This is a genomic window from Streptomyces sp. NPDC005483 (genome assembly GCF_040606035.1).
In the GTDB taxonomy this organism is placed as follows: domain Bacteria; phylum Actinomycetota; class Actinomycetes; order Streptomycetales; family Streptomycetaceae; genus Streptomyces.
The window spans coordinates 155,836-211,026 of record NZ_JBEXEA010000017.1 but is presented as its reverse complement, the minus strand read 5'-3'; the positions used below and the strand labels follow the sequence as shown (position 1 = coordinate 211,026).

The 55,191-nt window shown below is 70.4% G+C and carries 54 protein-coding genes and 1 pseudogene (2 of these 55 cut by a window edge); 30 read left to right on the top strand and 25 right to left on the bottom strand.

Going from position 1 to position 55,191, the window contains the following annotated elements:
• The 5 genes from ABZT06_RS30490 to ABZT06_RS30470 form a co-directional block, all read right to left on the bottom strand.
• Positions 1 to 891 carry the 5' portion of a putative T7SS-secreted protein gene (locus ABZT06_RS30490; protein WP_355747914.1) on the bottom strand. 366 nt of this gene lie to the left of the window's left edge, so the window shows 891 of its 1,257 coding nt (coding positions 1-891); it begins with the start codon at positions 889 to 891; the stop codon falls past the left edge of the window.
• Complete coding sequence (locus ABZT06_RS30485) at positions 891 to 1,217, bottom strand: hypothetical protein (RefSeq protein WP_355747911.1); 327 nt, start codon at positions 1,215 to 1,217, stop codon at positions 891 to 893. Before ABZT06_RS30485 ends, ABZT06_RS30490 begins: the two co-directional genes overlap by 1 nt.
• A gap of 126 nt (positions 1,218 to 1,343) precedes the next feature.
• On the bottom strand, positions 1,344 to 2,168 hold the full coding sequence (locus ABZT06_RS30480; RefSeq protein WP_355747908.1) for a DUF4253 domain-containing protein: 825 nt from the start codon (positions 2,166 to 2,168) through the stop codon (positions 1,344 to 1,346).
• 44 nt (positions 2,169 to 2,212) lie between these two features.
• Entirely contained in the window at positions 2,213 to 2,386 is a 174-nt protein-coding gene (locus ABZT06_RS30475) for a DUF397 domain-containing protein (protein ID WP_355747905.1), read from the bottom strand.
• Positions 2,383 to 3,210 carry a helix-turn-helix transcriptional regulator gene (locus tag ABZT06_RS30470; protein ID WP_355747903.1) on the bottom strand — a complete coding sequence of 276 codons (828 nt, stop codon included), beginning with the start codon at positions 3,208 to 3,210 and terminating at the stop codon, positions 2,383 to 2,385. The genes ABZT06_RS30475 and ABZT06_RS30470 overlap by 4 nt, the downstream gene beginning before the upstream one ends.
• 113 nt (positions 3,211 to 3,323) lie before the next feature.
• Between ABZT06_RS30470 and ABZT06_RS30465 the strand changes: the two genes are divergently transcribed.
• The 3 genes from ABZT06_RS30465 to ABZT06_RS30455 all read left to right on the top strand — a co-directional run bounded on the left by ABZT06_RS30465 (position 3,324) and on the right by ABZT06_RS30455 (position 5,163).
• Positions 3,324 to 3,725 (top strand): ATP-binding protein, encoded by a 402-nt coding sequence (locus ABZT06_RS30465; RefSeq protein WP_355747900.1) that lies wholly within the window; start codon positions 3,324 to 3,326, stop codon positions 3,723 to 3,725.
• A gap of 71 nt (positions 3,726 to 3,796) precedes the next feature.
• A complete protein-coding gene (locus ABZT06_RS30460; RefSeq protein WP_355747898.1) occupies positions 3,797 to 4,294 on the top strand; it encodes an SRPBCC family protein in 498 nt (165 codons plus the stop codon).
• A complete protein-coding gene (locus tag ABZT06_RS30455; RefSeq protein ID WP_355747895.1) occupies positions 4,291 to 5,163 on the top strand; it encodes a helix-turn-helix transcriptional regulator in 873 nt (290 codons plus the stop codon). The genes ABZT06_RS30460 and ABZT06_RS30455 overlap by 4 nt, the downstream gene beginning before the upstream one ends.
• Here ABZT06_RS30455 and argS read toward each other — a convergent pair.
• Positions 5,141 to 6,895: an arginine--tRNA ligase gene (gene argS, locus ABZT06_RS30450; protein ID WP_355747892.1), complete on the bottom strand. Its 1,755-nt coding sequence runs from the start codon at positions 6,893 to 6,895 to the stop codon at positions 5,141 to 5,143. The two genes, ABZT06_RS30455 and argS, sit on opposite strands and share 23 nt — an antisense overlap.
• A 217-nt stretch (positions 6,896 to 7,112) precedes the next feature.
• Between argS and lysS the strand changes: the two genes are divergently transcribed.
• Positions 7,113 to 8,858: a lysine--tRNA ligase gene (gene lysS / locus ABZT06_RS30445; RefSeq protein WP_355747889.1), complete on the top strand. Its 1,746-nt coding sequence runs from the start codon at positions 7,113 to 7,115 to the stop codon at positions 8,856 to 8,858.
• A gap of 56 nt (positions 8,859 to 8,914) precedes the next feature.
• Here lysS and ABZT06_RS30440 read toward each other — a convergent pair whose 3' ends face one another.
• The 3 genes from ABZT06_RS30440 to ABZT06_RS30430 all read right to left on the bottom strand — a co-directional run bounded on the left by ABZT06_RS30440 (position 8,915) and on the right by ABZT06_RS30430 (position 12,178).
• Complete coding sequence (locus tag ABZT06_RS30440; RefSeq protein WP_355747886.1) at positions 8,915 to 10,192, bottom strand: DUF2637 domain-containing protein; 1,278 nt, start codon at positions 10,190 to 10,192, stop codon at positions 8,915 to 8,917.
• A gap of 104 nt (positions 10,193 to 10,296) precedes the next feature.
• Positions 10,297 to 11,109, bottom strand: a complete 813-nt coding sequence (locus ABZT06_RS30435; protein ID WP_355747883.1) for a DUF3558 domain-containing protein — start codon at positions 11,107 to 11,109, stop codon at positions 10,297 to 10,299.
• Positions 11,110 to 11,362: 253 nt separating this feature from the next.
• Complete coding sequence (locus tag ABZT06_RS30430; protein ID WP_355747880.1) at positions 11,363 to 12,178, bottom strand: DUF3558 domain-containing protein; 816 nt, start codon at positions 12,176 to 12,178, stop codon at positions 11,363 to 11,365.
• A gap of 205 nt (positions 12,179 to 12,383) precedes the next feature.
• Here ABZT06_RS30430 and ABZT06_RS30425 point away from each other — a divergent pair, with 205 nt between their 5' ends.
• A complete protein-coding gene (locus ABZT06_RS30425; protein WP_355747877.1) occupies positions 12,384 to 13,577 on the top strand; it encodes an RtcB family protein in 1,194 nt (397 codons plus the stop codon).
• A 7-nt stretch (positions 13,578 to 13,584) separates the two neighbouring features.
• Here ABZT06_RS30425 and ABZT06_RS30420 read toward each other — a convergent pair whose 3' ends face one another.
• Positions 13,585 to 13,719, bottom strand: a complete 135-nt coding sequence (locus tag ABZT06_RS30420) for a hypothetical protein (RefSeq protein ID WP_020120703.1) — start codon at positions 13,717 to 13,719, stop codon at positions 13,585 to 13,587.
• Positions 13,716 to 14,492, bottom strand: a complete 777-nt coding sequence (locus ABZT06_RS30415; RefSeq protein WP_355747874.1) for an SDR family NAD(P)-dependent oxidoreductase — start codon at positions 14,490 to 14,492, stop codon at positions 13,716 to 13,718. Before ABZT06_RS30415 ends, ABZT06_RS30420 begins: the two co-directional genes overlap by 4 nt.
• A 136-nt stretch (positions 14,493 to 14,628) precedes the next feature.
• On the opposite strand from ABZT06_RS30415, the gene ABZT06_RS30410 reads away from it, so the two are divergent.
• Positions 14,629 to 15,063, top strand: coding sequence for a nuclear transport factor 2 family protein (locus ABZT06_RS30410; RefSeq protein WP_355747871.1), 435 nt, complete (start codon positions 14,629 to 14,631; stop codon positions 15,061 to 15,063).
• Between the two features lie 22 nt (positions 15,064 to 15,085).
• Here the strand turns inward: ABZT06_RS30410 and ABZT06_RS30405 are convergent, their stop codons facing one another.
• Positions 15,086 to 15,421: a YnfA family protein gene (locus tag ABZT06_RS30405; protein WP_355747868.1), complete on the bottom strand. Its 336-nt coding sequence runs from the start codon at positions 15,419 to 15,421 to the stop codon at positions 15,086 to 15,088.
• A 130-nt stretch (positions 15,422 to 15,551) separates the two neighbouring features.
• Between ABZT06_RS30405 and ABZT06_RS30400 the strand changes: the two genes are divergently transcribed.
• Entirely contained in the window at positions 15,552 to 16,010 is a 459-nt protein-coding gene (locus ABZT06_RS30400; RefSeq protein ID WP_355747865.1) for a hypothetical protein, read from the top strand.
• Between the two features lie 258 nt (positions 16,011 to 16,268).
• On the opposite strand, the gene ABZT06_RS30395 is transcribed toward ABZT06_RS30400, so the two are convergent.
• Complete coding sequence (locus tag ABZT06_RS30395) at positions 16,269 to 17,093, bottom strand: AraC family transcriptional regulator (RefSeq protein WP_355747862.1); 825 nt, start codon at positions 17,091 to 17,093, stop codon at positions 16,269 to 16,271.
• Between the two features lie 72 nt (positions 17,094 to 17,165).
• On the opposite strand from ABZT06_RS30395, the gene ABZT06_RS30390 reads away from it, so the two are divergent.
• From ABZT06_RS30390 to ABZT06_RS30370, 5 genes are all read left to right on the top strand, one after another.
• Positions 17,166 to 17,762: a TIGR03086 family metal-binding protein gene (locus ABZT06_RS30390; protein WP_355747859.1), complete on the top strand. Its 597-nt coding sequence runs from the start codon at positions 17,166 to 17,168 to the stop codon at positions 17,760 to 17,762.
• Positions 17,763 to 18,015: 253 nt separating this feature from the next.
• Complete coding sequence (locus ABZT06_RS30385) at positions 18,016 to 19,107, top strand: LLM class flavin-dependent oxidoreductase (RefSeq protein WP_355747856.1); 1,092 nt, start codon at positions 18,016 to 18,018, stop codon at positions 19,105 to 19,107.
• Positions 19,104 to 19,733, top strand: a complete 630-nt coding sequence (locus ABZT06_RS30380; RefSeq protein ID WP_355747853.1) for an FMN reductase — start codon at positions 19,104 to 19,106, stop codon at positions 19,731 to 19,733. The genes ABZT06_RS30385 and ABZT06_RS30380 overlap by 4 nt, the downstream gene beginning before the upstream one ends.
• Before the next feature lie 73 nt (positions 19,734 to 19,806).
• Complete coding sequence (locus ABZT06_RS30375) at positions 19,807 to 20,532, top strand: response regulator transcription factor (protein WP_355747850.1); 726 nt, start codon at positions 19,807 to 19,809, stop codon at positions 20,530 to 20,532.
• Entirely contained in the window at positions 20,533 to 21,957 is a 1,425-nt protein-coding gene (locus ABZT06_RS30370) for a HAMP domain-containing sensor histidine kinase (RefSeq protein WP_355747847.1), read from the top strand.
• 254 nt (positions 21,958 to 22,211) lie between these two features.
• On the opposite strand, the gene ABZT06_RS30365 is transcribed toward ABZT06_RS30370, so the two are convergent.
• The 3 genes and pseudogenes from ABZT06_RS30365 to ABZT06_RS30355 all read right to left on the bottom strand — a co-directional run bounded on the left by ABZT06_RS30365 (position 22,212) and on the right by ABZT06_RS30355 (position 25,827).
• Positions 22,212 to 23,060 carry a PaaX family transcriptional regulator C-terminal domain-containing protein gene (locus ABZT06_RS30365; RefSeq protein ID WP_355747844.1) on the bottom strand — a complete coding sequence of 283 codons (849 nt, stop codon included), beginning with the start codon at positions 23,058 to 23,060 and terminating at the stop codon, positions 22,212 to 22,214.
• A 52-nt stretch (positions 23,061 to 23,112) separates the two neighbouring features.
• The gene (locus ABZT06_RS30360) at positions 23,113 to 24,486 is read right to left on the bottom strand and encodes an alpha/beta fold hydrolase (protein ID WP_355747841.1); all 1,374 of its coding nucleotides are present in this window, start codon (positions 24,484 to 24,486) and stop codon (positions 23,113 to 23,115) included.
• Positions 24,483 to 25,827 (bottom strand): annotated as a pseudogene (locus tag ABZT06_RS30355) (MFS transporter). Before ABZT06_RS30355 ends, ABZT06_RS30360 begins: the two are co-directional and overlap by 4 nt.
• A gap of 149 nt (positions 25,828 to 25,976) precedes the next feature.
• On the opposite strand from ABZT06_RS30355, the gene ABZT06_RS30350 reads away from it, so the two are divergent.
• On the top strand, positions 25,977 to 26,615 hold the full coding sequence (locus ABZT06_RS30350) for an RNA polymerase sigma factor (protein WP_355747838.1): 639 nt from the start codon (positions 25,977 to 25,979) through the stop codon (positions 26,613 to 26,615).
• Complete coding sequence (locus tag ABZT06_RS30345) at positions 26,612 to 27,658, top strand: CU044_5270 family protein (protein ID WP_355747835.1); 1,047 nt, start codon at positions 26,612 to 26,614, stop codon at positions 27,656 to 27,658. The genes ABZT06_RS30350 and ABZT06_RS30345 overlap by 4 nt, the downstream gene beginning before the upstream one ends.
• A gap of 49 nt (positions 27,659 to 27,707) precedes the next feature.
• On the opposite strand, the gene ABZT06_RS30340 is transcribed toward ABZT06_RS30345, so the two are convergent.
• The 5 genes from ABZT06_RS30340 to ABZT06_RS30320 form a co-directional block, all read right to left on the bottom strand.
• Positions 27,708 to 28,259, bottom strand: coding sequence for an NADPH-dependent FMN reductase (locus ABZT06_RS30340; RefSeq protein ID WP_355747832.1), 552 nt, complete (start codon positions 28,257 to 28,259; stop codon positions 27,708 to 27,710).
• Positions 28,260 to 28,293: 34 nt separating this feature from the next.
• On the bottom strand, positions 28,294 to 29,325 hold the full coding sequence (locus ABZT06_RS30335; protein ID WP_355747829.1) for a LacI family DNA-binding transcriptional regulator: 1,032 nt from the start codon (positions 29,323 to 29,325) through the stop codon (positions 28,294 to 28,296).
• Positions 29,326 to 29,401: 76 nt separating this feature from the next.
• Positions 29,402 to 30,238: an ATP-binding cassette domain-containing protein gene (locus tag ABZT06_RS30330; protein WP_355747826.1), complete on the bottom strand. Its 837-nt coding sequence runs from the start codon at positions 30,236 to 30,238 to the stop codon at positions 29,402 to 29,404.
• Positions 30,235 to 31,248 (bottom strand): ABC transporter permease, encoded by a 1,014-nt coding sequence (locus ABZT06_RS30325; protein WP_280863240.1) that lies wholly within the window; start codon positions 31,246 to 31,248, stop codon positions 30,235 to 30,237. Before ABZT06_RS30325 ends, ABZT06_RS30330 begins: the two co-directional genes overlap by 4 nt.
• 128 nt (positions 31,249 to 31,376) lie before the next feature.
• On the bottom strand, positions 31,377 to 32,393 hold the full coding sequence (locus ABZT06_RS30320) for a sugar ABC transporter substrate-binding protein (protein WP_355747821.1): 1,017 nt from the start codon (positions 32,391 to 32,393) through the stop codon (positions 31,377 to 31,379).
• A gap of 215 nt (positions 32,394 to 32,608) precedes the next feature.
• Between ABZT06_RS30320 and ABZT06_RS30315 the strand changes: the two genes are divergently transcribed.
• The 4 genes from ABZT06_RS30315 to ABZT06_RS30300 all read left to right on the top strand — a co-directional run bounded on the left by ABZT06_RS30315 (position 32,609) and on the right by ABZT06_RS30300 (position 36,926).
• The gene (locus tag ABZT06_RS30315; RefSeq protein WP_355747818.1) at positions 32,609 to 33,571 is read left to right on the top strand and encodes a carbohydrate kinase; all 963 of its coding nucleotides are present in this window, start codon (positions 32,609 to 32,611) and stop codon (positions 33,569 to 33,571) included.
• Between the two features lie 165 nt (positions 33,572 to 33,736).
• On the top strand, positions 33,737 to 33,868 hold the full coding sequence (locus ABZT06_RS30310; RefSeq protein WP_355747815.1) for a hypothetical protein: 132 nt from the start codon (positions 33,737 to 33,739) through the stop codon (positions 33,866 to 33,868).
• Between the two features lie 187 nt (positions 33,869 to 34,055).
• On the top strand, positions 34,056 to 36,617 hold the full coding sequence (locus ABZT06_RS30305) for a GH32 C-terminal domain-containing protein (protein ID WP_355747812.1): 2,562 nt from the start codon (positions 34,056 to 34,058) through the stop codon (positions 36,615 to 36,617).
• 15 nt (positions 36,618 to 36,632) lie between these two features.
• On the top strand, positions 36,633 to 36,926 hold the full coding sequence (locus ABZT06_RS30300; protein WP_355747809.1) for an antibiotic biosynthesis monooxygenase family protein: 294 nt from the start codon (positions 36,633 to 36,635) through the stop codon (positions 36,924 to 36,926).
• Here the strand turns inward: ABZT06_RS30300 and ABZT06_RS30295 are convergent.
• Positions 36,868 to 38,622 carry an ROK family protein gene (locus tag ABZT06_RS30295; RefSeq protein ID WP_355747806.1) on the bottom strand — a complete coding sequence of 585 codons (1,755 nt, stop codon included), beginning with the start codon at positions 38,620 to 38,622 and terminating at the stop codon, positions 36,868 to 36,870. The two genes, ABZT06_RS30300 and ABZT06_RS30295, sit on opposite strands and share 59 nt — an antisense overlap.
• Positions 38,623 to 38,782: 160 nt before the next feature.
• On the opposite strand from ABZT06_RS30295, the gene ABZT06_RS30290 reads away from it, so the two are divergent.
• From ABZT06_RS30290 to ABZT06_RS30275, 4 genes are read left to right on the top strand one after another with little or no spacing between them, the layout of a single operon-like run.
• The gene (locus ABZT06_RS30290) at positions 38,783 to 40,099 is read left to right on the top strand and encodes a sugar ABC transporter substrate-binding protein (protein WP_355747803.1); all 1,317 of its coding nucleotides are present in this window, start codon (positions 38,783 to 38,785) and stop codon (positions 40,097 to 40,099) included.
• Positions 40,100 to 40,104: 5 nt separating this feature from the next.
• Positions 40,105 to 41,097, top strand: a complete 993-nt coding sequence (locus ABZT06_RS30285; RefSeq protein WP_355747800.1) for a sugar ABC transporter permease — start codon at positions 40,105 to 40,107, stop codon at positions 41,095 to 41,097.
• 13 nt (positions 41,098 to 41,110) lie between these two features.
• The gene (locus ABZT06_RS30280; RefSeq protein ID WP_355747998.1) at positions 41,111 to 41,950 is read left to right on the top strand and encodes a carbohydrate ABC transporter permease; all 840 of its coding nucleotides are present in this window, start codon (positions 41,111 to 41,113) and stop codon (positions 41,948 to 41,950) included.
• 20 nt (positions 41,951 to 41,970) lie between these two features.
• Positions 41,971 to 43,329 carry a GH1 family beta-glucosidase gene (locus tag ABZT06_RS30275; RefSeq protein ID WP_355747797.1) on the top strand — a complete coding sequence of 453 codons (1,359 nt, stop codon included), beginning with the start codon at positions 41,971 to 41,973 and terminating at the stop codon, positions 43,327 to 43,329.
• 26 nt (positions 43,330 to 43,355) lie between these two features.
• On the opposite strand, the gene ABZT06_RS30270 is transcribed toward ABZT06_RS30275, so the two are convergent.
• The gene (locus ABZT06_RS30270) at positions 43,356 to 45,626 is read right to left on the bottom strand and encodes a hypothetical protein (protein WP_355747794.1); all 2,271 of its coding nucleotides are present in this window, start codon (positions 45,624 to 45,626) and stop codon (positions 43,356 to 43,358) included.
• Between the two features lie 93 nt (positions 45,627 to 45,719).
• Entirely contained in the window at positions 45,720 to 46,376 is a 657-nt protein-coding gene (locus tag ABZT06_RS30265; RefSeq protein ID WP_355747791.1) for a hypothetical protein, read from the bottom strand.
• A 303-nt stretch (positions 46,377 to 46,679) separates the two neighbouring features.
• Here ABZT06_RS30265 and hemL point away from each other — a divergent pair, with 303 nt between their 5' ends.
• From hemL to ABZT06_RS30225, 8 genes are all read left to right on the top strand, one after another.
• On the top strand, positions 46,680 to 47,999 hold the full coding sequence (gene hemL / locus ABZT06_RS30260) for a glutamate-1-semialdehyde 2,1-aminomutase (protein ID WP_355747788.1): 1,320 nt from the start codon (positions 46,680 to 46,682) through the stop codon (positions 47,997 to 47,999).
• Positions 47,996 to 48,685 (top strand): histidine phosphatase family protein, encoded by a 690-nt coding sequence (locus tag ABZT06_RS30255; protein ID WP_355747785.1) that lies wholly within the window; start codon positions 47,996 to 47,998, stop codon positions 48,683 to 48,685. Before hemL ends, ABZT06_RS30255 begins: the two co-directional genes overlap by 4 nt.
• Before the next feature lie 176 nt (positions 48,686 to 48,861).
• A complete protein-coding gene (locus tag ABZT06_RS30250; protein ID WP_355747782.1) occupies positions 48,862 to 50,160 on the top strand; it encodes a hypothetical protein in 1,299 nt (432 codons plus the stop codon).
• A gap of 66 nt (positions 50,161 to 50,226) precedes the next feature.
• Positions 50,227 to 50,835: a TlpA disulfide reductase family protein gene (locus tag ABZT06_RS30245; RefSeq protein WP_355747779.1), complete on the top strand. Its 609-nt coding sequence runs from the start codon at positions 50,227 to 50,229 to the stop codon at positions 50,833 to 50,835.
• A 1-nt stretch (position 50,836) separates the two neighbouring features.
• Positions 50,837 to 51,610, top strand: coding sequence for a cytochrome c biogenesis protein CcdA (locus ABZT06_RS30240; RefSeq protein WP_355747776.1), 774 nt, complete (start codon positions 50,837 to 50,839; stop codon positions 51,608 to 51,610).
• 3 nt (positions 51,611 to 51,613) lie between these two features.
• Entirely contained in the window at positions 51,614 to 53,344 is a 1,731-nt protein-coding gene (locus tag ABZT06_RS30235) for a cytochrome c biogenesis protein ResB (RefSeq protein ID WP_355747773.1), read from the top strand.
• Positions 53,345 to 53,530: 186 nt separating this feature from the next.
• Entirely contained in the window at positions 53,531 to 54,625 is a 1,095-nt protein-coding gene (gene ccsB, locus ABZT06_RS30230; RefSeq protein WP_355747770.1) for a c-type cytochrome biogenesis protein CcsB, read from the top strand.
• A gap of 25 nt (positions 54,626 to 54,650) precedes the next feature.
• Complete coding sequence (locus ABZT06_RS30225; protein ID WP_355747767.1) at positions 54,651 to 55,049, top strand: hypothetical protein; 399 nt, start codon at positions 54,651 to 54,653, stop codon at positions 55,047 to 55,049.
• Positions 55,050 to 55,065: 16 nt separating this feature from the next.
• Here the strand turns inward: ABZT06_RS30225 and ABZT06_RS30220 are convergent, their stop codons facing one another.
• A protein-coding gene (locus tag ABZT06_RS30220; protein ID WP_355747764.1) for a hypothetical protein crosses the window boundary here: on the bottom strand, positions 55,066 to 55,191 show its 3' portion. 1,437 nt of this gene lie beyond the right edge of the window; only the last 126 of its 1,563 coding nucleotides appear in the window; its start codon lies beyond the right edge, outside the window — the gene reads right to left on this strand; it ends in the stop codon at positions 55,066 to 55,068.

The window sequence follows — 55,191 nt, the reverse complement described above, 5'->3', positions numbered from 1 at the left end:
GTTCATGCGCAGGGGTTCGACCTGGGAGTCGCTCGTGGCGTGCTGGGCGAGGTCCACGGCGCCGGCGCCCGCCAGGCCGACGCCCGCGGTGATCCCGGCGGCGGAGACCACGTTGAGGGGCACACCGGCGATGGCACCGACCCCGGTGGCGTCCAGGGCGACGCCGAGACCTTCGCCGCCGGCGCTGACACCGGCCAGGAGCATGCCGCCGAGCATCGCCGCGCTGTCGCCGGGGTGCTGGACCATGGCGTTCCCGAAGGAGGCGAGGTCGTTGACGACGGTCTTGCCGCCGTCGAGCAGGCCCTCGCCCACGTCGCCGAGAACGTCACCGACCTTGGACCAGAATCCCGGGCGCTCCGGGGCGGACTCGGTGGCCTTCCGCACCAGCGCGGCCGCGGTGTGTCCGGCGGTGTTCACATTGCCGCGGGCCGTGTCGAGATCCGCGCGGGCGGCGGCACGGTCCGCTTCACCGGGATCGTTGAAGGGGATCTCGGTGGTGTCCCCTTTTCCACGCGCCTCGGTGACCTGCCGGTCGTGTTCGTTCTTGGCGTTCGTGGTGGCCGCCTCGCCGCGCGCGTACCGGGAGATGGCGTCGGCGGCGCGTTGCTGGGCCGCGCGCAGGGTGTGGAGGTAGTCGTACAGCGCGTTCGCGGCGGCGTGGAACTCGTTGCCCGCCTCGGTCCATCGGGCGGGCTGGCCGTGGAAACGGTCCCGGAAGGCGTCCCCGGCGGGGCCCCGCCAGCCGTCCACGGTGTCGATCTTCGCCAGTCCTTCGCCGGCCTCGATGAGGACGTCACCGTAGGCGAGCAGGGACTGTGCAGTCGTGGTCAGGGAGTCCGGTGAGCCGGGGACGAGCGCGCGGGGGTCCGACGTCTCGCCGAGCTCGGCCATCAGGACGCCCCCGGGTCTGTTCCGGAGGGCGACTGAAGGATGCCCTCGGTGGAGAGCTGGATGTGCTGCTCGGCCGCTTCGTAGTTCGTGACGCAGCGGTTCAGCCGGTCGGAGACCTCGGAGCCGTCGGAGGCCAGGTGCGAGACGCCGATGTTCCACCGGTCGGTGAAGTCGACGATCGCGGAGGCCAGTTCGTCGTGTCCGAAGTCGCCCTTGGGGACGTCGATGTCGCTCACCTTCTTGGTGGCCATCGCGTCCAGCGTGGTGCTGATCCCGGAGGCGGCCTTGCGGAGCGCGCCGAGGTCCACGGAAAAGCCGTCGGGCATGCTGAGCGCCCTCCCCCTGTTAAGGACCGCAAACGAAAAGGGAGTTTAGCGACGGATTCAGTGAGTCGAGGCGGGAGGGGGTGACTTGAAAGGGAATTTGCTTGTGGGAGACCTCCGGTTTGCCTTTCAGTCCCACCAGAAGGACCAGACGCGTTGGCCCAGCACCGCGTGTTCGGCGTACGCGCGCAGGGTCTCGTGATCGCCCTGGGTGATGTTGTCCGGGCAGAACGCGAAGTGCTCGGCGGCGACGGCCTCCGCCTCCTCCCTGGTCGTGGGCGGGGCGGCGACGGACACGGTCAACTGGTCGAAGCCGAGCGCGATGACACGTATGCCGAAGCGGTCCTCCCAGTCACGGAGGACCGAGCACAGCCGGGCCGTGTCACCCTCGAAGTTCACCGGTCCCGTCCAGCCGATGGCCGCCGGGATGTCCGCGCTGCGGCGGGCCGGGACCAGGGCGAGACGGGGCTCCTTGAACCACGAACCTTCGTCGAGGAGCGCGTCGGCGGTCTCGGCGGCCCGGGTGTCGGGGTCGGCGGGGAAAGACTCGGGGGCCGGGGCCAGGCCGGGCCAGGTCTCGTCGTAGGGGGCGACCGTCTCGTCGAGGTCGTCGGGCTCCTCGATCGCGTACGCCCAGTACTCCGCCAGCAGTTCCTCCGGGTCGTGATCCCCGGGGTACGACATCTCCCCGGGCATCAACTCCCACTCCTCCGGCCCGCCCTGCGTACCGCCGACGTCTATCAGCACCGGCAGCAGCCCGGCCCGTGCGGCCGGTGCCCCGAGCGCCGTCCACGCCCCGGAGGACGCGGCGTACTCGGCATGCCACAGCAGCGGTTCGTGCCAGGGCCCCTCGTCGGTCGCGTCGATCAGTCTCCCCAGGGGGAGTCCAAGTCCGAGCGAACGACCGCTCGGGTCTGCCGCGAGGGTGGGCAGCGGGTTGGGAAGAGTCGCCATGTCAGTGACTGTAGGGGCCGCCACTGACAATGGCCGACGGTGCGCTACTTGAGGGCGGTGGTGAAGGCGGTCCAGGTGGTGGGAGTTACCCGGAGGGTGGGTTCCGGGTGCTTGGAGTCGCGGATGTGGATGGCCCCGGTCTCCTCGGCTACCTCGACGCACTGGCCGCCCTCGCTGCTGCTGTAGGTCGACTTGAACCACTGAAGTGCGGTGCTCATAGCTCTCCTACCAGACGGTCCAACCAGCTTCTGGAGTCCTCGATGGTGAGGGCCTGAGTCCGCAGCATCGCATATTTGCGCGCGAGGATGGACACCTCATCCGCGTCGGATACCCACTGGCTGCCGCGCTGGGACTCGGTGTAGGCGAGGTGCTGGTGGTCGGGAGTCTCCAGGAGCGTGAAGGGGCCCGCGTCCCCCGCATGCGCTGTGCGGTTCAGCGGCAGGATCTGCAAGGACAGGCAGGGGAGTTCGGAACATTCGCGCAGGAAGCGCAACTGGTCCAGGTGCGTCCCGTGGCCGCCCGTAGGCATGAGGAGCGCGGGCTCCCAGACGACGAAGCTCAGCGTCGGCGGGACCTTGCGGTGCAGGATCTCCCGGCGGCCGACGCGCGCGGCGACCTTCGTCTCCAACTCGTCGGCGTCGTACGCCGGAACACGTCCACCCAGCAACGCGCACGCGTACCGCTCGGTCTGGAGCAACCCCGGCACCACCAGGGCGTCGTACCAGGACAGGGCGATGGCCTCGCGCTCGTGCTCGACGTACAGCTCGGCCCACATCGGGAACTGGTCGATGTCCGGCAGGTGGGCCACCCCCGCCGCCAACATCCCCTTCGTCTCCAGGACTTCGTCCAGCAGCGCGGCCAGGTCCGGTTTCAGCGTCCGTCTGCCCTGCTCGATCGACGCGATGGTCTCCTCGTCGACGCGTACGAGGTCGGCGAGGACAATCTGGGTGTGGCCCGCGGCGCGGCGCGCGGTGCCGAGTTGCTTCCCCAGCATCTTCATGGACGTGAGGTTCTTCGGCCGCGGTGGCTTCCTGGCGCTCATGCAGGTCTCCATCCCCCTCGGGGCGTGTACGTCACCGGGTGTGAACCCGTACAAAAAATCTGTACGGGTTCACCGAGTGATCAACGCTAGTCACTCTCCGCGACTCTCGTCCCGTGAACGAGACGACCCAACTACCGCTCCTGCGCGAGAGGTTCTTCCGCCGCGAACGCCGAACCGCGCAGGCAGCACGCCGCTTCACGGCCGAGGTCCTGGCCGGCTGGGGCCTCGCGGAGACCTCGCGTGCGGACGACGTACTGCTCTGCGTGAGCGAACTGGTGACGAACGCACTGCTGCACGGCGTACCGCCAGGACGCCAGTTGCGGCTGTTCCTGCGGTACGACGTGAGCGCCCTGGTCGTCGAGGTGCACGACAGCGGGGGCGGTGTGCCGCACATCGTCCGTGACGGGGACGAGGGCGGACGGGGGCTGTTGCTGGTGGCCGCGCTGAGTGACCGGTGGGGGGTGCGGGAGCGGGAGCCTGGGAAGACGGTGTGGTGCGAGTTCGTGGTGCCGTAGCGCGAGGTCCCGCGAGGGTATGTACTGACAGGTGTCTGCCTCGGGCAGGCGCCGGCCGCGATGCTCTTGGCATGACCAAAACGAGTGTCCCGATCACCGTCTTCGCCCGTACGACGTCCAGCCCCGCCCACACCCACCGGGTCATCGTGCCGATCGACCTCGCCCAGGTGTTCAAGCCGTGGGGACCCTTCCCCGGCGTCGCGGAAGTGCGCGACCAGACCGGCACCTGGGACCGGCCGGGGATGTCGCGCCAGACCTGGTTCACCGACGGCTCCAAGGCCGACGAGCGTCTTACCGAGATCGCGGAAGGGCACGGGTTCGCCTACGAGCTGAGTGGCTTCACCAACGTGCTGGCCAAGCTGGTCTCCGGGGTGCGCGGCGAGTGGTCGTTCCTGCCCGACGGCTCCGGCACGTCGATCCGGTGGACCTACGACTTCCGGCCGCTGCCAGGCCGCCGCTGGATCGTCGCGGGGCCGTTCAAGCCCCTCTGGGCCAGCTACATGCGCGCTGCACTCACCAGGATGGTGACCGTGGTGCAGGAAACGCCCGATGGCATCATGGAGGCGTGAGCGACCTGAGCTTCGGCGCCTTATTACGCGGCTGGCGCGACCGCCTCGACCCGGCCGACGCCGGCTACGCCCCCTCGGCCCGGCGCCGCGCCCCTGGCCTGCGCCGCGAGGAACTCGCCGAACTCGCCGGCCTCTCCGTCGAGTACGTGCTGCGCCTGGAGCAGGGCCGGGCCACCCATCCCTCCGCGCAGGTCGTCTCTGCCATCGCCCGCGCACTGCGGCTCACCCCGGCCGAACGCGACCAGCTCTTCCGCGCCGCCGGCCTGCTCGCCCCGCGCGACCACACCGTCGGCACTCACGTGCCGCCGAGCATCCGCCGTCTCGTCGCCCGCCTCGGTGCTCTCCCGATCGGCGTGTTCGCCGCCGACTGGAGCCTGCTGTGGTGGAACGACATGTGGACGGCCCTGCACGGCGACCCGTCCGGCCTGCCGCCCGCCGAACGCAACCTCGCCCGCGCACTCTTCGGCACGGGAGAGGGTCGCTGGCACCTGTACCCCGTCTCATCGGCGGCCGGACCGTACGCGTTCGAGACGGCGATCGTCGCGGACCTGCGCGAAGCGGTCGCCCGCTATCCGGCCGACCCGGAGCTGGCCGCGCTCGTCGACGGGTTGCGCAAGTCCTCGCCGTTCTTCGGTGAACTGTGGGCCGTGGCGGGCATGGAGCAGCTGACCGGGGACCTGAAGACGATCAGCCATCCCGAACTCGGCGACGTCACCCTGGACTGCGACGTGCTGACCTTGCCGGGAGTCGACCTGCGCATCGTCACCTACACAGCGGCCCCGGGAACCCGCGGCGCCGACCAACTCGATCTCATGCATGCGTCCCGGCTCAGCGAAGCCCGCCCGGTCAGAGGCGCTCGGGCGTCCTGATACCCAGTAGGGCCATGCCCTGGTGCAGGGTGCGGGCGGTCAGGTCGCACAGGAACAGGCGGTTCTCGACCTGCGCCGGGGTGTCGGCCTTGAGGACCGGGCACTTGTCGTAGAAGGACGTGTACAGGGAGGCGAGCTGGTAGAGGTACGCCGCCAGCTTGTGGGGGGCGTACTCCGCGGCAGCCTCGAAGACCGTGTCGCCGAACGCGTCCAAATGCAGGCCCAACGCCCGCTCCGCCTCGGTCAGTTCGAGCTCCGGGTGGGCGGTCGGCCGTACCTCTCCCGCCTTGCGCAGGATCGACCGGATACGGGCGTACGCGTACTGGAGGTACACGCTCGTGTCGCCGTTCAGCGACACCATCTGGTCGAGGTCGAACTTGTAGTCGCGGCTGGGGGACGTGGACAGGTCGGCGTACTTCACCGCGCCGATGCCCACCTGCGCCGCCCGCTCCTGGATCTCGTCCTCGGTGAGGTCGAGCGCCTTCTCGCGAACGACCTCCGCGGCCCGCTGCACGGCCTCGTCCAGCAGGTCCTCCAGCTTGACCGTCTCGCCCTCACGCGTCTTGAACGGCTTGCCGTCCGCGCCGAGCACCGTGCCGTAGCCCATGTTGTGCGCGGTGACGTCGTCGTTCAGCCACTCTGCCCGGCGGGCCGCCTCGAAGACCATCTTGAAGTGCAGCGACTGGCGTACGTCCACGACGTAGAGGAGCGTGGTCGCCTTGAGGTCGACGACGCGGTTCCTGATCGCCGTCAGGTCGCTCGCCGCGTACCCGAAGCCGCCGTCGGCCTTCTGCACGATCAGCGGGACCCGCTGGTCGTCCTTGCCGCGGATCTCGTCGAAGAAGACGACCAGCGCGCCCTCGGAGCGCTCCGCGACGCCCTTCTCCTCCAGGAGGCGGGCGGTCTCCGGCATGTTGTCGTTGTACGCCGACTCGCCGACGATCTCGTCGTCCCGGATCTCCATGTCCAGCTTCTCGAAGACCGAGTAGAAGTAGACCTTCGACTCGTCCACGAACTGCTGCCAGAGCTCGAGCGTCTCCTTGTCGCCGGACTGCAGGGCGACAACCCTCTTGCGGGCCCGCTCCTTGAACTCCTCGTCCGCGTCGAACACCGCACGCGACGCCTTGTACACCCGGTTCAGGTTCGACATGGCCTGCTCGCCGTCGACCTGGTCCGCGGGGGCCAGCTCACCGGGGTTCTCGATCAGGTACTGGATGAGCATGCCGAACTGGGTGCCCCAGTCGCCGATGTGGTGCCGGCCGATCGTCCGCTCGCCGGTGAAGTCGAGCATGCTCCGCAGGGCGTCGCCGATCACCGCGGAACGCAGGTGACCGACGTGCATCTCCTTCGCCACGTTCGGCTGGGCGTAGTCGATCACCGTGATGCCGGGCCGGTCCTTGAGCGGTACGCCGAGACGGTCGCCGTCCTCGTACCGGGCGGCGAGGTTCTCGGTGATCGCCCTGTCGGTGAGCGTGATGTTGAGGAAGCCGGGGCCGGAGACCTCGATGTCCTTGATCACGTCACCGGTGACGATCCCGGCGACCACCTGCGTCGCCAGGTCCCTCGGGTTCGCCTTCGCCTTCTTGGCGAGCGCCAGGATGCCGTTCGCCTGGAAGTCGGCCCGGTCGCTGCGTCGCAGCAGTGGGTCCGCGGATGCCTCCGGCAGGGTGGCGGAGATCGCGGAGCCGAGCTGCTGGTTGACGGAGTCGCTGAGGGACGTGACCGGGGCCATGGGGAAGGGTGCCGTTCTCCTCGGGGGATCAGATAGACACCGTCAGTATCCCATGGGGTGGGAAGCGGTTTTTTGGGCGCAGGCCGGTGGGGGCTTGGCGCGCCCCGCGGCGGAGCCGCAAATCGATACAGCCCCGCGCCCCCAGGAGAGGCGGCTTCGCCGCTCTCTCGGAGGGTGGGAGAATGGAGCCTCCATCAACGCCATCAGTAAAGAGGACGTGCCGATCGTGGGTCAGAGCGCTGAGACCACCGACTGGGTCTCCCGTTTCGCGGATGAGGTCATCGAGGAGTCGGAGCGTCGGGCCCCGGGCAAACCGGTCGTCGTCGCGTCCGGGCTGTCCCCCTCCGGACCCATCCACCTCGGGAACCTCCGCGAGGTCATGACCCCGCACCTCGTCGCCGACGAGATCCGGCGCCGGGGCCACCAGGTGCGGCACCTGATCTCCTGGGACGACTACGACCGGTACCGCAAGGTGCCGGCCGGTGTCCCCGGGGTCGACGACTCGTGGGGCGAGCACATCGGCAAGCCGCTGACCTCCGTGCCCGCGCCGAAGGGGTCCGCGCACCCGAACTGGGCCGAGCACTTCAAGGCCGCCATGGTCGACGCGCTCGCCGAGCTGGGTGTCGAGTTCGACGGGATCAGCCAGACCGCGCAGTACACCTCGGGCGTCTACCGCGAGCAGATCCTGCACGCCATGGCCCACCGCGGGGACATCGACGCGATCCTCGACCAGTACCGGACCAAGAAGGCCCCGGCCGCCGCGAAGAAGCAGCAGAAGCCGCTCGACGAGGCCGAGGTCGAGGCCGCCGAGGGGTCCGGCGCGGCCGCCGAGGACGACGGGTCCTCCGGGTCCGCCGGGTACTTCCCGTACAAGCCCTACTGCGGCAACTGCGAGAAGGACCTCACCACCGTCACCTCCTACGACGACGCCACCACCGAGCTGTCGTACACCTGCAACGCCTGCGGGTTCTCCGAGACCGTCCGGCTGAACGAGTTCAACCGCGGCAAGCTCGTCTGGAAGGTCGACTGGCCGATGCGCTGGGCCTACGAGGGCGTCGTCTTCGAGCCCAGCGGGGTCGACCACTCCTCGCCCGGGTCCTCCTTCCAGGTCGGCGGGCAGATCGTCGGGATCTTCGGCGGGAAGCAGCCGATCGGGCCGATGTACGCCTTCGTCGGCATCTCCGGCATGGCGAAGATGTCCTCGTCGAAGGGCGGGGTGCCGACGCCCGGCGACGCGCTGAAGATCATGGAGCCGCAGCTCCTGCGGTGGCTCTACGCCCGCCGCAGGCCCAACCAGTCGTTCAAGATCGCCTTCGACCAGGAGATCCAGCGGCTCTACGACGAGTGGGACAAGCTGGACGCCAAGGTCGCCGACGGCACCGCGCTGCCGGCCGACGTGGCCGCACACGCGCGTGCGGTGGGCACGGCCGGCGGGGAACTGCCCCGGACGGCGCGCGTGCTGCCGTACCGGACGCTCGCCTCCGTCGCCGACATCACCGCCGGGCACGCAGACCAGGCGCTGCGGATCCTCAGCGAGCTGGACCCCGGCAACCCGCTGTCGGCACTGGACGAGGCCCGGCCCCGGTACGACAAGGCCGAAGCCTGGATCAACACCCAGGTGCCCGCCGACCAGCGGACCATCGTGCGCGCTGAGCCCGACGCCGAACTGCTGAAGTCCCTCGACGAGGCATCCCAGCAGTCGCTGCGGCTGCTCCTCGACGGGCTCGCCTCGAACTGGTCGCTCGACGGGCTCACCCACCTCGTGTACGGCGTGCCCAAGGTGCAGGCCGGGTTCTCCGCGGACGCCACGCCCAAGGAGCTGCCGGCCGAGATCAAGACGGCCCAGCGGGCGTTCTTCGCCCTGCTGTACCAGCTGCTGGTCTCCCGGGACACCGGGCCCCGGCTGCCCACCTTGCTGCTGGCCGTGGGGCAGGAGCGGGTCCGGGCGCTGCTCGGGGAGTAGGCGGTACGGAAGAGGGGCCCTCCGGTGTGGAGGGCCCCTTCTCATGTCCGGGTGGCTCAGGCGATGTGGTCTTCCTGGAGTTCCGCCGTGTGGCGGTTCGTGAAGCGGTTGACCATGCGCTCGGCGTCGCGCTGGGAGAGCACGACGCCGTACGTCGCCTCCACGTCGCCCCTGAGCTGGCCGGGGGAGGGATAGCTGCCGTCTATCGACTTCTTGAAGACCAGGTAGAAGTCGTCCTCGGTCGGCTCCGGAGCGCCGCCGCCCTCCCCGAGCTCGCGGGTGCGGCCGTCGGTCACCGGGATGGGAAAGCTGCCCGTCTCCTCCATCGAGGGGCCCGGTTCCCTCGCGGAGGGCTCCTCGTACTGGATCTGCTGCAACTCGTACTGCTCCGCCTCGAGTTGCTCCTCGTACCAGCGGTTGTACTGCTCCGCGGGGTCGTAGTCGGGGTTGTAGCCGCCCTGGTACTCGACCTGCTTGGGAGTCTCGAACCACGGGCTCTGCTCGGGCTCGGGCTCGGGCGCGGGCTGGGGGACGGCCTGCCGAGGGCCGGGAACGCTGTCGAGCTCCCGGCGCTGCTCTCCGGGAACCGCCGTTCGCTGGGCCACGGCGGCCACGGCGGCCACTTCGGCCGGGGGCGCCGGCGGCAGCAGGACCGGCTCGATACCCGCCGCTGCCAGGCCCGCCGGGGCCGTCTCCGCCAGCGGGACGCCGTAGCGGGCCAGGCGCAGCGGCATCAGGGACTCCACCGGCGCCTTCCTGCGCCAGGCCCGGCCGAAGCGGGAGTGGAGTCGGGCCTGGTAGACGAGGCGGTCCTGTTCCAGCTTGATGACCTGCTCGTAGGAGCGCAGCTCCCACAGCTTCATGCGGCGCCACAGCAGGAACGTGGGGATGGGGGACAGGAGCCAGCGGGTGAGGCGGACCCCCTCCATGTGCTTGTCCGCCGTGATGTCCGCGATACGTCCGATCGCGTGCCGGGCCGCCTCCACCGACACCACGAACAGGATCGGGATCACCGCGTGCATACCGACGCCCAGCGGGTCCGGCCAGGCCGCCGCGCCGTTGAAGGCGATCGTGGCGACCGTCAGGAGCCACGCCGTCTGGCGCAGCAGCGGGAACGGTATGCGGATCCACGTCAGAAGCAGGTCGAGGGCGAGCAGGACGCAGATGCCCGCGTCGATGCCGATCGGGAGGACATAACTGAAGTTCCCGAAGCCCTTCTGGAAGGCGAGTTCACGGACGGCCGCGTAGGACCCCGCGAAGCCGATGCCGGCGATGATCACGGCGCCGAACACGACCACGCCTATGAGCACGCGGTGCATTCGAGTCAGCTGCATGGGCGCGGCCACCCGTACTCCCCTCCCTGTACGTGTTGTTGCGCGCAACAGAGTGGCACATATGTGCTGCGCACGGATGGCCGGTACTGGCCGTCAGTGTTTCTTCAGCTCGTCTTTGCGGCCGACTTGGACGGAGATGCCGACTTCGACGCGGACGGGGACGCCGACTTCGAGGGTGCCTTGGACGGTTCCTTCGACGGGGCCTTCGAACCCGACGCGGACTCCGACGGGGCCGGGGACTTGCCACCCTCACCGTTCGCCGCCGACACCGAGGTCACCGCCTCCTTGGCGGCCTGCTCCGCGAGCTTCGTGAGGCCGTCCACGCTGGGCGCCTTGTCACCGGCCAGACCCGCGCCGTTGTAGTCGACGGTGACCACGACGTTCTCCACGCGCGTGACGACCGTCTGCTGCTTGAAGGCGCCTTCCTTCTTCTTCAGGTCGTACCGCACCAGCGTCGCCGCGTCACCCGTCCCGGAAACCGACTGCGACTTGGTGTTCTTCGCACCGGCCACCGACTGGGCGTCCTGGATCTGCTGCTCGTAGTACTTCTGCGCCTGCGCCTCACCCGTACCGCGCGAGGTGTCCGACTCGAAGCGCAGCAGCGAGACGTTCAGCCAGCGGAACTGGGAGCCCTTCACGCCGTTGTTGTCGAGGCTGCTCCAGGAGCAACTGCCGCGCGTACCCGCCTCCGACGTGCCCTTCTTGCCGGCCTTCGCAGCCTCCGGGACCAGCGACTTCAGAGTCTTCGAGGACAGCACCTTGCACGACTCCGGCAGCGACTTGTACGCCGCCGCCTGCACCGTGGGCGCCGCGCTCGCGGAGGCCGACACCGTCGCACCGGCGCCTGCGGCCTTGTCGCCACCGCTGCCGGAGCCGGAGTCGCCGGAGTCGGAGGAGCAGCCGGCGGCGATCAGCATCACCGGGACTGCGGCCGCGCAGACAAGGACGCGGTGAAGACGCTTCGCTCTCCCCCACTGCCCGAAAGACGTGGGAGGGGCCCCCAGAACACCCTGGTCACGCTCTGCTCGTCGCTGCATGGTTCCTTCACTCATGACGCTTGTGGTTCCTGCCGTCGGATCGGGTCCGAGGGGCCACGGTACGCGGTGAGGATGCTGTGCGGTCCAGCATCGAAGGCTTTGTGCGCACGGGTGAGGGGTGTGTGGAGAGCACTCAGCCGGACAGCGACCCGGCCAGCTGTGAGGCCAGTTTCCGGGCGTTGTCCTGCATTTCCTTACTGTCCGGGGTGACGCCGATCGTCGTCGGCTGCTCCTCGTACTCGATGGTCACGATCACGTTGGACGTGCGGAACGCCACAGTCACCTTGCGCTGCTGGGCCGTCGAACCCGAGTTGCTCAACGCGTCGTCCAGGAACGCCTCGTCGCCCAGATCGTCCAGGACGCGGGGCTGGACCTCGGCCGGGGTGGCGGAGGCCGAGCCACCCGGACTCGCGGAACCGCTCGCGGTGGCCGTCGGGGACGCCGAGGCGCTGGCGGTCCCGCTCGCCGCCACGTCCGAGGTGACGCCGGACGTCGCCCCCGGCGGCAGATCGGCCTTCTCCTCGGCCTGCGCGAAGAGTTGCTGCGCCTGGGTGTCGTCGCTGACGGCGTTGTCGTACGACACCACCCGTTCGAAGTCGACCGAGAGGTACTCGGTGGCGTCCGTGGCCTCCACCTTCCAACGGCAGCCGACCTTGCGGTCGGTGTCGTAGGTGAGCGTGGCGTCGCCCGCGTAGGCCTTCGTGCGCTGGTTCTCGTCGGCGATCTGCTGGATGCCGGGCAGCAGCGCGTCGAGGGTGCTCTGACTCACCACGCCACAGGCCTCGGGCAGCGTGCGGTACTTGCCGGGCTCGGCCACGACGGAGGCGGTGCCGGCGTCACCGGGGTTGGCGTCGTCCGTCGTGCCGTCGCCACCGGAGCTGCTGGTGCAGCCGGCCAACAGCGCCGCGAGGAGGGCGGCGACGCCGGGTACGTAGGCCTTCCGCTGCACGGTGGGGCTCCTCTCGGAATGACTCCGGCTCGTGGGGATCTCAGTGTCCCCGCAGGTTATTCGCTTGCCGCACGGGGGTGTGCCCTGGAGACAATGTGTATCGCACGCACTGCCGTGAACGCCGGTCCGTCATCCCATACGTCGACCTTGGCACCGGTTTTGCGACTTAAGACTTCTGTTTGTTTTCCGGGGGATTGAGGACGATATGTCGTACGTGGAGATGCCGGGCGCCAAGGTCCCGATCCGTATGTGGACCGACCCGGCGACGGTGGAGGACGTGGCGCTCCAGCAGTTGCGGAACGTGGCCACCCTGCCGTGGATCAAGGGGCTGGCGGTGATGCCGGACGTCCACTACGGCAAAGGGGCGACGGTCGGGTCCGTCATCGCGATGCAGGGTGCGGTGTGCCCGGCCGCGGTGGGCGTGGACATCGGCTGCGGGATGTCAGCGGTGAAGACCTCGCTGACGGCGAACGACCTGCCGGGGGACCTGTCCCGGCTGCGGTCGAAGATCGAGCAGGCGATTCCGGTGGGGCGGGGGATGCATGACAGTCCCGTTGAGCCGGGGCGGTTCCATGGGTTGGCCACTGCTGGGTGGGACGACTTCTGGGGGCGGTTCGACGGGGTTGCGGAGGCGGTCAAATTCCGTCACGAACGGGCCGGAAAGCAGATGGGAACGCTCGGATCCGGAAATCATTTTGTTGAAGTCTGCACGGATACGACCGGCTCTGTCTGGCTGATGCTGCACTCCGGTTCCCGGAACATCGGCAAGGAACTGGCTGAGCATCACATCGGCGTGGCCCAGAAGCTCCCGCACAACCAGGGGCTGGTCGACCGCGACCTCGCCGTGTTCATCGCGCAGACCCCGCAGATGGTGGCGTACCGCAACGACCTGTTCTGGGCGCAGGAGTACGCGAAGTTCAACCGCACGATCATGATGGCGCTCCTCAAGGACGTGGTCCGCAGGGAGTTCAAGAAGGCGAAGCCGACCTTCGAGCCGGAGATCAGCGCACACCACAACTACGTTGCCGAGGAGCGTTACGACGGGATGGACCTGCTCGTGACCCGCAAGGGCGCGATCCGGGCCGGTTCCGGCGAGTACGGCATCATCCCGGGCTCCATGGGGACGGGGTCGTACATCGTGAAGGGCCTCGGCAACGAGAAGGCCTTCAACTCGGCCTCGCACGGCGCGGGTCGGCGTATGAGCCGCAACGCGGCCAAGCGGCGGTTCTCGACGCGGGACCTGGAGGAGCAGACGCGGGGCGTGGAGTGCCGTAAGGACTCCGGTGTCGTGGACGAGATCCCGGGCGCCTACAAGTCGATCGACCAGGTCATCGACCAGCAGCGGGACCTGGTGGAGGTCGTGGCGAAGCTGAAGCAGGTCGTGTGCGTGAAGGGCTGAGCCGCGCTCACTTCGGCGCGTGCATCACCGCGTAGATCATGACGAACGCCACGATGTGGATGCCGAAGAGGAAGTAGGCGAGCCACCACCACATGTGGCGTTCGTCGTGGGGGTCTTTTCTGTCCTTCTCGGGCCCGGTCACAGGTCTCGGTGGACCTTTGTGTTGGAGGCCTGGGCGCGGGGGCGCAGGACCAGGAGGTCGACGTTGACGTGGCTGGGGCGGGTGACCGCCCAGGTGATGGTGTCGGCCACGTCGTCGGCGCTGAGGGGCTCCGCGACGCCCTGGTAGACCTTCTCCGCCTTCTCCTGGTCGCCGCCGAAGCGGGTCAGGGCGAACTCGTCGGTCTTGACCATGCCGGGCGCGATCTCGATCACGCGGACCGGGCGGCCGACGATCTCCAGGCGCAGGGTCTCGGCGAGGACGTGGGCGCCGTGCTTGGCGGCGACGTAGCCCCCGCCGCCCTCGTAGGTGCCGTGGCCGGCCGTGGAGGAGACCACGACGATCGTGCCGTCGCCGCTCGCGTCGAGCTTGGGGAGCAGGGCCTGGGTGAGGTTCAGGGTGCCGATGACGTTCGTCTCGTACATCGTGCGCCAGTCGGCCGGGTCGCCGGTGGCGACCGGGTCGGCGCCGAGGGCTCCGCCGGCGTTGTTGACGAGGACGCCGATCGTCTTGAAGGCGGAGGCGAACTCGTCGACCGCGGCCCGGTCCGTCACGTCCAGCGGATAGGACGTCGCCTGGTGGCCCGCCGCGTTGATCTCCTCCGCGAGCGCCTCGATGCGGTCCTTGCGGCGGGCGGTCAGGACGACGCGGTAGCCGGCCGCGGCGAGCTGCCGGGCCGTGGCGGCGCCGATTCCGCTGCTCGCACCGGTGACGACGGCGATGCGGGAGGCGGCGGACGGTGCGGCGGTGGCCATGGGCTGCTCCTCGGGCGTGCGGATGTCGGGCTCCTCGCCAGGATAGGCGCGGCGCGGTCCGTCGCTCCGGGCGGTCCGGATCGCGGGCCGGTGAGAGCATTGAGGTGGGTGATCCTCTGAGATGCGGAGGTGGACCATGGGAGAAGCGCGTGAGGTCATGGACCGGCTCACCGAGGCGGTCACGCACCCGGATCTGAAGGCCCTTGGCGAGTTGTACGCGGAGGACGCGGTCGCCGTCACCCCCGACGAGGGGGAGATCCACGGGCGCGACGACATCGTCGCGTACTGGCGGCAGATGACGGAGGCGGTGCCGGACGGCACGTTCGAGACGCTGCACTCCTACGAGGCCGGGGACACGGCGATCGACGAGGGCGTCTTCAGCGGACGCAACACCGGGCCGATCCAGCTGCCCACCGGGGAGACGCTCCCGGCGACGCAGAAGGAGATCAGGATTCGCGGGGTCGACATCGCCACGGTGCGGGACGGCCGGATCGTGGACTACCGGCTCTACTTCGACGAGATGGAGTTCCTGGGACAGCTCGGGCTGCTGCCCGACGACGAGGCGTCCTGAGTGACGTCCTGAGCGCGGCCGCTCAGTCGCCCCGCGGGGCGTACATGATCACCGCCATGCCCACCAGGCAGATCAGCGCGCCCGTGATGTCCCAGCGGTCGGGGCGGTAGCCGTCCGCCGCCATGCCCCACAGGATCGAGCCGGCCACGAAGATACCGCCGTACGCGGCGAGGATGCGGCCGAAGTGGGCGTCCGGCTGGAAGGTGGCGACGAAACCGTAGGCGCCGAGGGCGAGGACGCCGCCCGTCGTCCACATCCAGCCGCGGTGCTCCCGTACGCCCTGCCAGACCAGCCAGGCGCCCCCGATCTCGAAGAGGGCGGCGACGACGAAGAGGGCGGCGGAGCGGGCTACGAGCATGTGGGCCAGCTTCGCATGCCGGTTCGCCGGTGCCGCTGTCACCTGATGGAGGGCGCCTGCCGGCCGCCGTACGTGGGATACATCCATGCGACCACGGCGGTTCGGGCGGCTGGAGCGAGGAGTGGGTGGCATGCGGATGCTTGCGGCGTGGGGCGCGGTGGTGGTGGCGCTGGTGGGCGGGGGTACGGCGGTCGCCGTCGGCGAGCCCGAGGCGGATCTGGCGTATCACGGGGCCGCGTCCCTCGCGGGGGAGCTGGCGGACGTGCGGTTCACGCCGCGCAATCACGGACCTGCCGCCGTGCCGGACGCGACCGTACGGCTGCGGTGGTCCGAGCCGCTCGTGAACGAGCAGACGCTGCCGCAGGGGTGTGCGCGGTCGGAGGAGCGGGTGGTGCTGTGCCGGGTGGGGGCGCTGGCGGCGGACGGGGTGGGGGAGCGGGTCGCGATGCGGGTGCGGTTGCGGGGGGTGCCGTCGGAGGTGCTGCTGGAGATCGACACGGTGTGGGGTGGGGGGACGGTGGACCGGAACCGGGAGAACGACCGGCAGCGGGTGCTGGTGCTGGACAGCGGGGACGAGTACTACTTCTGACGGGCTGCGAGGGCCGTTCTTGGTCGCGGGTGAGTGGGGACCAGGCGCGCAGGACCCCGTTGAGCCGGCGGGGCTGGTGGACGAGGGGGTGCTGACGCTCCGGGTGGCCGAGACGTACGCCCTGGACGCGGTAGTCGGTGAGCGCCTTCACGATCCACTCGGCGCGGGTGCGGACGACCGTGCCGGAGTAGCCCGCCATGGCGGCGGCGAGCAGGGTGACGGCGGTGTGGGCGACGGACATGGGCGCCGGGCCCGGGGTCAGCCCGCGGACGCTTGGGCGTACGCCGTCGGCGGGATTCCGACCGTTGCTGTGAAGTCCCGGACCAGATGGGCCTGGTCGGCATAGCCGAGGTCGGCGGCGAGGGTGGCCCAGTCGACCTCGCCCCGGGTGCCGGCGAGCTCCAGGGCCTCGTGGATGCGGTAGCGGAGGATGACCCACTTCGGACTCACGCCGACGTAGGCGGAGAAGAGCCGTTGCAGCCCCCGTACCGAGAGTCCCGCGGTGGCGGCGAAGTCGTCGACGCGGCGTACGGTTCGGTCGTCGTGGACGTGGCCGGCGAGGGCCGTGGCGAGGTCGGTCTGCGGGTCGGGGGCGGCCGGGGCGAGGGGGAGCAGGAAGGCGTCGAGTGCGGCGACGCGGGCCTCGTCGGTGGCGGGGGTCACGACGGAGCGGGCGGTGGCGGGACCGGCCTGCGGGAACACCTCGTGGGCGGGCAGTACGCGGCCGGTCCAGTGGGACACCGGGTGTTCGGGGGCGTACGGGCGGAAGCCGCCGGGGCGGAACTTCACCCCGCAGACCCGGCCTCGGCCGGTGAGCTTCCTGGTGTAGAGGCCGCCGGGGATGCCCGTCAGCTCGGCGTAGGGCGCCCCCTCGTCCTGCTCGTCCTGCTGGAAGGTGAGGTGGACGGACGGGTGCGGGACGACGTGGGAGACGTAGGGCTCGGGCAGGTCCCAGTCGATGAACCAGTACCGCTCGACGTACCGGCGCAGCGGCTCGGCGGGCTCGTGACGACGGAACCTCACCCGGGTCAGCAGCCCGGCCGGGTCGACGATCCCGCGGGTGTCGCGGCGGGGGGCGGCCATGTGCGGATCGTACGTCGGTGGGCGTCGCGTTTCTTCAAGAAGGGCGAGGGGCGGTCTTCGTACGGTCGGGGCATGGACACGAACGCGGTGAAGAAGACGTACGGCATCGGTGAGCTGCTGGGGGTGGCCCGGGAGCGGGCGGTTCCGGTGGTGCGGGGGATCGCGGACACGGCTCTCGGGGCTGCCACGCCCTGTGCGGAGTACGACGTGCGGGGGCTCGTCAATCACCTCTTCCAGGTGGTCGAGCAGTTCCAGCGGCTGGCGGCGAAGGAGCCGTCGGACTTCGGTGAGGCCGCCGCCGACCGGGTGGGCGAGGGGCCGGACTGGCGGGAGCGGTTCGTGGTGGAGGCGGACCGGCTGGTGTCGGCCTGGTCCGCGGCCGGTGCGGAGGACGGGGTGACCGGGGCGATGGGGATGCCGGCGCGGTTGGTCGGTTCTATGGCGCTGCTCGACCTGACCGTGCATGTGTGGGACCTGGCGCGGGCCACGGGTCAGGAGTACGGGGAGGCCGACGGGGCGGTGGTGGAGGAGCTGACGGGTGCGGTGGCTCAGCTCGCTCCCACGGCCAGGAAGATGGGGGTGTTCGGGGAGCCGGTGGCGGTGGCGGAGGGTGCGTCGGCGTTCGAGCGGTTGCTTGCGGGCACGGGGAGAGATCCGCGCTGGGTTTGACTTGGGCGTGAGGTGCGGCTTGGTGAGCGCGGGGGGTTGTGTTTTTCGGGTGCGGGCCGGTGGGGGCTTGTCGCGCAGTTCCCCGTGCCCCTGGGTGGGTCGGGGTGGGGCGGGGTGTGTAGGTGCGGGGCGTTCCGGCGGCTTGTCGCGCTCCCCGCGCCCCCGGGTGGGGTGGGAATAGGTGGGGGTCGGGTCTCGTTCTCCGGGTACGCGGTTATAGTTGAACCGTCAACAACCTGGAGGGTGAGCGACCATGCAGTTCGGGATCTTCAGCGTCGGCGATGTCACGCCGGACCCGACGACCGGCCGTACGCCGACCGAGCGTGAGCGGATCAAGGCCATGGTCGCGATCGCGCTGAAGGCGGAGGAGGTCGGGCTCGACGTCTTCGCGACCGGTGAGCACCACAACCCGCCGTTCGTGCCGTCGTCGCCGACCACCATGCTCGGGTACATCGCGGCGCGGACCGAGAAGCTCATCCTCTCGACCTCGACCACGCTGATCACCACGAACGACCCGGTGAAGATCGCCGAGGACTTCGCGATGCTCCAGCACCTGGCCGACGGCCGCGTCGACCTGATGATGGGCCGCGGGAACACCGGCCCGGTCTACCCCTGGTTCGGCAAGGACATCCGCGAGGGCATCAACCTCGCCATCGAGAACTACGCCCTGCTGCGCCGGCTGTGGCGCGAGGACGTCGTGAACTGGGAGGGCAAGTTCCGTACGCCGCTCCAGGGCTTCACGTCCACGCCGCGCCCGCTGGACGGGGTCGCGCCGTTCGTCTGGCACGGGTCCATCCGCTCGCCGGAGATCGCCGAGCAGGCCGCCTACTACGGTGACGGGTTCTTCCACAACAACATCTTCTGGCCGGCCGACCACACCAAGCGGATGGTCGAGCTGTACCGGGCCCGCTACGCCCACTACGGGCACGGCACGCCCGAGCAGGCCATCGTGGGCCTCGGCGGCCAGGTGTTCATGCGCCGCAACTCGCAGGACGCGGTGAAGGAGTTCCGGCCGTACTTCGACGTCGCGCCGGTGTACGGGCACGGGCCCTCCCTGGAGGACTTCACCGAGCAGACCCCGCTGACCGTCGGCTCCCCGGAGCAGGTCATCGAGAAGACGCTGAAGTTCCGCGAGTACGCCGGCGACTACCAGCGCCAGCTGTTCCTGCTGGACCACGCCGGACTGCCCCTGAAGACCGTCCTGGAGCAGCTCGACCTGCTCGGCGAGGAGGTCGTCCCGGTGCTGCGCAAGGAGTTCGCGGCGGGGCGCCCCGCGGACGTCCCGGAGGCTCCCACCCACGCGTCCCTGCTGGCCGCCGAGCAGAACAAGGAGGTCGTCGCATGAAGCTCGTCGTCGTGTCCGCGGGACTGAGCGTGCCCTCGTCCACGCGCCTGCTGGGAGACCGGCTGGCCGCCGCGGTGGGCCGCACGGCCGAGGTGGACGTGCACGTCGTGGAGCTGCGGGAACTCGCCGTGGAGATCGCGCAGAACTTCACGAACGGCTTCCCGGGCCGGGCCCTGGCCGCCGCGCAGGACGCGGTGGCCGGAGCCGACGGGCTGATCGTCGTGACCCCGGTGTTCTCGGCGTCGTACAGCGGACTGTTCAAGTCGTTCTTCGACGTGCTCGAGCCGGAGGTGCTGGCCGGGAAGCCGGTGCTGGTCGCCGCGACCGGCGGGACGGCCCGGCACTCCCTGGTCCTGGAGCACGCGCTGCGGCCGCTCTTCGCCTATCTGAAGGCCGTCGTCGTGCCGACCGGGGTGTACGCCGCCTCGGAGGACTGGGGGGCCGAGGGGCTGGACGGGCGGATCGAGCGGGCGGCGGGAGAACTCGCCGCGCTGATGGCGGGGCTGTCGGGCGGGGCGTCGGCCGGGGTGCCGGTCGGGCGGGAGCCGCGTGCGGCCCGGCCGGACGCGTTCTCGGCGGTGGTGCCGTTCGAGGAGCAGCTCGCGGCGTTGCGTCCCACCGGGTGAGAGGCCAGTAAGAAGGGCAGCAGGTGAGCAGCTCATCACACGTACGACTCAGTGGGCACGGCACACTGAGGGTGTGCCCCAAAATGTGCTGCTCGCCGAAGACGACCGCGCCATCCGCCATGCCCTGGAGCGCGCCCTGATCCTGGAGGGCTACCAGGTCACCGCGGTCGCCGACGGGGTCGAGGCGCTGGCACAGGCCCACAAGACGCCGCCGGACGTGCTCGTCCTCGACGTGATGATGCCCGGGATCGACGGACTCCAGGTCTGCCGGGTGCTGCGCGCCGAGGGCGACCGCACACCGATCCTCATGCTGACGGCGCTCGTGGAGACCCAGGACCGGATCGCCGGTCTGGACGCGGGCGCCGACGACTACGTGGTCAAGCCGTTCGACGTCGAGGAGGTCTTCGCCCGGCTGAGGGCCCTGTTGCGGCGCACCAGCCCGGACGGGATGGCCCCGGTCGGCGCCGCTCCCAAGGCCGTCGTGCCCGAGCTGCCCGAGGGGCGGATCGAGGCGGCCGGGCTGCGCATGGACATCCAGGCGCGGCGGGCCTGGCGGGGGACGCGCGAGCTGGAGCTGACCCGCACCGAGTTCGAGCTCCTTGAGCTGCTCGTGCGCAACGCGGGCATCGTGCTCGACCACTCGACCATCTACGACCGTATCTGGGGCTACGACTTCGGGCCCGGCTCCAAGAACCTCGCCGTGTACGTCGGCTATCTGCGCCGCAAGCTCGACGAGCCCGGTGCGCCGCAGCTGATCCACACGGTGCGTGGCGTGGGTTACGTGCTCCGGGAGGACTGAGTGGGGCGGCTGGCTCGGCTCTGGGCCCGGCCGCGGCCCCGGCTGCTGTCCCTGCGGACCACGTTCGCGGTGTCCTTCGCCGCGGTGACGGCCGCGGTGACCGTGCTCGTCGGTGTGCTGTCCTACAGCGCCGCCGCCCGTCTGGTGCGGGTGGACCAGGAGTCCGTGTTCGACCAGGTCGTGCAGGACCTCCGGGACGAGGTGCGCCAGCACCGGATGGCGCCGGAGGACTTCTCGTCCTCGGCGCCCGGTCATGACCTGGTGCGGCCCGCCCGTACGGATGTGCAGGTGCTGGGAGCCACCGGGGCGGTCGCCGATCCCGGGCGCCCCGGGCTGCCGGTGGTCTCCGGTGACCGGCGGATCGCCGCCGCCGGTACGGCCGGGCGGATGGTCCTGCACAAGGAGGTCTCGGTCGGCAGCGACGTGTACCGGATCGCCACCGTCTCGCTGGGGGGCGGGCGGGGCGCCGTGCAGGTCGCCCAGGAGTTCAGTGACACCGAGGACCTGCTGCGGGCGCTGCAGCAGCGGACGTTCCTGCTCATGGTGGCGGTCGTGGTGGGCGCCGGGTTGTTCGGGTGGTGGCTGGCCCGGCGAATCACCCGGCGGCTGGTCATCCTCACGTCCGCCGCGGAGGACGTGGCGCGGACCCGGCGGCTCGGGATCGAGGTGCCGGTCACCGGGTACGACGAGGTGGGGCGGCTGGGGCGGGCCTTCGACCGGATGCTGGGCCGGCTCGCGCAGTCGGAGGAGGACCAGCGGCGGCTGGTGCAGGACGCGGGGCACGAGCTGCGGACACCGCTCACGTCGTTGCGTACGAACATCTCGCTGCTGCGCCGGATCGACGAGCTGCCGCCCGCCACGCGCGAGGACCTCGTCGCCGATCTCACGCAGGAGGCACGGGAGTTGACCGACCTGGTAAACGAGCTGGTCGACCTCGCGGCGGGGCAGTCGGACAACGAGCCGCCGCAGCGGGTGGATCTCGCCGATGTCGCGGACGAGGTGGCGGGGCTGGCCCGGCGGCGGACCGGGCGGGAGATCCTGGTGCACGCGAGCGGGTCGACGGTGACGGACGGGCGGCCGGCGAGTCTGCAGCGGGCCTTGTCGAACCTGGTCGAGAACGCGGTGAAGTTCGACCGGGACGGTACCGCTGCGATCGAGATCTCGGTGTCGGGGATCACGGCGGCGGGGCCCGTGCGGGTGGAGGTGCTGGACCGGGGGCCCGGGATCGCGAACGCGGATCTCGTGCGGGTGTTCGACCGGTTCTACCGGGCGGCGGACGCGCGGTCCCTGCCGGGGTCTGGGCTGGGGTTGTCGATCGTGCGGGAGGTGGCCTTGTCGCACGGGGGTGCGCCGTTCGCGTTTCCCCGGGACGGGGGTGGGACGGTGATCGGGTTCACGGTGGGTGGGGATGCGTTCGGGGGTTGAGCGGGTGCGCCCCTGGGGGTGCCGGGTTCGGTCGTCGGGCGGGTGCGGGTTCGTGGGGGCGGGCGTTTTGCGCAGTTCCCCGCGCCCCTGAGGGTGCCTGCGGCGGCCCGTGCGGGTTGGTGGGGGCAGGCGTTTTGCGCAGTTCCCCGCGCCCCTGAAGACGCGTCCACTGCACCTACTCAAGGGGCGCGGGGAACTGCGCGACCAGCCACGACGCACCCGCACCAGTCCGACAACCTGCGCCGGCACCCCCTCTACGGCTGTCGGCGCAGGGGGGTTGTCTCCAGGGCCGCCCGTGCCGCCTTCAGCGCCGGGTGGGTCTGGTCTGCGACGCGGTGGAAGGTCTCCTGTGCGGTGCGGGCCGGCCAGGCCGGGGGGAGGTGGCGGGCCGGGAGTCGAGGGTCCGTGCGGATCGTGCGGAGCCAGTCGCTGACCAGGCGCAGGCGGGTGCCGATCGGGTCGTCGTCGGTGCCGTTGCCGAGGTTGGCGCTCCAGCGCTTGTCGAAGGCGGCATAGCGGGCGGCGATGGACTCCAGGTCCCAGGTGTCGCGGATCATCTGCTCGATGTCGGTCACCTCGGCGGCCTGTGCGTGGAAGATCTTGACGTGGGCAGTCAGCCCGAGGTCGGTGACCACAGCGGAGACGTCCACGTGGCCGGGGGCGATCCACAGGCCGCTGTACAGGGCGCCGAACCCGGACCAGGTGAGCCGTGAGCGCAGGTCGTGGCGCTGGCGTTTCCAGGAGTCGGGCAGGGAGAAGCCGAGCAGGGTCCAGGAGCCGTCCCAGTCGTCGTTGACCGCGCCCTGTTTCCATATGCGGGTGCGGCCGTCGATCAGGACGTGGGTGGCCTGCGGGGTCAGGCCGAAGAACATCTTGCGGCCCTCGCGCTGACGCTGGAGCAGGCCGCGGTTGACCATGCGGGTGAGGGTGGAGCGTACGGCCTGTTCGCCCACACCGACGCGGCCCAGGACGTCGATGATGCTGCCCGAGTAGACGCCCAGGTCCCCCTCCTCCAGGACGTGGTTGCCGAAGAAGGTGAGCATGAGCGACTGCGGGCGCGGCTGCGGCCCGTCCGCGGTGTCCAGGATGTCGTCGTCCTCCACGGGGGCAAGGGTACGACCGCCCGCCGACCGTGCGGCAGGCGGTCGTACGAGGTCAACGGCGGTCGGCGGGGTGGGCAAGGTCGTACGGGCGCAGGTAGGGGGTGGGGCGGTACGAGACATAGCGGGTGGGGGTGGTGGGGTCGGCCGCGGTGGCGCGGGCGTTGAGGGACGCCGGGTCGGTGCCCTGCCAGCTGCCGGTGGTCAGGCGGTCCTCCAGGGTGTGGAGGACGGCCAGTTGCTCGGCGGTGCTGAAGGTGCAGTGGCCGGCGTTGTCGACGTACGCCTGGCGGAGCAGGGGAGCGGAACCGGCCGCGGTGACCGCCCGCTTCAGCGCGCTCTCCGTCTGGACGGGCACCAGGGGGTCGCCGATGGTGTGGATGTCGAGCTGGGGCTTGGTCAGCTTGCCGGTGAAGCTGCTGGTGGTGCTCATCCAGGCGACGGCGTTCCGGTCGGCCTTGATGCGCGGGGCCCGGTTGAGGGCGGCGAGGTCCTTCTTCAGCGAGAGGCCGGCCTTCTTGTAGAGGGCGGTGACCTCCTTGCGGACGGAGGACTCGCCGAGGAGCCGGGCGTAGTCGACGCCGGTGTTCCAGGACATGTTGCCGCCCGCCCGCACCTCGGCCTCCTGGCGCCGGGTGAAGGCGGCCACCTTCAGCAGGCCCTTGACGGCGTCGTACTGGTTGGCCTGCTGGGTGTCCCAGTCGGTCGCGGCGGGGCGGGTCTGGGTGGGCGCGTTCCAGACCGGGATGTTGTGCAGGGCCGCGGCGAGGGCGATACGGGCCCGGCCCTCGGCCGTCGACTGGGCGGAGTCGACCTTGGCGGTCAGGGCGTTCGCCGCGTCGGTGGCGGCCTGCTGCGTCGGGAGGTTCACCAGGGGGACGTCGGAGCCCAGGAGCGTCTTGAGGGCGAACGCCGGGTCCAGAGTGTTGTTCCAGTTGGCCACACCGCCGTGGACCAGGCCGCACATGGAGAGCGAGCCGTCGATCTCGTCCGGGTGGCGCTCGGCGATCGCGGTGGTGACCAGGCCGCCGTACGACCGTCCCCAGGCGATGGTGCGGGAGGCCTGGCCGAAGCGGTCGGTGAAGGTCTTCAGGGTGGCCATCTGGTCGGGGACCGCGTCCGTCACCGCCCAGCCGGTGCTGGCGTACGAGGAGCCGATGAGGGCGTAACCCTGCTGGAGGAGAAGCGCCTTGGTGGGGGCGTCCGGGGCGTCCTGGGCAGGGTTCGCCGGGCCTGCGTTGTAGCCGTGGCTGAACAGGAGGACGGTGCCGTTCCAGGTGGTGGGGACGTCCATCATGTACGTGGCGCCGGAGGGGAGTTGGCCGTCCACGTGGGTGGGGCCCGTGTCGGCGGTCGCCGTGGCCGCCGGTGCGGTGGTGAGGGTGAGCAGCAGGGCCGCTGCGCAGGCGATGCGGGTGCTGTGCCTCATGCGGTGATCTCCTCCGTGTGGGGGGGTGGTGGGGAGTTCGGGGGCGGGGTCGTCGCCGAGTGACGTACGGCTCGTCTCGCGGACGAACCACACCGTCAGCGCGGTGATCAGCGAGCCGCCGCACAGCAGGAGGGCGACGGGGGTGCCGTTGCCGCTGCTCGCGACCAGGCTGCCGGCGATCATCGGCGAGAAGCCGGCGCCGACGAGGGTCGCGCCCTGGTAGCCGAGGGAAGCGCCGGTGTAGCGGACCTTGGTGCCGAACATCTCGCTGAACAGGGCGCCGAGCGGGCCGTACATCAGCGACTGGGAGATGCCGTGGCCGATGACCACGGCCAGGATCAGGGCGCCCGACGACTTGGAGTCGACCAGCGCGAGGACGGGGAAGGCGGTGGCGGCGGACAGGATCGCGCCGGTGAGGACGACCGGGCGGCGGCCGATCCGGTCGGAGAGCGCGGACGTGCAGGGCAGGACGACCAGGGCGACCGCGGCGGAGACGGTGAGCGCGGTGAGCACCTGCGGGCGGGGATAGCCGATGCCGGTGGCGTACGCGATCAGGTAACTGGTCAGCAGGGACTGGGCGGTGAAGGCGCCGATGCCGACACCGCAGGCCAGCAGGACGGGCTTCGGGCGGCGCAGGACGTCGAGGACGGGGAGCCTCGACTCGGCGCGGTCCTTCTTCACCTCGGCGAACAGCGGGCTCTCGACCACCTTGAGGCGGACGAACAGGCCGACGCCGAGCAGCAGCACGCTCACCAGGAACGGCACGCGCCAGCCCCAGGCCGCGAACTGGTCCTTGGGGAGGGTGGAGACCAGGGCGACGACGGCGGCGGAGATCAGGGAGCCGAGCGGGGCTCCCATCTGAGTGAAGCTTGACCACAGGCCGCGGCGCTTCTCGCCCGCGTGCTCCACGACCATGAGTGTGGCGCCGCCCCACTCGCCGCCGATGGCGATGCCCTGGACCACGCGCAGGGTGATCAGCAGGACCGGGGCCCAGACGCCGATGGTGTCGTACGTGGGCAGCAGGCCGATGAGGAAGCTGGCGCCGCCCATCAGGCCCATGGTGAGCAGCAGCATGTTCTTGCGGCCGAGGCGGTCGCCGAAGTGCCCGAAGACGATGCCGCCGATCGGGCGGGCCACGTATCCGGCGGCGAAGGTGCCGAACGCGGCGATGGTGCCCACGGCGGGGTCGGCGCCGGGGAAGAACAGTTCGCCGAAGAGGATGGCGGCGACGGTGCCGTAGACGAGGAAGTCGTAGAACTCGACGGCGGTGCCGAGCAGGCCGGAGAGGGCGACTCGGCGGAGTTGGCGGGTGCGTTCTGATGCGGTGGGGGACGGGGGCATCGCGCTCTCCCTTGAGCGGGGGAAGGACACCGCGAAATTAGGCTGTCTGGTGACTGCCGTAAATAAAGTGCACAACATTGATAGGCTCGTGACAGGAGAGTGTGACGTGCATCACTGGAACTCGGTGATCCCGTCGGGCAGTTGAGTGCGTGACCACAGATATGCGAACCCGGATACGGGCCGGGGATCCGGACGCCTTCGCGGAGCTCTACGACGCGTGCGCCCGCTCGGTGTACAACCACGCCTTCCGGCTGACCGCCGACTGGTCCGTGGCCGAGGACGTCATGTCGGCGACCTTCATGGAGGCCTGGCGGCGCCGGGACTCGATCGAGGCCGACGGGGGATCCCTGCGGCCCTGGCTGCTCGGCATCGCCACGAACGTCTCCCGCTCCCACGGGCGCGGCAACCGGCGTTACCGGGCCGCGGCGAGCGCGGCGGCCTCGGCGGGCGTCGCGGAGGTCGCCGACCACGCGGAGGAGATCGCCGGGCGGGTGGACGACCGGCGCCGGATCGCCGCCACACTGACCGCGCTCGCCTCCCTGCGGCGTCCCGAGCGCGAGGTGCTGGTGCTGTGTCTGTGGGAGGGGCTGGAGTACGCCGACGCCGCCCGGGCCCTCGGCATCCCCGTCGGGACCGTCCGCTCCCGGCTGTCCCGGGCGCGCGGCAGGCTGCGGAAGCTGGCCGAGGTCGAACTGGCACGAAAAAGACGGGAACTCGGCAGCGCAAACCGGCAGATAACAGGTGATCGCGAGTACGTGATCCGGTCCGCACAGGAAGGAAACCGATGAACGCCAGCCCCTCCCAGCCGCACCCGGCCGAGTGGACGGAGACCCAGGGTCTTCTGCCCTCCGTGGAGCGGGATCTGCCGGCGGGCCGCCACCAGTTCCACAAGGAGCAGATGATGGTCCAGATCCGCGAAGACCTGCGTACGACCTCTGTTGTCCCCGCGCGCCGCAACCCGTTCCTGCGCCGGGCGGTCCTGCTGCCCGCGCTCGCCTGCGCCCTGGCCGGCGCGGTGGTGGGCGGCCTCGCCCTGACCGGCGGCGGTGACGGGAAGGCCGACCTGGCCACCGGGCCCGCGCTGACCACCCGGGTCGGTGCCGCCGACGCCAAGGGCGCGGCCCCCCTGCTCGACCACATCTCGCTGGCCGCAGCCGACATCTCCCAACCCGGCGTGCGCGAGGACCAGTTCCTCTACATCGCGTCCAAGGTCGCCAACACCTACCCGAAGACCGTCGACGACAGGACCACGGTGGTCAGCGAGAAGCTGCACTCCCGCCAGGTCTGGCAGTCCCCCGACGGCAGGAACGGCTGGCTGATCGAGCCGGGCAACACGAGCGAGGACGGCATCACCCTGGCCGGTCCCAACCCGCTGAGCTCCGCCTACGACAGGCTGGCGAAGCTGCCCACCGACCCCGAGGCCCTGCTGCGGAAGATCTACCAGGAGTCCGACGCCGACAGGGACCCGGAGGTGCCGCGCGACCAGGCCGCCTTCGTCGCGATCGGAGACATGCTGACCGAGAGCTACCCGCCCGCGGACCTCACCGCCGCGCTCTACAAGGCCGCGGCCCGGATCCCCAGGGTCGTGGCAGTGGACGACGCGGTCGACGCGGTGGGGCGCCACGGGATCGCCGTGGCGCGGCTGGACGAGCAGAACGGGCAGCGCACGGAGTGGATCTTCGACAAGAAGACCTACGCGTTCCTGGGCGAGCGCACTGTCCAGGTCGAGTCGGACGGGACCTTCAAGAAGGGGACGGTGACCTTCACCCTCGCGATCACCCGGCGGGCGGTCGTCAACGAGATGAAGGAGGTGCCGGGACAGGCGGGCTGAGCTGGGGGCCGGGCGCGGTGGAGCGCGCCCGGCAGCCGGCTCGGTGCTCTCACCCCCGTGTAGACGCCTGAGCCAACAGGCCGAGGATCTCGCCGAGTCGGTGGCGCACCTCCGGGTCGGTGACGAGGCCGTCGCTGTCCACGGTGCCCCGGTCCACGGGGAGCTGGGCGCAGGCCGCGTCGACGATGAGGGCGCCGGTGTAGCCGAGGACCGTCCGCAGCGTCGCCTCCGCGCCCTGGCCGCGGCCCGGCGCGGCGGCGTTGATCCAGGCCACCGGCTTGTCGCTGATCTCGGTGCCGCCCACCGTCCAGTCCAGCAGGTTCTTGAACGAGCCCGGCAGGGTGCCCGCGTACTCCGGGGCGCAGACCAGGATCCCGTCCGCCCGCTCGATCGCCGCCCGCAGGACGGTCACCGGGGCGGGCAGCGGGTCGGTGTCGTCGTCGGGGTTGAAGTGCGGAAGCCCGGCCAGGCCGTCGTAGCGCACGGTGGCCACCGGCACGGACGGTGCCACGGCCTGCGCGGTGCGCAGCACGGCCTCGTTGGTGGAGTCCTGGCGCAGGCTCCCCGACAGCAACAGGATCTCCGGCGGCGTCGTCGTCATCCGCCCAACCTACGTTCCGGGGGCGGGGGGCGGGTCAGGCCCGCTGCAGCGCCGGGGCGGGCCGTTCACCCGAGCCCCGCACGATCAGGCGGGTCGGCACGGTGATGGTCCGGGCCCGGGTGCGGTCGCCGTCGAGGCGGGACAGCGCGGTGGTCGCCGTTGTGCGGCCGATCTCCTCGGGGACCTGGGCGACGACGGTCAGAGCCGGTTCGAGTGCCTCGGCCAGCGGGACGTCGTCGAAGGAGACGACGGCGACGTCCTTGCGCCTGCTGCGGGCGAGTTCGGCGACTATCCCCAGGGCGACGATGTTGTTGCCGGCGAACAGGGCCGTGGGGGGATCGGCCAGGCCGAGGAGCTGGGCGGTCGCGGCCGAAGCACCCTGCTGGTCATGGGCGTTGGTGACCAGGGAACGGTCGTAGGGAAGACCGGCTCGGTCAAGGGCCTCGCGGTATCCGGTCAGGCGCTCACGGCGGGTGTAGAGCTTGACCGGCAGGTCGCCGACGAAGCCGATGCGCCGGTGGCCGTGGGCGATCAGGTGGGCGACCCCGTCGTGGGCGCCGGTGCGGTTGGAGCTGACGACGCTGTCGGCGGCCAGGCCCACCCCGGGACGGTCGATGAACACGACGGGCAACCCCGTCGCGCGGTGGGTCTTGAGGTGGGAGTGGTCGGCGCCGACGGACGGCACGACCAGCAGGATGCTGACGCGGCGGGCGAGGAACTTGTCCGTCAGGGCGCGTTCCCGGTCCGGGTCGTCCGCCGAGGAGCCCATGAGCAGGGTCAGCCCGCGGTCGCGGACCGTGTCCTCGATACTGCGGGCCACCGCGCCGAAGAACGGGTTGCCGAGGTCGGGGATGACCAGACCGATGGTCGTGTCGGGCCCGCCCACGCGGATGTTGCGCGCCATCAGGTTCGGCTGGAAGCCCAGCTTGGCCACGGCGGCCAGCACCTGTTCCCTGGTCTCGGCCGACGCGGGTCCGTCCTCGTTGAGTACGCGGGAGACCGTCTTGGCGCTGACGCCCACTTCGCGGGCGACGTCGGCCAGGGTCGGGCGGCGGTTCGCTGCCATGGAGGAAACCGTCTCCTGTGCTCGTCGGTTCCGGCCGCGGCCTCGGCCGGATGCCGTCGAGTGTCGAGTGCTGTGGTCAGGTGGCCTGGACGCCCGCGGCCTTCGCGGCCTCGGAATCCGCTACGACAGTACCTCCGGCCTCGTCCACGGTGAGCGCGCCCGTCATGATGGCGACGACCTCCGCCATGGAGTAGTCGGACGGCTTGATCAGGGCGGCCCGCCGGCCCAGCCGGTGCACGTGGATGCGGTCCGCGATCTCGAAGACGTGCGGCATGTTGTGGCTGATCAGGACGACCGGCATGCCCTTGTCCCGGACCCGGCGGATGAGGTCGAGGACCTGCCCGGACTCCTTGACGCCGAGCGCGGCGGTGGGTTCGTCCATGACGACGACACTGCGGGCCCAGGCGACGGAACGGGCGACCGCCACGGCCTGCCGCTGGCCCCCGGAGAGGGTCTCGACGGCCTGGGTCAGCGACCGCAGTCCGATCTTCAGGTCGGCCATGTGCTCGGCGGCCTCCTGGCGCATGCGCTTCTTGTCGAGCATGCGGAAGACACTGCCGAGGACACCGGGCCTGCGCAGCTCACGCCCGAGGAACACGTTCGAGGCGATGTCCATCGACGCGGCCACGGCCAGGTCCTGATAGACCGTCTCGATGCCGTGGGCACGGGCGCTTTGCGGGCCGGAGAACTGGATGGGCTCGCCGTTCAGGCGGATCTCGCCCGCGTCGGGCGTCACCGCACCGGTGAGCGCCTTGATCAGGCTGGTCTTCCCGGCGCCGTTGTCGCCGATGACGGCCAGCACCTCGCCGGGCAGCAGGTCGAAGTCGGCGCCGTCGATGGCGGTGACCTGGCCGTAGCGCTTGACGAGACCGCGGGCCTGGAGGACGGGGGTGGGGGAGGCGAGGGCGCTCATCGGGCCTTCTTCCGGGAGATCTGGTCGACGGTCACCGCGAGGATCACCAGCACACCGGTGATCAGGGTCTGGTAGATCGAGGCGACGCCCATCAGCTGGAGCCCGTTGCGGAAGACCCCGACGATGAGGACGCCGATGAAGGTGCCGAGGACCGAACCGCGGCCGCCGAAGAGGCTGGTGCCGCCGAGGACGACGGCGGTGATGCTGTCGAGGTTGTCGGTCTGTCCGGCCTGCGGGTCGCCGACTCCGGTGCGGGAGATGAGGAGCAGGGCGGCGACGCCGTAGAGGAGACCGGCGACGGTGTAGACGCCGATGGTCAGGCGGGAGGTGCGGATGCCGTTCAGCCGCGCGGCCTCCTGGCTGTTGCCCAGGGCGTAGACGTGCCGGCCCCAGCCCGTGCTGCTCAGCGCGTAGGCGAGCAGGAGGAACAGGGCGATGGTGACGAGGGAGCCGTAGGTGATGTCGGTGTGGCCCATCGGGAAGGTCTGCCCGAGGGCCGTCAGCGGGCCGGGCAGGTTGGTGACCGTCTGCTCCTCGGAGTAGATGTGGGTCAGCGCGAACGCCACGTTGAGCATGCCCAGGGTGACGATGAACGGCGGCAGCGGGATCTTCTGCACCAGCAGCCCGTTCACCAGACCGAAGCCGCCGCAGACGACCAGGCCCAGCGCGATGGCGACCAGCGGCGGCAGCGAGCCCTCGGCGGCCATCTTGGCGATCACGATGCTGCCGAACGCCATCACCGCGCCGCACGACAGGTCGATGCCCGCGGTGAGGATGATCAGCGTCTGGCCGATGGCGAGGGTGCCGACGACCATGACCTGCTGCACGATCAGCGAGAAGTTCCCGCCGGTGAGGAACTGGTCGGAAGAGACGGCGAAGAAGACACAGGCGAGCAGAAGGGCGACCAGCGGGCCGGTGGTCGGCGCCGTGAGCAGCCTGCGGGCCGTGGTCGGCGCTTTGAGTTCGGCGTACGGCGAGGAGGTGCTCGGAGGCGTGGACGTGGCGGTCATGCGAAGTCCTTGTCGGAAGACAGAAGTCCTGGTGGGACTGGGGGGCGGCCGTCCCCGGGTCGGGGAGGTGCGGGGCCGGCCGCCCCGCTCGGGGCAGAGGCGATGTCGTACGGTCCCTGGGGCCGGACTCAGCCCCAGCAGTTCTCCAGGCCGAACGCGGTGTCCTTGGACGTGACGCCCGTCTGGGCCTTGTCGGTGATCAGGGTGACGCCGGTGTCGGTGTAACCGGACGCCTTCTTGCCGTCCTTGGCGTACGTCACGACGGCCTTGACGCCCTGGGCGGCCATCTTCAGCGGGTACTGCTGCGAAGTGGCCGCGATCTTCCCGTCCTTGACGGCCTGGGTGCCGGTGCAGCCGCCGTCGACGGAGACGATCAGCACGTCCTTCTCCCGGCCCTTGGCCTTCAGCGCGGTGTATGCGCCCAGTGCGGCCGGCTCGTTGATCGTGTAGACGAGGTTGATGTCGGGGTTCTTCTGGAGACAGTTCTCCATCGCCGTCTGGCCCTTGGACTGGTCGCCGCCCGTGTCCTGGGCGCACGCCACGTCCTTCTCGGTGGCGCCGAAGCCCTTGAGGAACCCGTTGTGCCGCTGGACGCCGACGGAGACGCCGGGCGCGAGGTCGAGGGCGGCGATCTTCGCGGTCTTGCCCTTCATGGCGGCCTTGGCGTACTCGCCGATCAGCTCGCCGGCCTTGAGGTTGTCGGTGGCGAAGAGGGCGTCGACCGCGCTCTCCGGCTCGGTCGGCGTGTCCAGCGCGATGACCAGGACCCCCTTGGCCTTGGCCTTCGCTATCGCGGGCACGATCGCCTTGGAGTCGCTCGGCGTGATCAGGATGCCCTTCACCCCGGCGGCCACCATGTTCTCGATGGCGGTGACCTGACCGGCGTTGTCCCCGTCGAACTTGCCAGCCGCGGTCATGAGCTGGGCGCCGTTCTCCTTGGCGGCCTTCTCCGCGCCCTCCTTCATCTTCACGAAGAACGGGTTGGTGTCGGTCTTGGTGATCAGCCCGACCTTCACCGTGCCCGATCCGGAGCTCGTGGAGCCCGATCCCGAACCGGAACCGCAGGCCGTCAGGGCGAGGGCCGCGACCGAGGTGCACGCGGCGACTCTGAGCAGGGAGGAAGGCAGTCGAGGGATGCGAGACATGAACGACTCCAGCGGGATTGCGGGCGAGCGGCGGCATCGGAGCATGCCGTCCCTAGGTGTCATCGTTGACTTATGTCATCGTTGACACTGCCGAGGATGATGACCCCGTCTCCCGGCAACGTCAATGCCCCGCGCCTGTCACAAGTCCGCAACGCCGACGGCGGCCGCCCGGTCCGTGCCCGTTTCCGGTGCACGTTCGCAGAGAAGAGCAGCTCATGAGCGCACGTCAGATCACGGTCCTCGGAGAGTGTGTCGCGGACGCGTTCACCGACCCCGCGAGCACCCCGGGCGAACTCGCCCTCAGGGTCCTGCCGGGCGGCGGACCTGCGAACACGGCGGTCTCCCTGGCCCGCCTCGGCACCCCGGCCCGCCTCCTCGCACGCCTGTCAGGCGACGTGTTCGGCCGCCTGTTCCGCGCCCACCTGGAGGCCTCGGGCGTGGACCTGGCGGACGCCGTCCCAGCAGCGGAGCCCAGCACGCTGGCCGTGGCGGAGCTGGACGACCGGGGCCAGGCCGCGTTCTCCTTCCACGCGCAGAACACGGCCGACTGGCAGTGGTCGGCCGAGGAGCTGGCGGGAGTGGACCTGTCCGGAACCACCTGTGTGCACACCGGATCCCTGGCCCTGGTCCGGGAACCCGGCGGGCCGGTGGTGGAGGAGTTCCTGGCGGCGGCCGCACCCCACGCGACCATCAGCATCGACCCCAACGTCCGGCCGCTGCTCGTCCGTCCCGAGGACTACCGGGCGCGGCTGGCCCATTGGTGCGCCCTCGCCGACGTGCTCCGGCTGAGCGAGGACGACCTCCGGCTCCTGCTGCCGGACACGGCGCCCGAGCGGGCGTGCGACCTCTGGCATGCCGCCGGAGCCCGGCTGGTCGTGATCACCCGTGGCGGTGACGGCGTCCTGGCCTCGCTCGACGGCGAACGGCTCCAGGTGCCCGCGGTGGCGACGGAGGTGGTCGACACGGTCGGGGCCGGCGACTCCTTCACCGCGGGCCTGCTGCACCACCTGGACTCCCGCGGCCTGCTCGGCGGCCGGCTCACCGGCCTGCGGCTCGACGAGGTCGCCGAGGCGTGCGCCTTCGCCACCCGGGTTGCGGCGCTGACCTGCTCGGTCGCCGGCCCCAACCCGCCGTGGCGGGAGGAGCTGGAGGAGTTCGCGGCGGTCGGCGGCGCGTGATGGACGGTCGGGTTCGGGGGAGCGATCGGGGCGCCGTGGCGGGTTGGGGCGGCCGGCTCACCGGCCTGCGGCTCGACGAGGTCGCCGAGGCGTGCGGGGTGCAGCCGTGGACCTGCGCGGCCGCGCCGGTGCACGACCCGCGGACCGGCTCCGCCGGGTGCAGCCGTGGACCTGCGCGGCCGCGCCGGTGCACGACCCGCCGCCACCCGGGTCGCGGCGCTGACCTGTTCGGTCGCCGGGCCCAACCCGCCGTGGCGGGACGATTTGGAGCGGTTCGCGGCCGTGGGCACCGCGTGACGGACAGCCGGGCGCCGTGGGATCGATCGCGCCGCAACCGTTGACGAGCGTGCGGATTGCACTCATGATCGGGCCTCGGTGTCAACGATGACATAAGTCAACGATGGCATAGGTCAACGATGACACTTTCCGTCCGGCGCCGCGGAGGACAGCGCCGGTCCCAGGGCGTCACCAGTACAGGAGACCCATGACTTCTGGACGCGTATCCCGGCATGCCCGCACCCGGATGATCGCGGCGGCGGCGACCGTCTGCGCCCTGGCCGCGACCCCGCTCGCCCCGCGGGCCGTCGCGGCCGAGACCCCGCCGTACACCGAGACCTACCACCCCCAGTTCCACTACACGCCGCAGCAGAACTGGATGAACGACCCCAACGGCCTCGTGTACTACCAGGGCGAATACCACCTCTTCTACCAGTACAACCCGAACGGCGACTCCTGGGGAGACATGTCCTGGGGGCACGCGGTGAGCAAGGACCTCGTGCACTGGAAGGAGCTGCCGCTCGCCCTGTCGCACGACGACAAGGAGATGGTGTTCTCCGGCAGCGCGGTCGTCGACCGGGACAACACCACCGGGTTCGGCACGAAGAAGAACCCGCCCATGGTGGCGATCTACACCAGCCTCGACAAGAGCACGGGCACCCAGGCCCAGGCGCTCGCCTACAGCACCGACCGCGGCCGTACCTGGACCAAGTACCGGGGCAATCCGGTCATCGACATCGGCTCGAAGGACTTCCGCGATCCGAAGGTGCAGTGGTACGCGCCCACCAAGAGCTGGCTGATGACGGTGTCGCTGTCCGCCGAGCACAAGGTGCGGTTCTACTCGTCCAAGAACCTCAAGGACTGGGACCTGCTCAGCGAGTTCGGTCCGGCCGGCGCGACGGGCGGGGTGTGGGAGTGCCCCGACCTGTTCCCGCTCGCGGTCGACGGGGACCCGAAGAAGATCAAGTGGGTCCTCGTCGTCAACATCAACCCCGGTGGCATCGCCGGTGGTTCGGGCGCCCAGTACTTCGTGGGCGACTTCGACGGCGAGAAGTTCACCGCCGACGACAAGGGGAGCTACACCCCGCCCGCCGGCGTGGTCGTCCAGGACTTCGAGGACACGGGCTTCGGCAGCTGGACGGCCACCGGGACGGCGTTCGGTGAGGCACCGGCGACCGGCGCGCTGGACGGACAGTCGGCCGTCACCGGATACGACGGCAAGGGCTTCGCCGACAGCTTCCACGACGGCGACTCCACGACCGGAACGCTCACCTCGGGGCCCTTCACGGTCACCAGCCCCTACCTGAACTTCAAGGTCGGCGGCGGCAACCACCCGCACCAGGACGGCACCGTGCTGGAACGCGGAGCCCCACCCGAGGGGACCGTCCTCGCCGACTTCGAGGGCGGCACGTACGGCGACTGGACGACGACCGGCGACGCCTTCGGCACCGCACCGGCCACCGGCACCCTCCCCGGCCAGCAGGAGGTCACCGGCCAGCTGGGTGACGGCCTGGTCAACACCTTCCGCGACGGCGACTCCACGACCGGCACCCTCACCTCGCCCGAGTTCACCCTCGACAAGGACTACGTCGACTTTCTCGTCGGCGGCGGCAACCACCCGGCCGGCTCGGACCACCCGACCGCCATGGAACTCCTCGTCGACGGCCAGGCCGTGCGCAGCGCCACCGGAAGCGACGCCGAGGCGCTGAACTGGGCCTCCTGGGACGTACGCGACCTCGCCGGCAAGAAGGCGAGGATCAGGATCGTCGACGACAACACCGGCGGCTGGGGTCACCTCAACGTCGACCACATCGTGCTCTCCGACACCCGGGCCCGGCCCGTCTCCCGGGAGACCTCCGTCAACCTGCTCGTCGACGGCGAGGTCGTGCGCAGCGCCACCGGCTCCGACAGCGAGACCCTGGACTGGGCCTCCTTCGACCTGCGCCCCTACGCGGGCAAGCAGGCGCAGATCCAGATCGTCGACAACAACACCGGCGGCTGGGGCCACCTCATGGCCGACGGGTTCACCACCGCGGCCGCTCCCGCCAAGTCCGTCGTGCAGCGCGCCGACTGGGCCGACTACGGCAAGGACTACTACGCGGCCGTGTCCTGGGAGAACGTCCCGGGGGACGAGCGGTACATGATCGGCTGGATGAACGACTGGGAGTACGGCGGCTCCGTCCCGACCTCGCCCTGGCGCGGCGCGCAGAGTGTCCCGCGCCGGATGGCACTGCGCACCGTCGACGGCCGTGTCCGACTGACCAGCGAACCGGTGGCCGCCCTGGCGTCCCTGCGTGAGGGAAGCGCGGCGACGGCGACCGGAGTGACCGTCACCAGCACCTCACAGCCCCTGATCGGCCCGCAGGCGCAGGGCAGGGCGCTCGACATCGAGGCCACCTTCTCCCTCCGGGACGCCGAACGGTTCGGTCTCCAGGTGCGCACCGGCGCCGGGGGAGAGGAGACGGTCATCGGCTACGACACCACGACCGAGGAGTTGTACGTCGACCGCACCCGCTCCGGCACCTCGGACTTCAGCCCGGCCTTTCCCGGCGTCCAGCGGGCCCCGCTCAAGGCCGTCGACGGCAAGGTCAGGCTGCGGATCCTCGTCGACCGGTCCTCCGTCGAGGTCTTCGGCGGCAGCGGCGAGGCCGTGATCACCGACCAGATCTTCCCCCACCCCGACAGCCAGGGCGTGCGGGTCTTCGCCGAGAACGGCTCGGTGAAACTGGACCGGGCCCAGGTCCGGCACCTCGGCTCCTACCGCGACTGACAAGGACACCCCACCGTGAAGAAGACCCTGCTCGCCGAGTTCACCGCCCGTGAGGGAGCGCAGGACGAGGTCGCCCGCATGATCGTGGAGTACGCCGGCAAGGTGCGGGAGGAGGAGGGCAACCTCGCCTTCGACGTCTACACCAAGGCATCGCACCCCCGTGCCTTCTGGATCTTCGAGGTGTACCGGGACGAGGACGCCTTCCAGGCGCACCTGAACGCCCCGTACGGCGGCCCGTTCAACGCCGCGCTCACTCCGCTGATCGAGGAGGACGCCTCCGTACTGACGTTCCTCGACCCGGTGGGCTGACCGGCACGGACGTGCCGGTGGGCGGTGACGAGGCGGCCCGCCCGCCCCGGGCGAAGAAGTCGGCCAGGGTCAGGCTCGCCGCGCCGACCGTGACCGCGTCGGGGCCGAGCTTGCCGAGCTCGATGGTGACGCGTTCGGCGGGGTGGCGCAGGGAGTAGGCGTCGGCGTACCGGCGTACGGCGGGCAGGAAGCCGGGTCCGAGCTGGAGACCGGCCCAGCCGCCGATGAGGATGCGCTCGGGCCGGAAGAGGTTGACCAGGTCGGACAGCCCGGCGCCGACGTACTCGGCGGTCTCCTCGAGAACGGCGAGAGCGACCGGGTCGGCCCCAGGGGGCTGGGAGGGGTGGGGCGCGATGCTCTGGCCTGGGTGCAGCGAGGTGCTCTGGGCAGGCTGGGTCGCGGTGTCCTCGCCCGGGTGGGCGGCGGCGGGTAGTGCGGTGGGTGCGGTCATGCTGCCGGTGCTCTGGTCCAGGTCGTGCCCGGCGCCCGCGGCGGGGTCAGTCTCGGTGCCTCTGCTGGGGCCGGCTTCGGTCCCCCCGCCGGGGCCAGTCTCGGCGTCCCCGCTCGGGCCAGCCTCTGTGCCCCCACCCGGTCCAACCTCGGTGTCCTGGTCCAGGTCGTACCCGGCGCCCGCGGCCGGGCCGGGCTCGGTGCCTGCGGCTGTGCCGGCTTCGGTCCCCTCGCCGGTGCCGGCCACGGCGTCCCCGCTCGGGCCGGCCTCGGTGCCCCCACCCGGGCCGGCCCCGACGGCCCCGCCCAAGTCACCGCCACCGTCCCCGCCCACCCCGGCGGCCGCCAGCAGCGCTGTCAGTGCGGTTTCCTCGTCGGCGCCCTCCGGTGGCCGGCCGCCTGCCTCGCGCCAGCGGTCGATGAGTGCTTCCGCGCCCGCGTACGCCTCCAGGCAGCCGAGCGCACCGCAGCGGCAGCGGCGTCCCCTGACCCGTACGGTCACATGTCCCCACTCCAGGGCGCGGCCGTACTCCGCCTCCTCGGTGACGAGGCAGGCGCCGATGCCCGAGCCGAAGAGGACCACGACCGCGTTGCGGGCGCCCCGGCCGGCGCCGAACCACAGCTCGGCCTGGCCGAGGGTGCGGGCGCCGTTGTCGATGAAGTACGGGACGGAGTCGGGGAGTTCACAGGTCGAACGCAGCAGGGACTCCAGCGGGACGGCGTCCCAGCCCATCGTCTGACCGTGGACCACCGCGCCCTGCCCGGGGGTGTGGGCCACGATGCCGGGAACGCCGATGCCGACACCGAGGAGCTGTTCCGGGGTGACGTCCGTGCCGGCGAGGACCTCGGCGATGCCGTCGCGGATGTGACCGACGACGACCTCGACGTCGTAGCCGTGATGCTCCAGGGGCCGTTCCGTGCGGGCGAGTTCGGTGAGGGTGAGGTCGAAGAGCTCGACGCGGACGCGGGTCTCGCCCACGTCGACACCGATCATGTGGCCGCCGGCGGGGGCGACGCGCAGCAGGGTGCGGGGGCGGCCGCCGTCGGACTCGACGGTGCCGGCCTCCTCGACCAGGCCGTCCTCGATCAGTTCCGCGACCACGTTGCTGATGGAGCCGCCGCTCAGACCGGTGGCCGGCGCCAGCTCGAAGCGGCTCATCGGGCCGTCGAAATACAACCGTTGCAGTACGGCGGCCCGGTTGCCCCGTCGCAGGTCACGCACCGTACGCCCGTTCCGCACCGCCATGTGGACCCCTTCCGATGCCGCCTCGACCTGCAAGATACCGCTGCACCGACTCTTGACGCGCCTTTCCTTCGCGTCTTAAATCACGCCATAAATTAACCCCGGGGTGGTGTTCGAGAAGCGAACGCACCCAGGGGTCTCCCCTGGAAGGGACACCAGAGCCATGCGCAGAACCCGAGCCGCGGCCGCCGGTGCGGTCACCGTTTCCCTCATGACTCTCGTGACCGCCTGTGGCGGCGGCTCGTCGACGAGCGGCGGGTCCAACGACTCGCCGAAGACCCTGACCTACTGGGCCTCCAACCAGGGCGCCAGCATCGAGGTCGACAAGAAGGTCCTCCAGCCCGAGCTCGACAAGTTCGAGCAGCAGACCGGCATCAAGGTCAAGGTCGAGGTCGTCCCTTGGTCCGACCTGCTGAACCGGATCCTCACCGCCACCACCTCAGGCCAGGGCCCCGACGTCCTCAACATCGGCAACACCTGGAGCGCCTCCCTGCAGGCCACCGGCGCACTGCTGCCCTGGAACGCCAAGAACTTCGCCGCGATCGGCGGGAAGGACCGCTTCGTCGACTCCGCGCTCGGCTCCACCGGCGCCCAGGGCCAGGACCCGGCCGCGATCCCGCTCTACTCGATGTCCTACGCCCTCTACTACAACAAGGAGATCTTCGCCGACGCCGGCATCACCAAGCCCCCGGCCACCTGGGACGAACTGGTCGCCGACGGCAAGAAGATCCAGGCCAAGGGCAAGTCCGCGCTCGGCGCCGAGGGCGCGAACCTGTCGGAGAACATCCACCACGTCTTCGTCTTCGCCCAGCAGCACGGCGGCGACTTCTTCACCCCCGACGGCAAGCCCGACTTCACCAACGACAACGTGGTGGCCGCCGTCAAGCAGTACGTCGACCTCATGGCCAAGGACAAGGTCATCCCGACCGGCGACGCCGAGTACGCCCAGAACCAGTCGGTCAGCGACTTCGCCAAGGGCAACCAGGCCATGCTGCTGTGGCAGTCCGCGTCAGCCAACCTCAAGTCCCAGGGCATGAGCGACGACAAGTACGGCATCGCACCCGTGCCCGTGCAGTCCGGCACCCCGGGCGGCGGCACTCAGGTCAACTCGGCCGTCATGGGCATCAACCTGGCCGTCTTCAAGAACACCGACAACATCGACGGCGCCAAGAAGTTCGTGAAGTTCATGACGAGCGACGCCGAGCAGAAGGTCCTCAACACCGCCTACAGCTCCATCCCGCCGGTGAAGACCGTGCAGGAGGACAGCGCGTTCGGCTCCGGCCCGAACAAGGTCCTCAAGGACACCCTCGCCACCAGCGCGGCCGCCCTGCCGCAGGTCGCCGACGAGTCGCAGTTCGAGACGGCCGTAGGGACCGCCGTCAAGGACCTGTTCGCCGACGCGGCCGCCGGACGCCCGGTCACCACCGAGTCGGTGAAGGCGGCGCTGGAGAAGGCCCAGCAGCAGATGCCGACGAAGTGAGCACGATGACCACCACCGCGTCCGCCGAGGCCGCCGTGCACAAGAACCCTTCCGGGGCGGTGCAGCCCGGTCCCCGCCGCCGCCCCGGCAGGATCCGCCGCATCGGGCTGCCGTATCTGCTCCTGCTGCCGGCCCTGCTCCTCGAACTCCTGGTCCACCTGGTGCCGATGGTCATCGGCATCGTGATGAGCTTCAAGGAGCTCACGCAGTTCTACATCCGCGACTGGGGCGCCGCGCCCTGGTCCGGCCTCGACAACTACAAGGTGTCGGTGGACTTCGACGCCCCGGTCGGCGAGGCCCTGCTGCACTCGTTCCTCGTCACCGTCGCCTTCACGCTGCTGTCGGTCGCCCTGTGCTGGCTGATCGGCACGGCGGCGGCGGTCTACCTCCAGGACACCTTCCGGGGCCGGGGCCTGCTGCGGGCGCTGTTCCTCATCCCGTACGCCCTGCCGGTCTACGCGGCCGTCATCACCTGGGTGTTCATGTTCCAGCACGACAACGGCCTGGTGAACCACGTCCTGCACGACCAGCTCCACCTCACCGACAAGCCGTCCTTCTGGCTGATCGGCGACAACAGCTTCTACGCGCTGCTCACGGTGTCCGTGTGGAAGGGCTGGCCGTTCGCCTTCCTCATCGTCATGGCCGGCCTCCAGAACATCCCCGGCGAGCTGTACGAGGCGGCGGCCCTGGACGGCGCCGGGATGTGGCAGCAGATCCGCCGCATCACCCTGCCGTCCCTGCGGCCGGTCAACCAGGTGCTGCTGCTGGTGCTGTTCCTGTGGACGTTCAACGACTTCAACACGCCGTTCGTCCTGTTCGGCAGGTCGGCCCCGGAGGCCGCGGACCTCATCTCGGTCCACATCTACCAGGCGTCCTTCGTCACCTGGAACTTCGGCACCGGCTCCGCGATGTCCGTACTCCTGCTGCTGTTCCTGCTCGTGGTGACGGGCGTCTACCTCCTGCTGACCTCCCGGGGAAGGAAGCCGGCCGATGCCTAGGACCAACTCGCCCATGGCGCCGCCGCGTTCCTTCTTCTGGTCCCGGCGGATCTTCCTCACCCTGCTCACCGGCTTCGTCCTGCTGCCGGTGTACGTCATGGTCTCCAGCTCGCTGAAGCCGCTCGCCGACGTCACGGGTGAGTTCCACTGGCTGCCCAGCGAGGTCACCGTCCGGCCGTACATCGACATCTGGTCCACCATCCCGCTCGCGCGGTACTTCGTGAACTCGCTGATCGTGGCGGGCGCCGCGACCGTCTGCTCGGTGGTGATCGCGGTGTTCGCCGCGTACGCCGTCAGCCGCTACGAGTTCCGCGGCAAGCGCGTCTTCACGGTCACCGTGCTGTCCACGCAGATGTTCCCCGGCATCCTCTTCCTCCTCCCCCTCTTCCTGATCTACGTCAACATCGGCAACGCCACCGGCATCGCCCTGTTCGGCTCGCGCGGCGGGCTGATCCTGACGTACCTGACCTTCTCCCTGCCCTTCTCGATCTGGATGCTGATCGGGTACTTCGACTCGGTGCCCCGCGATCTGGACGAGGCCGCGCTGGTGGACGGCTGCGGGCCGCTGGGCGCGCTCTTCCGGGTCGTCGTGCCCGCCGCGATCCCCGGGATCGTCGCGGTCGCCGTCTACGCCTTCATGACCGCCTGGGGCGAGGTGCTCTTCGCGTCGGTGATGACCAACGACACCACCCGCACCCTCGCCGTCGGCCTCCAGGGCTACTCCACGCTCAACAACGTGTACTGGAACCAGATCATGGCCGCCTCGCTGGTCGTCAGCGTCCCCGTGGTCGCCGGGTTCCTGCTGCTCCAGCGCTATCTCGTCGCCGGGCTGACGGCGGGCGCCGTCAAGTGACCGACTGTGAAAGGACTTCCGTGAGCATCGACCTCGCCGCACTCCCGCACGACTTCCTGTGGGGCACGGCCACGGCGGCCTACCAGATCGAGGGAGCCGTGTCGGAGGACGGCCGCTCGCCGTCGATCTGGGACACCTTCTCGCACACGCCCGGCAAGGTCGCGGGCGGCGACACCGGCGACGTCGCCTGCGACCACTACCACCGCTGGCGCGAGGACATCGGCCTCATGCGCCGGCTCGGCACCAACGCCTACCGGTTGTCGGTCGCCTGGCCGCGCGTGATGCCGGAAGGGGACGGCCCGGTCAACCCCAAGGGCCTCGACTTCTACGACGAGTTGATCGACGCCCTGCTGGCCGCCGGCATCACCCCGTCCGTCACCCTCTACCACTGGGACCTGCCCCAGGTGCTCCAGGACCGCGGCGGCTGGCCCGCCCGCGACACCGCCGAGCACTTCGCCGCGTACGCCTCGGTGGTGGCCGGGCGCCTGGGGGACAGGGTGGAGCACTGGACCACGCTCAACGAACCCCTGTGCTCGGCCTGGATCGGCCATCTGGAAGGCACGATGGCACCCGGTCTGACCGACCTCACGGCCGCCGTCCGCGCCTCCTACCACCTGCTCCTCGGCCACGGCCTGGCCGCACAGGCGATCCGCGCCGCGTCCCCCTCCGCCCAGGTCGGCCTCGTCACCAACCTCTCCACGGTCCACGCCGCCACCGACCGGCCGGAAGACCTCGCCGCCGCCCACCGCATGGACGGCCACACCAACCGCTGGTGGCTCGACCCGGTCCACGGCCGCGGTTTCCCGGCGGACATGCGCGAGGTCTACGGCGTCGAACTCCCGGAGCGGGACGGCGACCTGGCGGTGATCGCCGCGCCCCTGGACTGGCTCGGCCTCAACTACTACATGCCGATCACCGTCGCCGACGACCCCACCGGACCTGCCCCGAGGACCCGTCAGGTCTCCCGCCCCGGCGTCCCGTGCACCGGCATGGACTGGGAGATCGACGCCGACGGCATCGAGACCCTCCTGCTCCGCCTCACGCACGAGTACGGCGCCCGCAAGCTCTACGTCACCGAGAACGGCTCCGCCTACCCCGACGTCGTACGCCCCGACGGGACGGTCGACGACCCGGAACGCCAGCAGTACCTGATCGACCACCTGGCCGCCTGCGCCTCCGCCGCCCGCAAGGGCGCCCCGCTGGCCGGCTACTTCGCGTGGTCCCTGCTGGACAACTTCGAGTGGGCCTACGGCTACGACAAGCGCTTCGGCCTGGTCCACGTCGACTACGAGACACAGCGGCGGACCATCAAGGGCACGGGGTACCGGTACGCGGACGTCATCCGGGCGCACGGGGAGAGGGGCCGCAAGGCCGCCTGAGCGCGGTCGCGTGAGCGCGGAGGTCGCTACGAGCTCGAGGGATCGGCAGTCAATGTCCGTAGGACCTTCCGGGCCTCGGCGCGGAAGCGTTCGTCGTCGAGGATGATCCGGTCCTGGAGGCCGGAGCCCACGATGCGCCGGTCGCCGTCCGCGAGATCGCGGATCTGGTCGAGCTGAGCGTCGGTGAAGGCGGTCGGGCCGAGCGCGACGCAGGCTTTCAGCACGACCGAGGCGGAGCGCGCGTACGAGCCCGGCCGGGCCGCTGCCAGGACACGGTCGGCCGGCGCGGTCCGGGCCGGCCCGGCGGGTGTGCCGGCCTCGGGACGAACACTGGTCAGGGCGAGTACGAGGGCAGGGGCGAGTTCCGGATCGTCGAGCAGCGACAGGAAGTCGGGGACGAGCGGCTCAGCCGCGGGACCGAGCAGGCAAGCGACTTCGGCGGCGCGTTTCACCGTCTCCTGGCCCCATGGTCGGGAGGCCCAGGCGAGGCCCTCCTGAATCACCGGGAGCACTGCCTGCTCATCCCCGGTCAGTTCCCAGACCAGCGCCGCGGCCCCGAGCGCCGCCCTGATCATCGGCACGGTCTCGCGCGACTGCGGCGGTTCCGCCAGCAGGGTGTGCAGCAGCGGAAGCAAGGGACGAGCGGCCTCCCCGAGCGCGGCGGCCACGGTGACGGTGTGGTCCAAGCTGTTGCCGCGCTTCGCCAGCGACTCGGAGAGTACGGAGATCAGGGGGCCGGCGTCGCCCGTCAGGGAATGGAGTGCGCTCGCCGCAGCCTGACGCGTGGCCGGTGGTCCCTGTCGGGCTTGGGCTCGTAGCGCCTCGATCACGTGGGCGTCGGCCTGGGGATCGGCCACGCCGGCCAGGGCGCGGCTGACCGGGAGCGGATGACGGGGCAGCGCGGCGAGCAGCTCCGGCAGGGCGGCTCTGGCCGGCCTGCCCCAAGCGGCCAGCAGCCCGCACAGGTGGACCGGTTCGTTGGTCGTGGCCAGCCCGCCGCCGAAGACCGATCCACGCTCGCGGGACGGTTCGGCGGCGAGCCGGACGCGTATCGCGTGGAGCAGTTCAGGATCGTGGGGCAGGGGAGTCGGGGCCGGGTCGTCGCCGACCGTGTCGCCACGACTCGGCGTCCGGGTCTCACCGGTCGCGAGGAGGTGCGCGGTCTGCAGCGCACGCGGCCGGTCGGCCAGATGGCGGGCGAGGAGCCCGGCCGCCTCCGGGGCTCCCAGGTACACCAGCGCGTCGAGGGCCGCGTCGGCCGATTCGTCATCACTTTCCGCGAGGGCAAGCAGGGCCGGGACCGCTTCCGGGGCAGGCTGACACCAGGTTCGCAGCAGGGGGATCACGTCGGCCGCGGTGGCCGGATCGTCGAGCAGCGGGAGCAACGCGGGCAGCAGCCGTGCCGGGGCGGTCCGTGAGCTCAGGGCGAGGGACGCGGCGGCCCATCGCGCCTCGGTGGTGGCGGCGTGCGCGTGCTCGCTCCCCTGAAGCCGCAGGGCCGCGGCCTGTCCGAGCGCGGAGCCGACCACGTCGATGGCGGTGTCGACCTCGCCGCGTGTGTGCAGGGCTTGGGTGAGCGCCTGCAGCGGTTCCCGCTCCCACAGGGCGCCGAACCCATGCCGCTCCAACGGGACCAACGCCGTGACGCACGCGGTCGTCTCCATGGTCCACGGCAGGCCGTGGTCGGCGGTGACCAGCAGCGCCGCGACCTGAACCGGCGCCGGCTCGTCTCCGGCGAGGGCGGCGGAGCACAGCTCCTCGGCCGCGTCAGGATCCAGGAGCGCACAGGACGTCAGCACATCCGCGCGGACTGCCGGATCGCTCTCCGCCGCCCAGCGGGCTCTCAGCGCCGCGAGCGCGTCGGGGCCGGCCGCTGACCGGCACTGGGCCACCGCCCACGCCGTGGTCCGCCGCACCTCGCGATCGTCGTCCGCGAGCAGCGGCAGGAGCTGTCCCAGCTGTGCCGCAACGGCCTCGCGGGCCGCGCCGGGCACCGGCAGACCGTGCTCGTCGACGCTCCCGGCGATCACACCGAGCATGCCCATCAAGGCGCTTCGACGCACGCCTGCGGCAACCAGTCCCGCCAGGAACGGCACCGCGGCGGCTGTCGCCGTATAGACCGTGCCCTGGTGGACGATGCTGCTCCACAGCTCCTCCTCCGCCTCCGCGGCGGTCGTCTCCACCGGGGACGCGAGATCCCGCAGCAGGGCGGGCACGTCCTCCGCGGAGCCGTAGGCATGGTGGAGCAGTGACCAGTCCAGCTGGTCGAGGTCGGCGAGTAGGAGGCGGAGATCCATGGCGCGGATCATGTCACCCGGCACTGACAACGATCGGCCCACATGACGAGGGCGGGGTCCAAAACCCCCGCCCCGTACACATGAAGTCCCAGGTCAGGGCCAGACCAGGCAGTACGGCTGATGCCCCGCCTCATGCAACCGGTGGCTGAAGTCCTGCCACTCGTGCAGCAGTTGGTACACGTTGAACGCGTCCCGTGGGCCGCCCCGGTCCGGGACCGTCGACCAGATGAACGCCGCCGCGCCGACCGCTTCCTCGCCTATGCCGCGCAGGGGGTCCACGACCGTCATGGGGAGTTTGACCACCGCGTAGTCGGGGTGCAGGACGACCAGTTCGAGCGGGGGGACCTTGTGCAGGGGGACGCCCTCGATACCGGTGAGGACCATCGCCGCCATGGTCTCCGGCTTGATCTTGGTGAACATGCCGTTCATGCCGAGCTCGTCACCGCCGAGTTCCTCGGGGCGCATCGAGATCGGGACACGGGCCGCGGTCGCGCCGTCGGGCGCGCCGAAGTACTTGTACGTCACCCCCACCCGACCACCATTCCTGCTTCCCGCCCTCAACGGATCGATCCGACGTTCGATACGTCGCTCGTCGCGTTCCGACTCACCGGTCGCGCCGGAGACGCCGGACACACCATGCCCCTGACGCGTCTCGTTGGCTTCCTCCGCCTCGCGTCGGTGCTTCCCCCGCCGGGCACGTCGAGGACCCAGGTCATCAGTCCCCTCGCCCAGTCCGCCACCGCGATGCATATCTCCACCCGACTGCTTTTCTAGGACGCGCAGGCCCCGCCGCGCAACCCGATCATCGTGTCAGTGACCTCCCCCACGGCCGCGCGCCGAAACGTGCGTTGAAACACCTGTCCGCAGGATCTTCGCAGCCCCTGAACAAACGGCTCCGTGCCATCGTCTCCGTGAGCTGTGTGTATCTGCATCCAGTTTCGCAGATCGTCGGACGCGGGGGGCTTTCGAGGGCTGGCCTACCCTGAGGTGGTCACCGGCAACGGAGTCAGAGAAAGCCGAACAAACCGGAGAAGGTCGGAGTAGTCGCAGGATATGAGTGAATTGCCCTATTCATACGAGGCGCCTGTCTCGCAGGCCCTGTTCGACCGCGCGTCCGCCGTCACGCCCGGCGGCGTGAACTCCCCGGTCCGCGCCTTCCGTGCCGTCGGCGGGACCCCCCGCTTCATGGTGTCCGGCACCGGGCCCTATCTGACGGACGCCGACGGGCGCGAGTACGTCGACCTCGTCTGCTCCTGGGGCCCCATGATCCTCGGGCACTCGCACCCCGAGGTCATCGCGGCCGTCCAGGAGGCGGTGTCCAAGGGCACCTCCTTCGGCACCCCCGGCGAGGGCGAGGTCGTGCTCGCCGAGGAGATCGTCGCCCGGGTCGAGCCCGTCGACCAGGTGCGGCTCGTCTCCAGCGGGACCGAGGCCACCATGTCCGCGATCCGGCTCGCCCGCGGCTTCACCCGGCGCACCAAGGTCATCAAGTTCGCCGGGTGTTACCACGGTCACGTCGACTCGCTGCTCGCCGCGGCGGGCAGTGGTGTGGCCACGTTCGCGCTGCCCGACACCCCGGGCGTCACCGGTGCCCAGGCCGGCGACACGATCGTGCTGCCGTACAACGATCTCGAAGCCGTCCACGAGGCCTTCCACCGCCACCCCGGCGAGATCGCCTGTGTGATCACCGAGGCCTCGCCCGGCAACATGGGCGTCGTGCCGCCCCTGCCCGGGTTCAACCAGGGACTGAAGGACGCCTGCGCGCAGAACGGCGCCCTGTACATCTCCGACGAGGTCATGACCGGGTTCCGGACCAGCCGCAGTGGCTGGTACGGCATCGACGGGGTCAAGCCCGACCTCATGACCTTCGGGAAGGTCATGGGTGGCGGGTTCCCGGCCGCCGCCTTCGGGGGCCGCGCCGACGTCATGGCGCACCTCGCTCCCGCCGGACCCGTCTACCAGGCCGGCACCCTCTCCGGTAACCCCGTCGCCACCGCCGCCGGCCTCGCCCAGCTGCGGCTGCTCGACGACGCGGCCTACGTCAAGGTCGACGCCGTCTCCGAGCAGATCCAGTCGCTGGTCTCCGAGGCGCTCGGCAAGGAAGGCGTCGCGCACACCGTGCAGAACGCCTCCAACATGTTCTCGGTGTTCTTCACCGACCGGCCGGTGCGCAGTTACGAGGACGCCAAGGCGCAGGAGTCCTTCCGGTTCACCGCGTTCTTCCACTCCCTTCTGGAGAACGGTGTCTACCTGCCGCCGTCCTCCTTCGAGTCGTGGTTCGTCTCCACGGCCCACGACGAGCAGGCGGTTCAGCGCATCGCCGACGCCCTTCCGGCGGCGGCCCGAGCGGCGGCGGAGGCCACGGCAGCATGAGCACCCCGACCAACAGCGACATCACCGTCGTCCACCTCATGCGGCACGGCGAGGTCGCCAACCCCGACGGCGTCCTCTACGGCCGTCTCGCGGGCTACCACCTCTCCGAGCTCGGGCGCCAGATGGCCGACCGAGTCGCCGAGCACCTGGCCGCACGGGACGTCACCTACGTCTGCGCCTCCCCGCTGGAGCGGGCGCAGGAGACGGCCACGCCGATCGCCAAGGCGCACGGCCTCGACATCGCGACCGACGAGCGGCTCATCGAGGCGGAGAACGTCTTCCAGGGCAAGACCTTCGGTGTCGGCGACGGGGCGCTGAAGAACCCGGACAACTGGAAGCACCTCGTCAACCCCTTCAAGCCGTCCTGGGGAGAGCCGTACGTCGACCAGGTCGTCCGGATGAAGGGCGCGCTGGACGCTGCGCGGGACCGGGCGCGCGGGCACGAGGCGGTGCTGGTCAGCCATCAGCTGCCGATCTGGATCGTGCGGTCCTACGTCGAGAAGCGGCGGCTGTGGCACGATCCGCGCAAGCGGCAGTGCACGCTCGCGTCTCTGACGTCCTTCACGTATCAGGGCGACCGGATCGTGTCCGTGGGGTACAGCGAGCCGGCGATCGATCTGGTGCCGGTGCATCTCCGGGCCGGGGCCAAGCCGGTGAAGGGTGGGTCCAAGGGGTTCGGGGCGTAGCCGCTCCGCTGTAGGCCCGTGGGGAACTGGCGGCCCGTTGTGGCTGGTCGCGCAGTTCCCCGTGCCCCTGAAGGGGCGCCCTTCTGTTACCGAATCCGGAAATCGCGCCGGAACCTTCCCCGTCTTCGTCTCCTCTGAATGGGTGACCACCAGAGAACGTGACGAATCGGGGAAGCATGCACTCTCTCACCCGAAGGGGAGCAATAGGCCTGGGCGCGGGCGCCGCGGCCGCCGTAGGGCTTTCGGGGTGTGGAACCCTCACCGGATCGGACGGGGACGGGGCGGACGGGGTGACCCACGGCGCCGGGTCCTCGCCCAGCAAGAAGCCGGTCACCGTCCGCCCCATCGGTGACGGCTCCACATCCTTCACCGGCAAGCAGCCCCACCAGCCCGGCAAGCCCGTGCCGCTGGAACCGGGTGAGACTCCGCCGCAGTTCGTGATCTTCTCCTGGGACGGCGCCGGCGAGGTCGGCAACGGCCTCTTCCCGCGCTTCCTCGACCTCGCCAGGCAGCACGAGGCGCACATGACCTTCTTCCTCTCCGGGCTGTACCTGCTGCCCGAGTCGAAGAAGCGGCTCTACGACCCCCCGAACAACCCCCGTGGCGCCTCCGACATCGGCTACCTCACCGACGAGCACGTCAAGGCGACCCTGACGAACGTCCGCCGCGCCTGGCTCGAAGGGCACGAGATCGGCACGCACTTCAACGGCCACTTCTGCTCCGGCTACGGCACTGTCGGCAACTGGACACCGGCACAGTGGCGCTCGGAGATCCAGCAGGCGAAAGCCTTCGTCAAGGAGTGGCGCACCAACACCGGCTGGACCGACCTGCCCGCGCTGCCCTTCGACTACGACAAGGAACTCGTCGGCGGCCGCACCCCCTGCCTCCTCGGCCAGGACAACCTGCTGCCCACCGCCCGCGAGCTCGGCTGGCGCTACGACGCCTCCTCGCCCGGCGGCCGCCAGGTCTGGCCCGAGAAGAAGAACGGCATCTGGGACCTGCCGCTCCAGGCGGTACCGTTCCCCGGCCGCAGCTTCGAGGTCCTGTCCATGGACTACAACATGCTCGCCAACCAGTCGGTCAACTCGACCAACGCGCCCGCCCACAACCACCCGGCCTGGCGCGAGCAGTCCGCCGGGGCCTACATCTCCGGCTTCCAGCGGGCCTACGAGACCAACCGCGCCCCCTTCTTCGTCGGCAACCACTTCGAGCACTGGAACGGCGGCATCTACATGGACGCCGTCGAGCAGGCCCTCAAGCACATCGCGCGGGAGAAGGAGAAGGGCGGGGACGTCCGCATGGTCTCCTTCCGGCAGTTCGTCGACTGGATGGACGTACAGAAGCCGGAGGTGCTCGCGCAGCTGCGGACGCTCGACGTCGGACAGCAGCCCGCCGGTGGCTGGAAGACCTTCCTCAGGGGTTCCTCGAGGCCCTCCGGCACCCCCTCCTCGACAGCCTCCTCGAACGCTGCCTGAAATGCGGGTTTCCGCCCGCAAGGGGGGTGCGCAAGATCCCCGGAACGGGCATGCGAAACTTTTCACATGAGTGCCGCCAGTCGTAGCCGCTCCCGAGTCCGTACCACCCTGCTCACCGCGGGTGCCGCAGCCGCAGCGCTGACCCTTTCCGCCTGCAGCTCGGGCGGCACCTCGGGTGGAGGCGGCGACACCAACTTCATCATGGGCGCGGACGGCATCTCGACCGCCAAGCAGGGCGACCGGGGCACCGCCCCCGACCTGTCCGGCAAGACCGTCGACGGGGGACAGCTCGACGTCGCCGACTACAAGGGCAAGATCGTCGTCCTGAACATATGGGGCTCCTGGTGCGCCCCCTGCCGGGCCGAGGCACCCAACCTGGAAGCGGTCCACAAGGACCTCAAGGGCAAGGACGTGCAGTTCGTCGGCGTCAACACCCGCGACACCAGCATCCAGAACGCCCGCGCCTTCGAGAAGGACATGGGCATCACCTTCCCCAGCCTGTACGACCCGACGGGCAAGCTGATGCTCCGCTTCAGCAAGGGCACCCTCAACCCGCAGGCCGTGCCCTCCACGCTCATCATCGACCGGGACGGGAAGATCGCCGCCCGCTCGCTGGCCGCGCTCAGCGAGAGCAAGCTGCGCAAGATGATCAACCCGGTCCTCGCGGAGAAGTGACGTGAGCGCAGTCGTCACGCTCGCCGCCGACACCGGCTACAACGGCACCGTCCTCAACGGCGCGCTGCTCCTCGCCCTGCCCCTCGCGGTCCTCGGCGGCCTCGTCTCCTTCTTCTCGCCGTGCGTCCTGCCGCTGGTCCCCGGTTATCTGTCGTACGTCACCGGAGTCACCGGCACCGACCTGGCCGAGGCCCGACGCGGACGCATAGTCGCCGGAGCCTCCCTGTTCGTGCTCGGCTTCACCGTGGTGTTCGTCTCCAGCGGGGCGCTGTTCGGCTACTTCGGCCAGACGCTCCAGGAGAACCAGGGCGTGCTGTCCAAGGTGCTGGGCGTGCTCATGATCCTCATGGGCTTCTTCTTCATGGGCCTGATGCCCTGGATGACCCAGCGGGAGTTCCGCTTCCACAACAAGCCCGCCATGGGCCTGGTCGGCGCCCCGCTGCTCGGCGCGCTGTTCGGCATCGGCTGGACCCCCTGCATCGGCCCGACCCTCGCCTCCGTGCTGACCCTCTCCGCGCAGCAGGGCAGCGCCGGCCGCGGTGCCATACTGACCGTCGCCTACTGTCTCGGCCTCGGTGTGCCCTTCGTGCTCGCCGCGGTCGCCTTCCGCAAGGCGCTCGGCGCCTTCGGCTGGGTCAAGCGCCACTACGTCTGGGTCATGCGCATCGGCGGCACCATGATGATCGTGACCGGACTGCTGTTGCTGACCGGCCTGTGGGACCGCCTCGTGCAGGACCTCCAGTCCTGGTCCGCCGGTTTCTCTGTGGGGATCTGATCCATGAGCAAGACCACACCCGACACCCCCGCGACCTCGGACGCGCCCGACGCTCCCGTCGGCGACCAGGACCTCGGGGCCGCCGGCTCCCAGCTCTCCACCGCGCCCAAGGAGAGCCTGAGCATGCCCGCCCTGGGCGTGATCGGCTGGGCCCGCTGGTTCTGGCGGCAGCTGACCTCCATGCGGGTCGCCCTGCTGCTGCTCCTGCTCGTGGCGCTCGGCGCGATCCCCGGCTCGCTGATCCCGCAGACCGGGACCGACGCCACGAAGGTCGCCGACTTCGTCAAGAACAACCCCACCCTCGGGGACGTCTACGGCAAGCTCGGCCTCTTCCACGTCTACAGCTCGGTGTGGTTCTCCGCGGTCTACATCCTGCTGTTCGTCTCCCTCATCGGCTGCATCGTGCCCCGCACCTGGCAGTTCGTCGGGCAGCTGCGCGGCAGGCCGCCGGGCGCCCCGAAGCGCCTGACCCGGCTGCCCGCCTACACCACCTGGCGCACCGAGGCCGAGCCCGAGCAGGTCCGCGAGGCCGCGCTCGCCCTGCTGAAGAAGAAGCGGTTCCGCGCCCACCTCGCCGGGGACAACGTCGCCGGTGAGAAGGGCTATCTGCGCGAGATCGGCAACCTCGCCTTCCACATCGCGCTGATCGTGATGCTGACCGCCTTCGCCTGGGGCCAGCTGTTCAAGTCCGAGGGCAACAAGCTGGTCGTCGAGGGCGACGGCTTCTCCAACACCCTCATCTCCTACGACGACTTCAAGTCCGGCAACCTCTTCAGCACCGACGACCTGGTGCCGTTCAGCTTCACCCTCGACAAGTTCACCGGCACCTACGAGACGAGCGGCCCCAACAAGGGCACCCCGCGTCTCTACCAGGCCGCCATCAACTACAGCGAGGGCGCCTACGGCAAGGATCACAAGACCCTCGTCAAGGTCAACGAGCCGCTCGAGATCGGCGACGCCAAGGTCTACCTCACGGCCCACGGCTACGCCCCCCTCATCACGGTCCGGGACGGCAAGGGCAACGTCGTCTTCCACGACGCGGTCGCGATGCTGCCGCTCGACTCCAACGTCACCTCCACCGGTGTGATCAAGGTCCTCGACGGCTACCGGAACGCCCAGGGCGTCAGCGAGCAGCTGGGCATCTCGGCGTTCTTCCTGCCGACCTACACCAAGGGCAGCGAGACGGCCTCCACCTTCCCCGCGCTGAACAACCCGGTGCTCAACCTCACGCCGTACCACGGTGACCTCGGCGTGAACTCGGGCATCCCGCAGAGCGTGTACCAGCTCGACAAGTCGCATGTGAAGGACTTCAAGGACGCCAAGGGCCAGGAGCTCAGGGACAACCTGAAGCCCGGCCAGACCATGCAGCTCCCGAACGGCGCCGGGTCGATCACCTACGAGAGCACCAGGCAGTGGGCGAACTTCCAGGTCGTCCAGCAGCCCGCCAGCGGCTGGGCCCTCGCCGGCGCCCTCACCGCGATCTTCGGCCTCGCCGCGTCCCTGTTCATCCAGCGCCGCCGCGTGTGGGTGCGGGCGGTGACGGGCGCCGACGGGGTGACGGTCGTGGAGATGGCGGGCCTGGGCCGCAGCGAGTCGGCGAAGGTGCCCGAGGAGCTGGGCGAGCTGGCGGGGGTCCTCTACGACCAGGCTTCCGGAGCGCCCGAGGGCACGGAGGCGGAGCCGGACGGTGTGTCCGACTCCGGCGCCGCATCTACGGAAGGGGCTGAGAATTGAGTCCTCTCCCGCGCGGAACTAGGGAGATTCCTGGCTCTCGCCGCCCAGCGGACCAGCGGCCCTCCGGGTCTTCCACGATCAACGCCAGCCGGGTTGAAACCAGCCCGGTAACACGACCCCAAGCTTCCCGCAGCCCTCACCGCCCGACAGCAAGTCGCCGGGACATTCACCCGAAGGAGTGTTGAGGTGACTTACGCCGCCGCAACCGAGTTGGCCACCGCCACCAACGAGCACCTCGCCAACATCAGCAACACGCTGATCTACTCCGCGATGGCCGTCTACACCCTGGCCTTCTTCGCGTACATCGCCGAATGGCTCCTCGGCAGCCGCAGCAAGGTCGGCCGGACCGCCGCCGCGCTCACCGCCGACACCAAGGCCAAGGCGCCGGCCGTCACCGTGAACCAGGGCGGCAGCACCGCCGTACTGGAGCGGCCGCAGGTCGTGGTGCGGTCGGCGGCGGGGTCGCGTGACGTGCCCGACGGGCCCGGGGCGCACGGCGGGGACGAGCAGGGCGACCTCTACGGGCGTATCGCCATCTCCCTCACGGTGCTCGCCTTCCTCGTCGAGCTCGCCGGGGTCGTCGCCCGCGCGGCCTCGGTGGAGCGGGCCCCCTGGGGCAACATGTACGAGTTCAACATCACCTTCTCCACGGTGGCCGTCGCCGTGTACCTGGGGCTGCTGGCCCTGAAGAAGAACGTGCGCTGGCTCGGGCTGTTCCTGGTCACCACGGTCCTCCTCGATCTCGGCCTCGCCGTCACCGTCTTGTACACCGCCAGCGACCAGTTGGTTCCCGCCCTCCACTCGTACTGGCTGTACATCCACGTCTCCACCGCGATCTTCTGCGGCGCGGTGTTCTACGTCGGCGCGGTCGCCACGATCCTGTACCTCTTCAAGGACAGCTACGAGAACAAGATCGCGTCCGGCGGCACCCCCGGCAGGTTCGCGAACTCCGTCCTGGACCGGCTGCCGGCCTCCGCGAGCCTCGACAAGTTCGCCTACCGCGTCAACGCGGCCGTCTTCCCGCTGTGGACGTTCACGATCATCGCGGGCGCGATCTGGGCGGGCGACGCGTGGGGCCGTTACTGGGGCTGGGACCCCAAGGAGACCTGGTCGTTCATCACCTGGGTCGCCTACGCCTGCTACCTGCACGCCCGTGCCACGGCGGGCTGGAAGGGCCGCAAGGCCGCCTACCTGGCGATGATCGCCTTCGGCTGCTGGCTGTTCAACTACTACGGCGTCAACATCTTCGTCTCCGGAAAACACTCGTACGCGGGCGTCTGAGCCCTCGACGGGCCACCCTGGAGTCATGACCGGTTTCGTCGGACAGGGCAGCAGCCAGACGCACGGCGGCACCCGCATCCTGCACTTCCTGGTGCGGCTGCCGGCGCCCATGGAGACGGTCTGGCCGGAGGTGGCCACCGCGGAGGGGCTCGCGGCCTGGTGGACCGGGGCGGCGGTGCTCGAACCCCGGCTCGGCGGCGCGGTCGTGCTGCCGGGCCTCGGGGAGGGGCAGGTCACCGCGTGGGACGTGGACCGGGTCGCCGAGTACACACTGGAGCGGGGCGGCCGGGTCCGGTTCCATCTGGAGCGGGACGGCGACGACGGGGCGGTGCTGCGCTTCACGCACGAGTACGAGGGTGAGGGCGAGACCGAGCCCGCGTGGCGGGCCCGGCTGGAACGTCTCGTGGAGACCCTGGACGCCTAGCAGCGCGCCAGCCCGCCTAGGACGGCGGCAGGCACTCCTTCGCCGGTGGCTTCCCCTCCGGCCAGGCGATCCGTACGAAGCGGGCGGTGCCCTGGGAGGTCAGTTCCACGATCGGTACGGCCTTGTCGTACGGGTTGCCGTG

Bases quoted from the DNA above. Each gene is read 5' to 3' on its own strand.
- ABZT06_RS30485 (WP_355747911.1), bottom strand. From the start codon at position 1,217: ATGCCCGACGGCTTTTCCGTGGACCTCGGCGCGCTCCGCAAGGCCGCC.
- ABZT06_RS30480 (WP_355747908.1), bottom strand. From the start codon at position 2,168: ATGGCGACTCTTCCCAACCCGCTGCCCACCCTCGCGGCAGACCCGAGC.
- ABZT06_RS30475 (WP_355747905.1), bottom strand. From the start codon at position 2,386: ATGAGCACCGCACTTCAGTGGTTCAAGTCGACCTACAGCAGCAGCGAG.
- ABZT06_RS30470 (WP_355747903.1), bottom strand. From the start codon at position 3,210: ATGAGCGCCAGGAAGCCACCGCGGCCGAAGAACCTCACGTCCATGAAG.
- ABZT06_RS30460 (WP_355747898.1), top strand. From the start codon at position 3,797: ATGACCAAAACGAGTGTCCCGATCACCGTCTTCGCCCGTACGACGTCC.
- argS (WP_355747892.1), bottom strand. From the start codon at position 6,895: ATGGCCCCGGTCACGTCCCTCAGCGACTCCGTCAACCAGCAGCTCGGC.
- ABZT06_RS30440 (WP_355747886.1), bottom strand. From the start codon at position 10,192: ATGCAGCTGACTCGAATGCACCGCGTGCTCATAGGCGTGGTCGTGTTC.
- ABZT06_RS30435 (WP_355747883.1), bottom strand. From the start codon at position 11,109: ATGCTGATCGCCGCCGGCTGCTCCTCCGACTCCGGCGACTCCGGCTCC.
- ABZT06_RS30425 (WP_355747877.1), top strand. From the start codon at position 12,384: ATGTCGTACGTGGAGATGCCGGGCGCCAAGGTCCCGATCCGTATGTGG.
- ABZT06_RS30415 (WP_355747874.1), bottom strand. From the start codon at position 14,492: ATGGCCACCGCCGCACCGTCCGCCGCCTCCCGCATCGCCGTCGTCACC.
- ABZT06_RS30410 (WP_355747871.1), top strand. From the start codon at position 14,629: ATGGGAGAAGCGCGTGAGGTCATGGACCGGCTCACCGAGGCGGTCACG.
- ABZT06_RS30405 (WP_355747868.1), bottom strand. From the start codon at position 15,421: ATGCTCGTAGCCCGCTCCGCCGCCCTCTTCGTCGTCGCCGCCCTCTTC.
- ABZT06_RS30400 (WP_355747865.1), top strand. From the start codon at position 15,552: ATGCGGATGCTTGCGGCGTGGGGCGCGGTGGTGGTGGCGCTGGTGGGC.
- ABZT06_RS30395 (WP_355747862.1), bottom strand. From the start codon at position 17,093: ATGGCCGCCCCCCGCCGCGACACCCGCGGGATCGTCGACCCGGCCGGG.
- ABZT06_RS30390 (WP_355747859.1), top strand. From the start codon at position 17,166: ATGGACACGAACGCGGTGAAGAAGACGTACGGCATCGGTGAGCTGCTG.
- ABZT06_RS30385 (WP_355747856.1), top strand. From the start codon at position 18,016: ATGCAGTTCGGGATCTTCAGCGTCGGCGATGTCACGCCGGACCCGACG.
- ABZT06_RS30380 (WP_355747853.1), top strand. From the start codon at position 19,104: ATGAAGCTCGTCGTCGTGTCCGCGGGACTGAGCGTGCCCTCGTCCACG.
- ABZT06_RS30360 (WP_355747841.1), bottom strand. From the start codon at position 24,486: ATGAGGCACAGCACCCGCATCGCCTGCGCAGCGGCCCTGCTGCTCACC.
- ABZT06_RS30345 (WP_355747835.1), top strand. From the start codon at position 26,612: ATGAACGCCAGCCCCTCCCAGCCGCACCCGGCCGAGTGGACGGAGACC.
- ABZT06_RS30340 (WP_355747832.1), bottom strand. From the start codon at position 28,259: ATGACGACGACGCCGCCGGAGATCCTGTTGCTGTCGGGGAGCCTGCGC.
- ABZT06_RS30335 (WP_355747829.1), bottom strand. From the start codon at position 29,325: ATGGCAGCGAACCGCCGCCCGACCCTGGCCGACGTCGCCCGCGAAGTG.
- ABZT06_RS30330 (WP_355747826.1), bottom strand. From the start codon at position 30,238: ATGAGCGCCCTCGCCTCCCCCACCCCCGTCCTCCAGGCCCGCGGTCTC.
- ABZT06_RS30325 (WP_280863240.1), bottom strand. From the start codon at position 31,248: ATGACCGCCACGTCCACGCCTCCGAGCACCTCCTCGCCGTACGCCGAA.
- ABZT06_RS30320 (WP_355747821.1), bottom strand. From the start codon at position 32,393: ATGTCTCGCATCCCTCGACTGCCTTCCTCCCTGCTCAGAGTCGCCGCG.
- ABZT06_RS30315 (WP_355747818.1), top strand. From the start codon at position 32,609: ATGAGCGCACGTCAGATCACGGTCCTCGGAGAGTGTGTCGCGGACGCG.
- ABZT06_RS30305 (WP_355747812.1), top strand. From the start codon at position 34,056: ATGACTTCTGGACGCGTATCCCGGCATGCCCGCACCCGGATGATCGCG.
- ABZT06_RS30295 (WP_355747806.1), bottom strand. From the start codon at position 38,622: ATGGCGGTGCGGAACGGGCGTACGGTGCGTGACCTGCGACGGGGCAAC.
- ABZT06_RS30290 (WP_355747803.1), top strand. From the start codon at position 38,783: ATGCGCAGAACCCGAGCCGCGGCCGCCGGTGCGGTCACCGTTTCCCTC.
- ABZT06_RS30285 (WP_355747800.1), top strand. From the start codon at position 40,105: ATGACCACCACCGCGTCCGCCGAGGCCGCCGTGCACAAGAACCCTTCC.
- ABZT06_RS30280 (WP_355747998.1), top strand. From the start codon at position 41,111: ATGGCGCCGCCGCGTTCCTTCTTCTGGTCCCGGCGGATCTTCCTCACC.
- ABZT06_RS30270 (WP_355747794.1), bottom strand. From the start codon at position 45,626: ATGGATCTCCGCCTCCTACTCGCCGACCTCGACCAGCTGGACTGGTCA.
- ABZT06_RS30265 (WP_355747791.1), bottom strand. From the start codon at position 46,376: ATGCATCGCGGTGGCGGACTGGGCGAGGGGACTGATGACCTGGGTCCT.
- hemL (WP_355747788.1), top strand. From the start codon at position 46,680: ATGAGTGAATTGCCCTATTCATACGAGGCGCCTGTCTCGCAGGCCCTG.
- ABZT06_RS30255 (WP_355747785.1), top strand. From the start codon at position 47,996: ATGAGCACCCCGACCAACAGCGACATCACCGTCGTCCACCTCATGCGG.
- ABZT06_RS30250 (WP_355747782.1), top strand. From the start codon at position 48,862: ATGCACTCTCTCACCCGAAGGGGAGCAATAGGCCTGGGCGCGGGCGCC.
- ABZT06_RS30245 (WP_355747779.1), top strand. From the start codon at position 50,227: ATGAGTGCCGCCAGTCGTAGCCGCTCCCGAGTCCGTACCACCCTGCTC.
- ABZT06_RS30235 (WP_355747773.1), top strand. From the start codon at position 51,614: ATGAGCAAGACCACACCCGACACCCCCGCGACCTCGGACGCGCCCGAC.
- ABZT06_RS30225 (WP_355747767.1), top strand. From the start codon at position 54,651: ATGACCGGTTTCGTCGGACAGGGCAGCAGCCAGACGCACGGCGGCACC.